Here is a 56,828-nt window from a genome sequence, read left to right as displayed (position 1 = left end):
GACCGAGACATTGACGCCGCCGATCACGCCGGCCGGGTCGGCGTCGGCGAACCCGAAGCCGAACGGCTGGCCGGTGACCGCGTTGGTCCCACCGGCGAAGAGGTACTGGCCGAAGACGTAGCGGGCGATCAGCTCGGCGCACAAGAGCAGCAGCATGGAGCCGGTGAGGTAGGCCAGAACCTTGTAGAACTTCAGCGCGGAGCGGATCTGGGCCGCGGTTCCGCCGAAGCGGCGCTTCTTGCCGGCGGGACGTCCCGGTCCGGCGGGCTGCTGCGGGTCGATGGCCGGTTTGGGCTCAATCATGATTGCACTCTCGGGTCGGTGGTGGTGTGGGTGGACGGGGTGTCGGTGTCCGGGTGCGGCGGGTCGTGTCGTTCGGCCTGCTCGCGTTCCTGCTCGTCGAGGGCGTCCTCGAGGTCCCGGCGGTAGTCGTCCTTGACCAGCCGCCACCAGATGAACAGGGCGAACCCGGCGAACACCACCCATTCGGCGGCGTAGAAGAGGTTCAGCCAGTTGATGCTCTGTTGCGGCGGCTGGGGACCGATGTCCAGGGCCTTCGCCGGCGCGGCAACGGCGACGTCGGCCCCGCCGGCGCGCTCGGCGCTGGCGGCGACGAAGCCGGGGTAGCTGCTGACATTCCAGACGTTGATCAGCTCGGCCGTGGAAACGGCGGTCGCCCGGCCGGGACCCGGGTCGGTGTTGGGGACGGGTGCCTCGGACGGTATCAGCCGCCCGGTCAGGTCGATGGTGCCCGAGGGCGGCGCGGCCGCGTCGGCGGGATCGGCAACCCAGCCACGGGCAACGGCCAGCCAGGTTTCGGGGCTCGCGCCGGCACCGGTCAGCACGGGGGCCCCCTGGACGGCGAAGCCGGTGACAATCCAGTACCCCTTGGCGCCGTCCTTGACCCGTCCGGGGACCAGGACCTGCTTCTGCGGGTCGTAGTGGCCGGTGGCGGTGACCACCTGGTCGGCCGCGGTACCGGGGAAGAACTCGCCGGGTTTGAGGACGGCGGTCAGCGGTCTCGGGTCCTCGGTGGCGGTGGAAACCGGCGCCTCGGACCGCGTGGAGCGGCCGAACTGCCACTGGCTCAGCAGCACGAAGACCCCCGAGATCACCAGCGCAAAGACCAGGCCGGCGATCCAACGGGGTTTGAGGGCGGTTTTCAACACCCCTTAACCGTACTTCGTCCGCCTGTAGAAGACCGAAACGGGCCTGGGAGTCCCGGGTGCCCCAAGAGGGGGCAGCGGGGTCCCTGCGTGGCGACGAAGTCGACACGAAAGGGCCTGCCCCACCCTTAGTGGTCGAAGAACACCAGGGAGGAGTTGATCAGTTCGGCGATGACTTCCGGGTCATAGGCCCGGCGCAGGGACTCCCGGAAGGATTCCTTGGACAGCGAGCGGGCCAGCGTGGCGAGGACCTCAAGGTGGTCGGAGAACGAACTCGCCGGCGTCGCGATCAGCAGCACCACGGTGGCTGGACCGTCGGCGGCGCCGAAGTCCAGCGCCTTGCCGTACTTGGTGATGCCCACGGCGATCGAGGTGCGGGAAACAAACTCGCTGCGGGCGTGCGGCAACCCCACGCCGCCGGGCAGGCCCGTGGCCATCTGGTGTTCCCGGGCGTTGACATGGGAGAGGAAGCCCTCCAGGTCCGAGATCCGGCCCGCCTCGAACATCCGCTGCGCGAGCTGGGCGGAGGCGTCGTACTTGTCGGCGGCGTCCAGCTCCAGGATCACCATCTGCGGCGTGGTGAGGTCGGCATCGTACCGGTCCAGTGGTTCCGCCAAGAGCTGTCCCTTCGGTTTGGCTTCGTGCACGCCGGCCGGCTGTGGCCGTTCCCGCCCGGGTCAGCGCAGCGGGACGATGTCCTCCACACCCAGCCGTGCGGCGTCGGCGGATTCGTCGTCCGGCTGCTCCTGGCTGAGCCGTTCGGCGTCCACCCGGGCCAGGTAGTGCTTGATTTCGCTCTCGCGCTGCGCATCGCTCCAGCCGAGAACTTCACCCATGAGTTTAGCGACTACCGGCGCGGCTGACACACCGCGGTCCCAGGCCTCGATCGAGATCCGGGTCCGGCGCGTCAGGACGTCCTGCACGTGCCGGGCGCCCTCGAACTTGGCCGCGTAGACCGCCTCGGCGCCCAGGTAGTCGTCAGCCCCGGGCAGCGGCTCGGCAAGCTCCGGGTTCTCGGCGATGAGGGCCAGGACTTCCGGGGCCATCGAGCCGTACCTGTTGAGCAGGTGTTCGACCCGGGCCACGTGCACCCCGGTCTCCTCGGCCATCCGGCTGCGCTTGTTCCACGCTGCCTTGAAGCCGCTGGCGCCCAGCAGCGGGATGGACTCCGTGCAGGACGGCGGGACGCGTTCGTCCATGGTGCGGGTGGCCTCGTCCACGGCGTCCTTGGCCATAACGCGATAGGTGGTCCACTTGCCGCCCGCGACGACGACAAGGCCGGGTACCGGGTGCGCCACGATGTGTTCCCGGGAGAGCTTGGCGGTGGAGTCGCTCTCCCCCGCCAGCAGGGGCCGCAGGCCGGCGTAGACGCCCTCGACGTCCTCACGGGTCAGCGGGCGCTTCAGCACCTTGTTGACGTGCTCGAGGATGTAGTCGATGTCCTTGCTGGAGGCCGCGGGATGCGCCTTGTCCAGGTTCCAGTCGGTATCGGTGGTGCCGATGATCCAGTGCCGGCCCCAGGGAATGACGAACAGCACCGATTTCTCGGTCCGCAGGATCAGCCCGACGGTGGACTGGAACCGGTCGCGGGGCACCACCAGGTGGATGCCCTTGGACGCGCGGACCTTCAGCTGGCCGCGGTCGGTGACCATGGCCTGGGTCTCGTCGGTCCACACCCCGGTGGCGTTGATGACCTGCTTGGCGCGGATGTTGAAACTTGAGCCGTCCTCGTGGTCGACCACCTTGGCGCCGACCACCCGCTCGCCCTCCCGGAGGAAGTCCACCACGGCCATCTGGTTCACGGCATGCGCGCCGTAGTAGGCGGCGGTCCGGATGAGGTTCGCGACGTACTTGGCGTCGTCGACCTGGCCGTCGTAGTAGCGGATGGAGCCGACGAAGGCGTCGTTTTTCAGGCTGGGGGCGGCCCGCAGCGTTCCCCGCCGGCTCAGGTGCTTGTGGAAGGGGACGCCGCGGCTGTGCCCGCCGGTGATGGACATGGCGTCGTACAGGGCGATGCCGGAGCCGACGTAGGGGCGTTCGACGAAGCGTTTGGTCAGCGGGTAGAGGAACGGGACCGGACGGGCCAGGTGCGGGGCCAGGACCGAGAGGATCAGGCCGCGCTCGTGCAGCGCCTCCTTGACCAGGGCGAAGTCGAGCATCTCCAGGTAGCGCAGGCCGCCGTGGATGAGTTTCGAGGACCGGCTGGAGGTTCCAGCGGCCCAGTCGTTGGCCTCCACGATGGCGACGCTCAGCCCCCGGGTGACCGCGTCCAGCGCGGCGCCGGCGCCGACGATGCCACCGCCGACGATGAGGATGTCGAGTTCCTTGCCGGGCTCCGCGGTTGCCCGCAACGCGGCCAGGGAAGCTTCGCGCTCGTCGGGTCCAAGCGCGCCTCCGGCCTTGGGAGCACCACCGGGAAAACTGTTCATCTCACGCCTCCATCCGGATCAAACCTCGTAGTGCACCACACTACGTCCAAGTTCGGCGGATGGGCAGGGGCAGGACGGCGGACCGGTTACCCCCTACGCCGGCTCAGTTCCCGGCGTAGGGCGAGACGACGACGTCGACGCGCTGGAATTCCTTCAGGTCCGAGTAGCCGGTGGTCGCCATCGAGCGGCGCAGGGCGCCGACCAGGTTGGCGGTGCCGTCGGTGTGGTGGCCAGGTCCGAAGAGAACCTCCTCGAGCGGGCCGACGGTGCCGACGTTGACCCGATCGCCGCGCGGCAGCTCCAGGTGGTGGGCCTCCTGGCCCCAGTGCCAGCCGCGGCCGGGGGCTTCTTCGGCGCGGGCGAGGGCGCTGCCGAGCATGACGGCGTCGGCGCCCATGGCGATGGCCTTGACGATGTCGCCCGAGGTGCCCATGCCGCCGTCGGCGATCACGTGGACGTAGCGTCCGCCGGATTCGTCCATGTAGTCGCGGCGGGCGGCCGCGACGTCGGAGATGGCGGAGGCCATCGGCGAGTGGATGCCCAGGGCGCGCCGCGTGGTGGTGGTGGCACCGCCGCCGAAGCCGACCAGGACACCCGCGGCGCCGGTGCGCATCAGGTGCAGGGCCGGGGTGTAGCCGGCGGCCCCGCCGACGATCACGGGGACGTCGAGCTCGTAGATGAACTGCTTCAGGTTCAGCGGTTCATGGTCCTTGGAGACGTGCTCGGCGGAGACCGTGGTGCCGCGGATAACAAAGATGTCGACGCCGGCTGCCAGCACGGTCTTGTAGTGCTCCTGGGTCCGCTGCGGGGTCAGGGACCCGGCGACGGTGACGCCGGCGGCGCGGATCTCGGCCAGCCGGGAGGTGATGAGTTCGGGCTGGATCGGGGCCTGGTACAGCTCCTGCATGCGGCGGGTGACGGCGGTGGAGCTGTCCTCCGCCTCGAGGGCCGCCAGCTGGTCCAGCACCGGCTGCGGATCCTCGTACCGGGTCCACAGGCCTTCGAGGTCCAGGACGCCGAGGCCGCCGAGACGGCCGAGGGCGATGGCGGTTTCCGGCGACATTGCCGAATCCATGGGTGCGGCGATCACCGGCATGTCGAACTTGTAGGCATCGATCTGCCAGGAAACGGAGACGTCCTTGGGGTCACGCGTACGGCGGTTGGGGACGATCGCAATGTCATCCAGGGAGTAGGCACGACGCCCACGCTTGCCTCGGCCAATCTCAATCTCGTAAGTCACTGCTCTAGGTTATCCCAGGCCTGGCCCGGGATGCCTGCGGCCGGCCGCCATGGGCAGCGCTGCCCATGGCGGTCCCGCGGGCCTGTCCCCTACGCTGGGGTCACACCAGCCCCAATTCATCCCTTCCTGGAGGACCATCCATGGCCCCTGGCCTTTACGGCGCCGACGTCGAAAAGTTGCGGTCCTTGTCAAAGTCCATGGGGCTCTCCGGGTCGCGGCTCTCCGACACCGAACGCCGGATCAACTCCCTGGTGGCGGGAGCCGCCTGGCAGGGCGCCGATGCCGGCCGGTTCCGCAGCGAGTGGAGCGGCACCCTGAAGCCGCTCCTCAGCAGGGCCTCGCAGTCGCTGGCGGAGGCCTCGGAGCTCCTCCTCAGCCAGGCCAACGAGCAGGAGGCGGCCAGCGCGCAGGGTGGAACCGCGGGAACCCCCGGCACCGGAGGCACCTCCCGCCCCGGCACTCCCGCCGGCAGCCCCTCCGGCAGTGCCAGTGGCACCGGGCAGGAAACCGGCCTCGAGACGATCATCGCCGGGGCCGGCGGGGCACCGTGGCTCGCCGGGAACGCCGCCGTCACCTCGGCCGGGCTCTACGCGGACAAACTGTTGGACACCATGGCCAAGGGCGGACTGGTCACGAAGCTGACCAACTGGCCCATGCTCGGCGCCCAGTACGGCCAGGCCGCCGAAGCCGGCTACGTCCGCGGCACCCAACTCCTCAACGGCACCTCCATGCTGGGGCGGCTGTCCGGCGGGTTGGGCATCGTCACCGGCGGCCTGCAACTGGCGCAGGGAATAGCGACGGACAACACCGGGATGAAGATCGACGGCGGCATCTCCACCATCCTCGCCGCGGGCAGCTTCGTTCCGGTGGCGGGACCCTTCTTTGCCGTCGCCGGGGTCGCCTGGGGCGGGGCCGGCCTGCTCGCCAGCAAGTTGGGCTACGGCTCAGCCTCCGAAATGATCGGCGACGGCGTCACGCATGTCGCCGACGCCGTGGCCGACGGCGCCAAAAAGGTGTGGGGCTGGCTCACCTGAGCCGCCCATCCCCCCCTCCTCCCTAGACTGGGACCAGAGACCGAGACCCGCACCACCACCCAATCCCCAGACCCGTCGCCCGAAAGGCAGTCATGACCGCGCAAGACGACGCACCCCTGCTTATCACCGAGCACGAACTGATCGCCCTGGTCGCCTTGGCGGGCACCGACGCGGCCCTGATGTGCCAGCGCTTGTTCCGGCTGGACCACGCCGCCGGCGCGCCGCTGGAACAGGCAGGGGTCAGCACGCTCCTTGAACGGGGGCTGATGACCATCGAGGCCGACGCCCTGGTGCCGGTCGGGCAGGCCGCCAGCGTGGCGGCCGCACTGGCCGGTGCCGATGCGTGGCTGGAAATCGCGCTGGTCACCCCCCAGGCCGACCACGTGTACTTCCTCTTCGGCTCCGCCGACGGCGCCCTGATTCTCAGCCTGAGCAAGTACGGGGTGCACGAACTGCGCCCGCTCACCGATGCCGAGGGAATGATTGTCACGGCCGTCGAGATGGTGAATTTCTACCTGGGCGCGTCCCCGGACGGGCGGCCTGCCGCGGCCACCCTCCGGCGCCATCTCCCGGACGGCGCCTCCCACGCCGTGCACGTGAAGGCGGACCCTGACGGGTCCCTCGAACTCCGCGCCGGCGACGACGGCAGCGAGGCGGTCCCCCTCCGTCCCGAGGACCTGGACTCCAGCCTCCGCAGGGGCCTGGGCCTGCAGCCGGCATGACCGATCCGTCAACGTTCGCCCGGGACCGGCCCGTGCATCCCCTGGACCACTGGGCCTCCCCGGAACTGGCCCGGGTCAGCCCGCCGAACGCCCCGTCCCGCCTGCGCCAGTTAGCCGACGCGCAGGCAGCCCGCGCCGCGGCCTGGAGCGCTGCCATCGCCGCCGGACCCGTGCTGCTGCTGGCGGGGGCCTTCATCTCGGCCCTGTCCGGAAACCCCGCCTGGGTCCTGGCTCTCGGCGCGGCCGGAGTGCTGTTGGCGGTGCCGGGCATCGTGGCCTGGAAACGGGTCCGCGCAACGCTGCCGGACGCCGGCGCCAGCCTGGTCACCCGCGGCCCGGGGTCGGCGCGCGGCGGCGTCATGATGGTCGCGGTGCTGGCCGTAGTCCTCGGAGCCATCCTGGGGTTCGTCTCCCCCGGCATCGCTGCCCGGGGCGGCTCAACGGTGGCCGCGGTGGCCGGCGCCTACGTCCTGCTGGTCGCGCTCCTGGCGGCTTGCATTCTGGTCCCCGCCGTGGTCCTGGGCCGCGGGCGGCAATCCTTCCGCCGCAGGATCGGCACGGACCCGAGCCTCCGTGCCGCGGTGGAAGCAGACCTGGCTACCTGGCGTGACCCCCGCGGTGCCGCCGGGTATGGACCGCTCTGACGATGGCCGGGCACTAATCATGGCCGAGCGCTGGATTTTTGACGGACACATCGCCGGGATTGGCGCCGCGTCCGGTTTCCGGGCTGTGATCGGCATCTGGCATTCCTCCCCCTTGGGCGCCTTCGCCGATGTGATGGTCCAGGAGGCCATCGGACGGCGGCTGCTGCTGGCCCCCTCCGCGGCGGTGGCGGAGTTTGTCGCCGCCACCTACCAGTTCGACGAGGTACGGATTGTGGGCGTGGACGCCGGGTTCGACGGCGGCCGGCTCACCGTCGCCGCCGGTACCCTGGCAATCGAGGCAGGCATCGGCACCCGCACGGTGACCGGCGTCGGGCTCCGTGCGGTCCCGCGCCGGCTTGCCGTCCACCCCGCCTGGCTGACCGCGATCAATCCCCTCGCCGCCCTTTTCAGCCCGGGTGCCCGGACCGCCGGCACCGCCGGGAACGGCAGAAGGGAGTTCTACGGCGTCACCGACCTGCACCGGATCACCGACGCCCGGGTCCGCTGGAACGGCGAAGACCAGGGCGCGCTGGTGCCGATCCGGCCGGCCGTAACCTTCGGCTTCAGCAGCGTCCCGGCCCGGCCCGCCGTGGCGACGGTCCGCACCACGATCCTTTCCGGAGACTGAGCCGTGCGGTGGGGCAGCCTGCGGTCCTCCCCTCCTGGAGGTCAGCGGGCGTCGGCGTCACTCAACTGCGATTCAAACATCCGGAAGTAGCGGCCGCGCAGGGCGACCAGGTCCTTGTGGGTGCCCTGCTCCACCACGCGGCCGTCCTCGAGCATGTACACCACGTCGGCCTTCTCGATCGTGGCGAGCCGGTGGCTGATGGCGATGATGGTGCTGCTCCGGTCCGCGAACAGCCGGGTGAAGATCCGGTGCTCGGCGAGCGCGTCGATCGCCGACGTCGGTTCGTCCATCACCATGAAGGCGGCGTCCCGGTAGAAGTTCCGGGCCATGGCCAGCCGCTGCCACTGCCCGCCGGAGAGGCCGCTGCCCTTGCGCCCGCGGGGATCCTCCATCCAATTGCTGACGTGGTTGTCCAGTCCGTTGGGGAGTTTGAGGATGAAGTCCAGCGCCTCGGCGTCTGCCGCTGCCCGGCGGATCCGTGCGTCGTCCCGCGGGGCGTCGACGTCGCCGAAGCGGATGTTCTCCGCGGCGGTGGCGAACTCGTACTTCAGGAACTCCTGGCTGAGCACCGCCAGGTGGCGGTGCCAGGAGGTGACGTCGACGGCGGCCAGGTCGACGCCGTCCAGCAGCACCTGGCCCGAGTCCGGGCGGTAGAGCCCGGCGAGGATCCGGATCAGGGTGGACTTGCCGGCGCCGTTCTCCCCCACGATCGCGACGTGCTGGCCCTGCCGGATGGTCAGCGAGATGCCCTTGATGACTTCGAGGTCGCTGCCGGTATAGGTGAAGCGGATATCCCGCAGTTCCACGGTGCGGGGTGCCTGCAGCAGCGGCGGCGCGTGCTCGGAGTGCACCGGCAGCGCCATGAAGAGCTCGTAGTCCTTGAGGTTGGCGAGGTCCTCGTCGATGGAACTCAGCGAGGAGACCAGGTTGTTCGCCGTGGACAGGGCACGGCTGACGATCTGCTGGACGTAAAGGAATTGACCGACCGGCTGGGCCCTGGCGATGATCTGCCCGACGACCCAGATCAGCGCGACCACCTCGGCGCCGTACTGCAGGGCGTCGGCGGCGAGCTGGCGCGGGATGTAGCGTTTCTGGAAGTCCAGCCGCCGTTTCTCGTCGGCGTCGCGGAGCCGGGACCGGAGTCCCATCAGGTAGCCGACGATCCCATAGAGCCGCATCTCGGCGATGTGCTGGGGCCGCAGCAGGTTGGTTTCGATCATCCGCCGCTGCCGGCGCGAATCCACCTGGGTGTTCCAGTGGGCGATCTGCTCCCGCGAGAGCTTGAACTGCAGGTAAACGCTGGGCACGATCGCCACCAGAACGATCACGGCGATCCACCAGTTGACCAGCCACAGTGCGCCGATCGCCAGCACCACGGAGACCAGCTGCGTGAAAATCGCGGCAATCCGGTCTAGGACCCGGGCGTAGGAGTCGGAGAAGCGCTTGGCCCGGTCGTAGAGGTCAACGGTTTCCTTGTCGTCATAGCGCCAAAATTCCAGGGCCAGGAACCGTTCGTACATCAGGTCGCCCACGATCGCGCCGACCCGGAAGCTCATCAGCTGCTGGATGTAGCGGTCCACGCTGCTGAACGCGCCCCAGAACAGGCCAAGGGCGGCGGTGACGACGACGTAGACGATCGCCTGCTGCCCGGCGGCGGCGTTGCCCGCGTAGGCCGCGGCCAGCGCGGTCGTCGTCAGCGCGGCGAAGTAGGTGGTGACCAGCGGCAACAGCGCCGAGATCAACGAGCCGGCCACCTTCATGACGACGGCGGCGGGCGAGGCGCGGAAACTGACCCGCAACACCTGCGCCACGGCCCGGGCGTAGGGCCGCAACGCGAGCTTCCGGGCCGGTTCGCGCGCGGGCAACAGTTCGGACATAGCTTCAGCCTAGGTCACGCGCCCAATGCCGCGGACACGCGAAAGGGGCCGTTCTGAGTGATCAGAACGGCCCCTTTCGGGTGCCGGTCAGGCAACCTGTTCGGGTCAGCGTGCGCCGTAGTTGGGCGCTTCGACCGTCATCTGGATGTCGTGCGGGTGGGATTCTTTCAGCCCGGCCGGGGTGATCCGGACGAACTTGCCGCGGGCCTTCAGTTCGGGGACCGTGGGGGCGCCGGTGTAGAACATGGTCTGGCGGAGGCCGCCGACCAGCTGGTAGGCCACGGAGGCGAGCGGGCCACGGTAGGCCACCCGGCCCTCGATGCCTTCGGGGATGAGCTTGTCGTCGCCGGAGACGTCGGCCTGGAAGTACCGATCCTTGGAGTAGGAGGTGTTCTTGCCGCGGGTCTGCATCGCACCGAGGGAGCCCATGCCGCGGTAGAGCTTGAACTGCTTGCCGTTGACGAAGATCAGGTCGCCCGGGGACTCGTCACAGCCGGCCAGCAGGGAGCCGAGCATGACGGTGTCCGCGCCGGCGACCAGGGCCTTGCCGATGTCGCCGGAGTACTGCAGGCCGCCGTCGGCGATCAGCGGCACGCCGGCGGGAATCGCGGCCTTGGCGGATTCGTAGATGGCGGTGATCTGCGGGACACCGACGCCGGCCACGACGCGGGTGGTGCAGATGGAACCGGGACCCACGCCGACCTTGATGCCGTCGGCACCGGCGTCGATCAGGGCCTGAGCACCCTCACGGGTGGCGGCCTGGCCGCCGATGATGTCCACGTGCGCGGCGACCGGGTCCGACTTGAGGCGGCGGATCATGTCCAGCACGCCCTGAGAGTGGCCGTTGGCGGTGTCCACGAACAGGGCGTCGACGCCGGCGTCGATCAGGGCCATGGCGCGTTCCCAGCCGTCACCGAAGAAGCCGATGGCGGCGCCGACGCGGAGGCGGCCCTCGTCGTCCTTGGTGGCCAGCGGGTACTGCTCGGCCTTGGTGAAGTCCTTGGTGGTGATCAGGCCCTTGAGCCGACCCTGGTCGTCGACCAGCGGGAGCTTCTCGATCTTGTTGGTGGCCAGCTTGTGGGAGGCTTCCTCGCGGCTGATGCCCACGTGGCCGGTGACCAGAGGCATCTTGGTCATGACGTCGCTGACCAGCCGGATCGCAAAGTCTGCCTCGGGAACGAAGCGGGTGTCGCGGTTGGTGACGATGCCGAGCAGCCGCATGCCCTCGTCCACGACGGGGAGGCCGGAGACGCGGTAGCGCGAGCAGATCTCGTCGAGCTCGGCCAGGGTGGCTTCGGGGCCGATGGTCAGCGGGTTGGTGATCATGCCGGATTCACTGCGCTTGACCCGGTCCACCTGGTCCGCCTGGTCGGCGATCGAGAGGTTGCGGTGGACGACGCCGAGGCCGCCTTGGCGGGCCATGGCGATGGCCATGCGGGACTCGGTGACCGTGTCCATCGCGGCCGAGAGCAGCGGGGTCTTCACGGAGATGCGCTTGGAAATCCGGGAGGAGGTGTCGGCGTCGGAGGGGATGACGTTGGTGTGCCCCGGCAGGAGCAGAACGTCGTCGTAGGTCAGGCCGACGAAGCCAAAGGGGTCGTGTTCGGGCTGGGTCATGAGTGCGCCTCTTACCTTGGGTTTCTGGGGTTCACGGGTAGGGGTTGCAGCAGATGACCAGCCCGTCATTACGGGCGTGGCCTGTGCAGAAGTGTTGAATAAATACTAGAACCTTGGCGCCGATCCCCATATTCCGGGCGGCGGGTGTGAGCCGCTTCATCCGGGGAGCCAGCCAGGGCACGGCGGCGCGAGTGCGGCGCCCGGACGGCACGCGGGCGCCGCTTAGCTCCAGCCCGTTGCAGCGAGCAGCCGCTCCTCGAACATCGGGATCATGGTCTGCACGTAGGTCTTGGTCAGGTGGTTGTCGTCCTTGTAGACGTAGACGTTGCCCACCACGGCGGGGCAGGTGCCGTTGGCGCAGATGAAGTCGCTCATGTCCATCAGGTGCAGCCGGGGCACCTTGCCGCGGTAGTCATCCAGCGGCGAGGCGGCGGCCAGGGACTCCTGGAGCGGGACGTTGCACGCGGCGGCGTCGGCGCCCTTCTTCTGGACGCATTCGGGCATGTTCTGGGTGAAGCGGGGGTTGTCCCGGATACCGACGACGTCAATTCCGGCGTCGGTGAAGGGTTTGATGCCCTCGAGGTACTGCGGTACCTCGGTCTCGTAGGGCGCGTCCTTGTGAGTCAGGGAGGCGACGGTGAAGACCGCGTCCGGCTTATGCTCCAGGACGTATTCGGCGCTGGCCTTGTTGAAGGCGTTGCAGTCGGCGTCGCGCTGGTCCGACTGGCCGCCGAACCGGCAGTTGCCCTTGAGCAGGGTGACGACCTCCCAGCCGTGGTTCTTGGCGACCGGGCCGAGGGCGGCCATGTACTGCTGGGCGTGCGAGTCGCCGAGCACCACGATCCGCTTGGTCACGTGCTCGGGGCGGCTGTTCTGCAGGCAGCCCTGCAGCAGCGGGTTGCTGGGCACGTTGGCGTCCGTGCAGAGGCCGTCGATGTCCGCCCATTCGTTTTTCATCGCCTGCGGCGCGGGGATGATCTTGGCCTCCGGCGTGGGTTTGCCGGCGTTTTCCGGCGCCAGGACGGCGGCCCCCGGGGTGAGGTCCCGCGGCTGGGCGGCGGCGGCAGCCTCGTCCGCGCTGATGCGTCCCTGCCAGAGGGTGATCGGGGCGGCCAGCAGGGCACCGCAGGCGGCGATCACGACGGCGGAGCGCCAGGCCCGGCTCTGCGGCCAGTGCCATTCGCGTAGCGGCTTCTCCACGTAACGGGTGGTCAGCACCGCCAGCGCGATGGAGACGGCGACGATCGCCAGGCCCTGCCAGAGGTCCGGCGCGGTGATCCCCCACCCGGCCAGGGCCAGCACCAGCAGCGGCCAGTGCCAGAGGTACAGCGCATAGGAGTTGTCGCCGAGGGCCACCAGCGGCCGCCAGTTCAGGAGCCGGTCCACGCCGAACCGGCTTCCGCTCTGCCCGGCGACGATGATGGCGGCGGCGGCCAGCGTGGGCCAGAGGGCGATGAAGCCGGGGAAGGACCGGTCGACGGTCAGGAGCAGTCCGCAGGAGAGCATGGCCACGAGGCCGGCCCAGCCCAGCACCACGCGCAGCGCCTTGCCAGGCTTCAGGTGCGGCAGGGCCAGGGCGAGCAGCGAGCCCAGGGCGAACTCCCAGAGGCGGGCCCGGGTATCGAAGTACGCGTAGGCCTGGTTGCTGGCGGTCTGGTCTATGGAATAGACAAGTGACGCGGCGAAGACCGCACCGAAGGCCACCGCGAGCAGCAGCGGGTAGCTGACGCCCTTTGTCCCCAGTGGAGTCCAGCGGTTCAGTGCCCGGCGGAGCAGCGCCGTTCCCGCGAAGATCAGCGGCCACAGCACGAAGACCTGACCCTGGATGGAGAGGGACCAGAAGTGCTGCAGCGGGCTTGCACCCGAGTGGTCCTGGGCGTAGTAGTCGACGGCGGTGTCCGCGAGCAGCCAGTTCTGCCGGTACAAGAGGGAGGCCCAGGCCTGGCTCAGGACGTCGGGCCAGCGGCTGGCGGGCAGGATCGCCCAGGTCCCGGCGAGCACGGCCAGCACCACCACGACGACGGCGGGCAGCAGCCGCTTCAGCAGGTGGAGCCAGTGGTGCACGAGGCGCAGCGGCTTCCCGGCCTCGACCTTGCGGGCGAAGCTCAGGGTCATGAGGAAGGCCGAGATGAGCAGGAAGATGTCCACGCCTCCCGAGACCCGGCCCAGCCAGACGTGGTAGGTCACAACCATGAGGACGGCCAGGGCGCGCAGCCCCTGGACCTCCGGGCGGTAGCCCGTCTTACGGCTCGCCGGAGACCCGGCCGGCGCATGCGGCCGGGTGGGATTGGTTCGCAGCTCTGACACGCGGGACCCCTCGGGGTGATTCATCGACATTGTGGGCAGGATTCCGAACCATCAATGTTACCGAACCGTAATTTCGTTCGCCAATCGCCAGAGTGCTTACTATTTGCGACTGCGCCTGAGGATGCACTCCTTGAGGCCGCGCGGCTGAGTACCCCGCCGCATTCCCCCGGCTACTCTGAACGGGTCGAAGGAGGCCGCCGGTGATCGTCACGGTGCGAATATGCGTTCCGGCGGAGCTGACCTCCGCCGTCGTCGAGTGTTGCTCGGATGCGGAAGGTGTGGCGGAGGTGGCGCTCCATCCGGGGACCTCGCTGGTGCCCGAGGGTGACGTGCTGCAGGTGATGATCGCCCGGGAAGCCGTCGACCCGCTGCTGGAGAGGCTTCAGTCACTGGGTGTGCAGCGCGCGGGCTCCATCTCCGTCACCACCCCCGAGCTCCTGCTCTCCGACCGGGCCGACCGCGCAGTCGCTGAGGCGCCGGGCGAGGGCGCGGACGCGATGATCTGGGACGAGGTCTCCCGGCAGACCGGGGACGATGCCAAGCTGACCTGGAGCTTCCTGGCCTTCCTGGTTCTCGCCACCCAGCTGGCGGCGATCGGCATCGTCACCGACTCCACCATCGCCATCGTCGGAGCGATGGCCGTCGGTCCGGAATTCGGGCCGCTCGCGGCGCTGGCGGTGGCGCTGGTGCGGCGGCAGTGGCGGCTCGGGCGCAGTGCGGCCCTGGCCCTCGGCGTCGGATTCCCGGTTGCGATGCTCGCGGCGGCCTTCACCGCGTGGTTGTCCGTTCCGCTGGGGCTCTTTCCCACGTCCGCGCTGGACACCGGGTCCGCCGTCGAGTTCATCTACCACCCGGGACCGTACTCGTTGATCGTGGCACTTCTGGCCGGGGTGGCAGGCATGCTGTCGGTGATCAGCCGCCGTTCCACCGCCCTGGTGGGTGTGTTCATCTCGGTGACCACCGTGCCGGCGGCGGGGTTCGTCGCGGTGGCGCTGGTGCTGGGCGAGTACCAGAAGGCGGCGGGCTCGGCCGTGCAGCTGTTCATCAACCTCGCCGGACTGGTGGTGGCCGCGGTGGCCGTGCTCCTTTTCTACCGGGTGGTGACCCGGCGGCACCCCCGCGGTGCCCGACCCCGCCAGGGGCGCAGCAGCGCTACTCCCAGCCGGTAGCGGAGAGCAGCCGGTCCTTGACCATCGGGGCCATGCTCGCCGAATAGGTGCGGCTGAGGTGGTTGTCATCCAGGTAGACGAAGGTGTTGCCCACGACGCCGGGGCAGTCGATTTCACGGCAGATGAGGTCGGTCATATCCAGTGTGACGACGTTCGGGGCTCTGTCCGCCAGGGTGTCGAGCGGGTTATCTGCGGCGAAGAGTCCACTCTTGGCCGGCAGGCACGCCGTGTCGTCCTTCCCCTTCGTCACGACACAATCGGCCATGTTGAATTCGAACCGCGGGTTGTCCCGCAGCAGGATCACCTGGATTCCGAGACCGGTCCACGTATCGAGGCTGGACTCCAGACCGGGGATCAGCGTTTCACCGTTTGACGAGGGCGACGCCGCGGTGCCCACCACCACGATCGCGTCCGGCGGGTTGCGCTTGACCTCCGCGGTGACGGCGGCGTTGAACTTGTCGCAATCGGCATTGGCGTTCTGCGCAGTTGTGCCGGGCTTGCAGCCGCCCATCAGCATGGCGTAGAGCCGCCATCCCTTCTCATCACTCACCGGTTTCAGGGCGGGGAGCCACTGTTCTGCGTGCGAGTCGCCGAGGACGAGAACCCTCTTCGCCGAATTCCCGTTCTGGGTGTTTTCGTTGCACACTCCGCGGAGGGTGGCATTCTGGGGCTCGAGTGTACCGCTGCACGGCTGCGGCAAACTGGCCCAGTCCTTGCCCAAGTTCTCCGGCGCGGGAAGGAGGGCCGCGTCGGCGTCGGCCTGCTCTGTGAAGTCCGGCAGCAGCGCACGGGCGCCGGGATTATTCCGCGCGGCCTTGGCCAGGATGCCCTGATTCTCGAAGTACAACGCCAACTGGAGCCCGGCCAGCGGGACGGCGGCGACCGTGAGGGCGGCCACGATCGCGAGCGACGCCCGGCGCCGCCTCACCTCCGGCCACTTCCACTGCCGCCACGGGCGCTCCACGAACCGGGTGGTCAGGTAGGCCAGCGCTATGGTGGTTACGATGATCGCCGAACCCGTGACTGGACCGGCGTGGCCGCGCTGCTGCACCGCGAGCGCAACGACCAAGAGCGGCCAATGCCAGAGATACATCGCGTAGGACATGTCCCCGAGGCGGACCAGCGGCCGGGAACTGAGAATCCGGTCCGCCCCGAACCGGCTACCGGTCTGACCGGCGACGATCACGCAGGCGGCGGCCAGGGTGGGCCACAGCGCGATACTGCCGGGGAAGGACGCCTGGACGTCCAGCAGGAAGCCGCAACTCAACATCGCGGCGATGCCAAGCCACCCGAGACGCACCCGCCACGGCGCGGGGATCCGGAGCAGAGGAAGGACCAGCGCCACGAGCGATCCGAGCGCGAATTCCCAGAGGCGGGCGCCGGTGTCGAAGTAAGCCTCGGTTTGGCTGGCCGCGGTGAAGACGATGGAGTACACGAGGGAGACGGCAAAAATGAGCCCGAAAACGTAGGCCAACAGCGCCCGATACTTCAGGCGGAAGCGCTTGGCGAGGAGCGCGGCACCCACAAAGATCAGGGGCCACAGGATAAACACCTGCCCCTGGATGGACAGCGACCAGAAATGCTGGAAGGGGCTGGCCGAGGAGTGGTCCGAGGCGTAGTAGTCGGTGGCCTGGGCCTGCAGCAGCCAGTTTTCGGAATACACCAGGGACGCCCAACCCTGGCCGACGATGTCCAGCCACCGGGTCCGAGGAAGGAACAAGATGGTCGCCGCCAGCGTGGCGACCACCACGACGACAGCCGCCGGGATGAGGCGGCGGAAGAGATGCAGCCAGTGTCTGACCAGGGCGGTCGGACGCCCGTCCTCGAAACGTCCCACGAACTGAAGGGTCATGAGGAAAGCCGACACCAGCAGGAAGACGTCCACACCGCCAGAGACCCGGCCAAACCAGATGTGGTAGGTCATCACCATCAGAACAGCCAGCGACCGCAGCCCCTGGATCTCGGGCCGGTAGCCGGGTTTCCGGTTGGGACGGGCCGGAACACCCGTGGGGGCCGCTTCCTGGAGCCCCGCCTGCTGCGTCATCAAAATTCCTCACCACGGACGGCCCGCCTCGGGCCGCCGAAACCTAAGTGTTCCACTCTACGGAAGGTGCGCCGGGGGTGCCAGCCGCCGGGGTGCACCCAGCGAGTTAAGCAGAGCGGACTGTGAGGAGCTTGTGAACCGGCCATGATCTCCCGTGAGAGCCCGGGGAAAGCAGAAAGAACGCCCCGGCGCGATGCCGGGGCGTTCTCTCTCTGCTGCAGATGGTGCACGTGGTGCAGCTGGAACTACACGGTGGCCTAGTGCTGGTGGCCGGCGTGCTCGTCTTCGTCGGCCGGCTTCTCCGCCACCAGGGTCTCGGTGGTGAGAACCAGCGCGGCGATGGAAGCGGCGTTCCGAAGGGCGGCGCGGGTGACCTTGACGGGGTCGATCACGCCGGCGGCGATCAGGTCCTCGTACTCACCGGTCTTCGCGTTGAAGCCCTGGTTGACGGCCGAGTCCGCCACCCGAGCGGCAACGACGTAGCCGTCGAAGCCGGCGTTCTGGGCGATCCAGCGCAGCGGCTGGGTCAGCGCCCGGCGGACGATGCCCACGGCTGCTGCCGCGTCGCCGTCGAGTGCCTTGACCGTCGGGTCCTCGTCGAGGGCCTTGAGGGCGTGGACCAGGGCCGAACCGCCGCCGGAGACGATGCCCTCTTCCAGCGCGGCGCGCGTGGAGGACACGGCATCTTCGATGCGGTGCTTCTTTTCCTTCAGCTCGACCTCGGTGGCTGCGCCGACCTTGATCACGCCGATGCCGCCGGCCAGCTTGGCCAGGCGTTCCTGCAGCTTTTCCTTGTCCCAGTCCGAGTCGGTGCGGGTCAGCTCGGCGCGCAGCTGTGCGACACGGGCCGCGACGTCCTCGGCAGAACCGGCACCGTCGACGATCGTGGTGTTGTCCTTGGTGACGGTGATACGCCGCGCGGTACCGAGGACCTCCAAGCCCACGGTGTCCAGGCTGAGGCCCAGTTCCGGGGAGACGACCTGCGCGCCGGTCAGGGTCGCGATGTCCTGCAGCATGGCCTTGCGGCGGTCACCGAAGCCGGGAGCCTTGACGGCGACGACGTTCAGGGTGCCGCGGATGCGGTTGACGATCAGCGTGGACAGGGCCTCGCCGTCGACGTCCTCGGCAATGATGAAGAGCGGCTTGGAGGCCTGCAGGGCCTTCTCCAGCAGCGGCAGGAAGTCCTGCAGCGAAGAGATCTTGCCCTGGTTGATCAGGATGAGGGCGTCCTCGAGGACGGCTTCCTGGCGTTCCGCGTCGGTGATGAAGTACGGGGACAGGTAGCCCTTGTCGAACTGCATGCCCTCGGTCAGGACCAGCTCGGTCTGCGTGGTGGAGGACTCCTCGATGGTGATCACACCATCCTTGCCGACTTTGCCGAACGCCTCCGCCAGCAGTTCGCCGACCTCGTCGCTCTGCGCGGAGATGGCGGCAACGTTGGCCACCTGGGTGCCCTCAACCGGACGGGCGTTCTCCAGCAGGCGGGCGGCGATGGCCTCGACTGAGACCTCGATGCCGCGCTTGATCTGGCCCGGGGCCGCGCCGGCGGCAACGTTGCGCAGGCCTTCCTTGACCAGGGCCTGCGCCAGCACCGTTGCGGTGGTGGTGCCGTCACCGGCGACGTCGTTGGTCTTGGTGGCGACCTCCTTGGCCAGCTGCGCGCCCAGGTTCTCGTACGGGTCGTCCAGCTCAACCTCGCGGGCGATGGTCACGCCGTCGTTGGTGATCGTGGGGGCGCCCCACTTCTTGTCCAGCACGACGTTGCGGCCGCGGGGGCCGAGCGTCACCTTGACGGTGTTGGCGAGCTTATCGATACCGGCCTCGAGGGACCGGCGGGCAGCGTCATTAAACGCGAGCTGCTTTGCCATGGTGTTGTCCTTTCACGAAAGAACCCCGCGCAGCCGTTCCGTTCATTACTGACGGTCCGGCGGCGCGGGGATCCAAGAGAGTTACTTTACGACGATCGCCAGAACGTCGCGGGCGGACAGTACGAGGTACTCGACACCGCCGGTCTTGACTTCGGTTCCGCCGTACTTGGAGTAGATGACGACATCGCCAACGGCAACGTCGACGGGAACGCGGTTGCCGTTGTCATCGAAGCGGCCGGGGCCTACCGCGACAACTTCGCCTTCCTGCGGCTTCTCCTGTGCGGAGTCCGGGATAACCAGGCCGGAGGCCGTGGTCTGCTCGGCTTCGAGCGGGCGGACAACAATACGATCCTCAAGAGGCTTAATAGAGACCGACACTCGGACCTCTCCTTTTCGTCAGCAAATTCATGGACTTCAAAGCGGTGGTGCCATGCGTACAGACCGTCGTCGCGGTGCCGGCAGCAGCCTGGCAGCTGATGCTTTGGTGTTAGCACCCGCCTAGGGGGAGTGCTAATGACGACTCTATGTAAGGAGTTAGCACTCGGTCAAGGTGAGTGCCAGAAGTTCATCTGTGGCGAACGGCCGCCTGATGTCCGGATGGGCAAGCAGCCCGGCTACTCCCCCGCCAAGTCGTCGTAGTCCCACTCCAGCCCGTCGTCGTCCTCGTCCACCCGGGGCGCGTCGTTGCGCGTCCGGTAGAGCAGGAAGCCGCCGGCCAGGGCCGCGAGGAGGCCGGCGATCAGGAAGATGATGCTGCCGATCCGGACCCCGGCGTAGGTGTCGCGGATGGCCCGGGCCTCGTCGGTGGCGTCCGCGACGTCCTTGCCGTCCACCGAGTAAACCGTGGCATTGAAGGTGTCGAGGAGGAAGATGATCACCAGCAACGCGGCGCAGACGACGGCGACCACGACGCCGGCGATCAGCGCCGGGCGGGCGTAGCGGGCCAATCCCCGACGGCCCGGGGCCTCCCCCGCCGCCGTTCCATCGGTTTCCGTGTTCCTGTCCTTCATGCCGTCAAGCCTAGTGGGCGCCGCGGGGTTCCCGGGCCTGAACTACGATCGATGGCATGGCTGAGACACCGCAGGACCAGATCGCACCACTGCTCAATCCGGCGGGGTGGGAACTGCTGTCCTCGCTGGGCCCGTACCGGGAGGAGGAGGCGTTCCAGCTCAACGCGGCGCTCCGCAAGGCAGGCCACCCGGCGGATCTGGTCTCCGCGGCCTTGACGCAGTCCCGGCTGCGGACCAAGGCGGAGGCCAAGTTCGGCGAATTCGCCCGGCAGATGATCTTCACCCGTGCCGGCCTGGAGCAGGCCACCCGGCTCACGGTCGCCGCCCGGCACGCCCAGCGTTTCGCGGAGGCGGGGGTCACCCACGTCGCGGACCTGGGCTGCGGGCTCGGCGCCGATGCGATGGCCCTGGCGTCCCTGGACCTGACCGTGACCGCGGTGGAACTGGATGAGACCACCGCTGCCTGCGCCACGATGAACCTGATCCCGTTCCGGAACGCCACCGTGGTGCACGCCGACGCGGAATCCGTGCCGCTGGACGGGATCGACGGGGTCTGGTTGGACCCGGCCCGCCGGACCACGTCCACCTCGGGCACCACCAGGCTCTGGGACCCGGAAGACTTTTCCCCGCCGCTGTCCTTTGTCGAGTCGCTGGCCGCCTCCGGCCGCGCCGTCGGCGTGAAGATGGGCCCCGGGATCCCCCACACCGCAATTCCCGCGGACTGCGAGGCACAGTGGGTTTCGGTGGGCGGCGACGTCACCGAGGTCGCCCTGTGGTTCAACTCCGTCCGCCGCCCGGGCATCCGCCGCGCCGCGCTGGTGCTCGGCCCGCGGGGCGCGGCGGAGCTCACCAGCGTCGAGGATTTCGACGGCGGCCCGGCGGCCCCCGTCGGCCCGGTATCCGGGTACCTCTACGAACCCGACGGGGCCGTGATCCGCGCCGGACTGGTGGCCGACGTCGCGCTCCGGCTCGGCGGACACCTGGTGGACGAGCACATCGCCTACATCTGCGCCCCCGAACTGCAGGACACCCCGTTCGCCCGCGCCTATGAGGTCCTCGAGGTGATGCCGCTCAACGTCAAGGCCCTCAAAGCCTGGGTCAGGGAGAACGGTATCGGCGTGCTCGAGATCAAGAAGCGCGGCGTGGCCGTGACCCCGGAGGAACTGCGCGGGCAGCTGCTGCCCGGCGGCAGGGCCGCGAAGAAGGCCAAGAACAAGGCCACCCTGGTCCTCACCCGGATCGGCGAGGACCGGGTTGCCGTCGCGGTACGTCCAGCCGCCCCATAGGGCTCTGTAGCGCCGGGCGGCGACCTTACTGGGCGCGCATGAACTCCTCGGCGGCCCGGACCTGCTCCTCGCTGGGACGGATGCCGGTGTAGAGGACGAACTGTTCCAGCGCCTGGATGGTGGCCACCTCGGCGCCCGTGATGACCTTCTTCCCGGCGGTCCGGGCGGCCTTGATCAGCGGCGTCTCGGCGGGCAGGGCGACGACGTCGAATACCACCTCGGCTTCCTCCACCGCCCACTGCGGGTAGGCCAGGGCGTCCGCCTCGGCGCCGCCCGCCATGCCTATGGGCGTGACATTGATCAGCAGCGCGGCGGGGTCCACACCATCGCCTTGGGCCGGAACGTCGGCGCGCCAGGCGAAACCGTAGAGGTCGGCGAGCGCCCGGCCGGCGTCCTCGTTGCGGGCAATGATGGTGACGTCCCGGAACCCGGCGTCGCGCAACGCGGCCGCCGTCGCCTTCGCCATGCCGCCGGCACCGCGGAGCCAGACGGAGTAGTCCACCGGCACGGCGTTGCGCTGCAGGAGCTGTTCGATGGCGGTGTAGTCGGTGTTGTAGGCGGTGAGGGTGCCACCGTCGTTGACGATCGTGTTGACCGAGTCGATGGCCTTCGCGGACGGGTCCATGACGTCCACGAGGTCGATCACGTCCTCCTTGTACGGCATCGACACGGCGCAGCCGCGGATCCCCAGCCCGCGGACCCCGGCGATCGCCTGGCCCAGGTCCGTGGGGGCGAAGGCCTTGTAGATCCAGTTCAGGCCGAGCTGCTCGTACAGGTGGTTGTGGAAGCGCGTCCCGTTGTTGCTTGGGCGGGCCGAGAGCGAGATACACAGCGTCATGTCTTTGTTCAGGATAGGCACCGCTCCATTAAACGCCACCGCGCGGGACGGTACCCGGCCCGGGACAGCGGCCCTCTCCTCCTCTCAGGTGCAGCTCTCAGGCTCAGCGCCTATGTGCAGCCCGCCCCCCGGCCCTGCGCACCCACCGCCACCGGCAGCTTGCCGGGAGCGGGTGCCTTGCCGGCCAGCACCGCCGCGAGGGCTTCGAAGGCCTCCTGGCTCCGGCCGTAAAGGGCGATTTTGGCCGGAGCAGCGGACTTCTCCAGCGGCCAGGGCGCGTCGAGGGCCACCGCGACGTCGGCGGTCACGGGGCCCTCGCCGTAGCCGATGAGCGCCACCACCGGGCCGGACCCGACACCGATGCCGGCCTGCCGGGCCGTGGCGGCGAAGCGGGACCGGTCCTGCTCCGTGCCGCCGGTCACCCGGACACTCGCGGGCACGATCGGACCCTTGCACGGCCCGGACAGCACCGTGATGGCTTCCTGGGAGACCTTCTCGGAGAGGGCCGAGCCGCTGCCGGGCGCCGAGGCACGGGCCGGCTGGCTGCGTCCGCGCCAGAGCTGCATGGTCACGACGCGGCGCGCCGCTTCGTCCAGGCGTGCGGCCGGCAGGCTGCCGTTGCGGACGGCGGAGACAATCGCGGCGTGCGCGGTGTCCACCGAGGCGGGCATCAGGATCAAGTCCGCCCCCGCCGCGAGCGCCAGGGGCGCGGACGAATCGTTGGGGAACTGCTCCGTAATGGCGCCCATGTTCATGGCGTCGGTGACCGCCACGCCCTTGAACCCCATGCGGCGCAATTCGGCATAGGAGGCGGCCGAGACGGAGGCGGGGACTCCGGGCTGGAGGGCGGGCACCGAGATGTGGCCGGTCATGACCATGGGCAGGCCCGCGTCAATCGCGGCTTGGAAGGGCTTGAGGTCACGGGCCCGGAGCTGGTCCAGGCTGGCGCCCTGGACCGGGAGTCCCTGGTGCGAGTTGACGCTGACGGACCCATGGCCGGGAAAGTGCTTGGCCGCGGGCAGCACGCCGGCATCCAGCATGCCCTTGGAGAACGCGGTCCCGACGGCGGCCGCAGTGTCCGGGCTGCCGGAGAACGAGCGGGCACCGATCGTGGGATCCGCCGGCCCCATGGTCACGTCCGCCGCCGGGGCGAAGTCGACGTTGAAGCCCACCCCTGCCAGTTCGGCCGAGAGGGCCCGTCCGGCGTCGGTAGCCAGCGGGTCACTGCCGGCGGCGCCGTAGCTCATGGGGGCCGGCCATTCGGTCAGCGGGGCGCGCAGGCGGGCCACCAGCCCACCTTCCTGGTCGACGCCGATCAGGCCGGGCCAGCCACGGCCGTCGGCACGGGCCGCCCGCTGCAGCCGGTCGGTGGCGGCACGCATGGCCGTGGTGTCCACCTGGCCGGTCGCCGTCGCGGGAACGTTGTCGCCCATCACGATCGACCCGGCCAGGTGCAGCCGTTCCACCGTCTTGGCGTGCGCCTCGACGTCGAGCCCGGCGAAGGAGGCCAGCAGGACCTGGCCCGCCTTCTGCTCCAGGGACATTCCCGCCACCGCCCGGGCGGCGGCGTCGGCGTCGGCCTGCTCGGGTCCCCAGCCGAGGGGCTGCGCGGAGGGGGCGGCGGGGTGCCCGGCTTGCCCCGGTGAACCGTCGCCGGGAGCGGCCGGAGACGAACATCCGGCGGCCGGGAGCACGAGCCCCGCCAGCAGCGCCGCGGTCACGGGCAACAGGTTCCGGTTGTGAAGACTCTCACGCATCAGCTGTAACTTGACCACCAGCTCGATGCTACCCCTGCACTAGACTTGGGACATTGTTGCCATACCCCCGCTCGCCGCCCCGGCTGCGGTGACGGCGCACATAACCACCGGCGAGCGCCGCCACTACAGCGAAGGGACCGCATGAAGATCGAGTTCGCTTCATCCAGGCAGTCAACACTCGGCGTCGAATGGGAGCTGGCCCTCGTCGACGCCGAGACCGGCGAGCTCGCCTCGGTCGCCAAGGAGGTGCTGCGCGGCGTCGCCGCCCGGCACCCGGAACTCAACGAGGACGACGAGCACCCGCACATCAAGCAGGAGCTGCTGCTCAACACGGTGGAGCTGGTCACGGGGATCTGCACCACGGTGGCCGAGGCCAAGGCGGACCTGGCGGGATCCCTCTCCGCGCTCCGTGAGGTCACGGACCCGATGGGAGTGGAGGTCTTCTGCGCCGGCTCCCATCCGTTCAGCCCGCCGCAGCTGCAGCCGGTGACGGACAAGGAACGCTACGCCAAGCTGATCGACCGTACCCAGTGGTGGGGCCGGCAGATGGTGATCTATGGCGTCCATGTCCACATCGGCCTGGACAGCCGCGACAAGGTCCTGCCCGTGCTCGACGGCCTGGTCAACTACTTCCCGCACTTCCAGGCCCTCTCCGCGTCCAGCCCGTTCTGGGGCGGCGAGGACACCGGCTACGCCTCGCAGCGGGCCCTGATGTTCCAGCAATTGCCCACCGCGGGCCTGCCGTTCCAGTTCGGCAGCTGGGAGGACTACGAGTCCTACGTCCAGGACATGTTCACCACCGGGGTGATCGACGCCCTCTCCGAGATCCGCTGGGATATCCGGCCCGTGCCCAACCTCGGCACCATCGAGATGCGCATCTGCGACGGCCTGGCGACCCTGGAGGAGGTCGGCGCGATCGCGGCCCTGACCCAGTGCCTGGTCCACGAGTTCTCCACCATCCTGGACAACGGCGGGACTATCCCCACCATGCCGCCCTGGCACGTGCAGGAGAACAAGTGGCGCGCCGCCCGCTACGGCCTGGACGCGATCATCATCCTCGACGCCGAGGGGAACGAACAGCTCGTCACGGACCACCTTCGGGAAACCCTGGACCGGCTCGCCCCGATCGCCGAGCAGCTGGGCTGCGCCGCCGAACTGGGCGACGTCACGAAAATCATTGACCGCGGGGCCGGCTACCAGCGGCAGCGCCGCGTCGCCGCAGAACACGGCGGCGACCTGCGCGCCGTCGTACTGGACCTGGTCGAGCAGATGCGGCAGGGCCCGGCGGCCTGACGCCTCCCGCCCCACGGCGTGGTCCGGCCGGGATGCCGGCCGGGCCGTTCGCGTCGAACCCTCAGCCCGGTCAGACCGAGACGGACGTGACCGGCATCGACGAATCCGGCGCGAAACCGATCCCGCTGGGCGCCGTCCCGGCCATCACCAGCTGCGCCCCGAGGGCGGCCACCATGGCACCGTTGTCCGTGCAGAGGCTCAGCGGCGGCACGGTCAGCCGGATTCCAGCCGAGGTGCAGCGCTGCTCGGTGAGCTGCCGGAGCCGGGAATTGGCCGCCACTCCCCCGCCCAGCAGCAGCTCCGTGATGCCGTGCTCGCGGCAGGCGAGCACCGCCTTGGCCGTGATGACATCCACCACCGCCTCCTGGAATGCCGCGGCGATATCGGCCACCGGCACCTCCTCGCCTTTGGCCTCGAACTGTTCGACGCAGCGCGCGACGGCGGTTTTCAGGCCACTGAACGACCAGTCATAGCGGTGCGGGCCGGGCTCCTCCGCGGTCCCCATGTACTTAGGCTGGGTGAGCCCGCGGGGGAAGCGGATGGCCTTGGGGTTTCCCGTGCGCGCCAGCTTGTCGATGGCCGGGCCTCCGGGGTAGCCCAGGCCCAGCAGCCGGGCCACCTTGTCGTAGGCCTCACCGGCGGCATCGTCGATCGTCGATCCGAGCAGTTCCACGTCGTCGGTGATGCTGCGGATGCGCAGGATTTCGGTGTGCCCGCCGGAGACCAGGAGGGCGCCAAGGTTGTCGGGCAGGGCTGCCGGCCGGCCGGGATCGCCGGCGCCGTCCGTGTCCAGCAGCCCGACGCCCACGTGCGCTACCAGGTGATTGATCGCGTAGAGCGGCTTCCCGGTGGCCACGGCCAGCGCCTTGGCCGCGCAGACCCCCACCATCAGGGCCCCGGCCAGGCCGGGTCCGGAGGTCACGGCAATCGCGTCGATGTCGTCCAGGGCCACGTCCGCGGCGGCCAGCGCCTCGGTCAGCGTGGGAACGAAGGCGTCGAGGTGGGCGCGGGAGGCGATCTCGGGGATGACGCCGCCGAAACGGACGTGTTCCTCCATCGAGGAGGACACGGTGTTGGCCAGCAGGCGGGTGCCGCGGACGATGCCGACGCCGGTCTCGTCGCAGGAGGATTCGATGCCGAGCACCAGCGGCTGGTGGCTGTGCGGAGCGTTGTTCATGCCTGGCCTGTCTCCTCAGGGTTATCGTCCGGCGTTTGACCCGGGGATGCCGGGCCGGTCAGCGTCAGGCGCATGATCAGGGCGTCGACGCCGTCGCGGTAGTAGCGCGGCCGGATGTGGATCTGTTCGAAGCCGAAGCGACGGTAGAGCTGCTGGGCGCGGGGGTTGTCGGCCCGGACCTCGAGCAGCACGTCAGCGGCCCGGCGCCGGCGGCTCTCGGCGATCAGCCGGGTCAGCAGGGCCGAGCCGATGCCGCGGCCCTCCTGCTCGGGGACGACGGCGATGGTCTGGACGTCCGCGATGGGCTCGATGCACATCAGCCCGGCGTAGCCCACGATCCCGCCGTCGGCCTCGGCCACGAGGTAGTGGCGGGTGTCGGTCTGCGAGAGCTCGTCGCTGAACATCTGCATCGGCCACGCGTCCACGGGGAACAGCCGGACCTCCAGGGCGTGGACGGCCGGGATGTCGGCGGCCGTCATGGGCCGCAGGGTCACAGCCCCGCTAGCCGGTCCGGACCCGGCGGCGGGTGCCCCGGCGGTCACAGCGCGCGCTTCCGCGGCCCGGGCACCTGGGCGTCGGATTCGCGCAGGTAGAGGGGCGTGGTGTCGGGCAGTTCTTCCCCGGCGGCCAGGCGTGCGAGGGCGAACTGGCCCAGGGACACCGCCTCGGGCTGGCGTTCGGCGAAACCGGCGACGGCGTGCACCTGGTCGGCGTACAGCCCGGCACCGGCACCGTAGACCGGCAGCTCCGGCAGTTCGGAGGCGAAGCCGACGTGGGGTCCGTCCGCTAGCTTGGGAAGCTGCCCGGCAGCCAGGGTGTACCGGGCCCAGTACACCTCTCGACGCCGCGCGTCGGTGGCCACCAGGAACTCGGCGGCGCTGTCGATGGACTCGGCCACCTCTAGGGCGATCGCGTCCAGGCTCATCATGCCGTACAGCGGCTTGCCCCAGACATTCGCGAGGGTCCGGGCGGTGACAATCCCCGAGCGCAGGCCGGTGAAGGGACCGGGGCCGACGCCGGTGACCACCGCGTCGAGGTCGGCGCCGGTCAGGCCGGCGCCGGTCAGGAGTTTCGCGATGCCGGGGGCGAGGACCTCGGCGTGGCTGCGGGTGTCCTCGGTGGCGAAGCAGCCCACCACGGATTCCAGGGAATCGTCGGAGACGAGGGCCGCGCTGGCAACCGCCGAGGTGTCGATGGCGAGAATCAGCATTTAGTCCTCTTCCTGGGTGCGCGTTGCGTCCGGGCCGGCAGGCAGGGCCGCGGGCGGTTCGGCCCAGCGCGGGCCGAAGCCGCGGAAGACCACGGTGCGGGGCTCGTCGTCGTCCTCGTCCTCGAAGTCGAGCACGCCCTCGAAGGCGGTGTCCGCTTCGGGGACGGACTGGTGGCCTCCGCCGGGGCGGCTTCCCAGCCTGCGGTGCAGGTCGATTTCCAGGCGGCTCTCGCTCAGGTGCTCCACCCGGTCCCGGCCCCACTCCACCACGGTCACCGCGGAGTCCATGGTGTTTTCGAGGTCGATGTCGTCGATCTCGGCGGCGGACTCCAGCCGGTAGGCGTCCACGTGGACCAGGTCCGGACCGCTGGGGCGGGGTCCATCCGGCAGGTTGGGGTGGATCCGGACCAGCACGAACGTCGGGGAGATGATGCCGGCGCGCACGCCGAGCCCCTCACCCAGGCCCTGGGTAAACGTGGTCTTGCCGGCGCCGAGTTCCCCGGTAAGCACCAGCAGGTCCCCGGCCCGCAGTTCGGCGCCGAGGGCGGCGGCCAGCTCCTGTGTCTGGGCGGCGGTAGCGACCTCGACGCTGCGCTCCCACACCGGCGCGCTCACAGCGACTCCCCGCCGTCGGCGTCGGGGGCCTCGTTGATGTAGCGGCGCGGCACCCGGGTGCTGATCCGTGTGACGATCTCATAGTTGTTGGTCCCGGCGGCGCGGGCCCAGTCCTCGGCGGTGGGCCCGCCGTCGGCGCCGTCGCCAAAGAGGACGGCCTCCTCGCCCAGCAGCGACGTCCCGCCCGCCGAGACCTCCAGCGGACCCAGGTCGATCACCATCTGGTCCATTGCTATCCGGCCCACCACCGGGTACGTCCGCTCCGCCACCCGGACGGGTCCGCCGGTGGCAATGCGCGGGACGCCGTCGGCGTAGCCAAGCGGGATGAGGCCCAGGGTGCTGGGGCCGGCAGTGCGGTAGTTCAAACCATAGGAGACGCCCTGGCCGGCGGGGACGTCCTTGCAGTGGGCCACCACCGTGCGCAGGGTCATGGCCGGGCGGAGTCCCACGTCCTCGGCGCCCTGGTCCTCGAACGGCGAGAGGCCGTAGATGCCCAGTCCCACCCGAACCAGGTCGAAATGCGTGTCCGGCCGGGACAGGGTGGCCGGGGTGTTCGCGAGGTGGCGGACCTCGGGGTCGACGCCGGCGTCCTGGGCCATGGCCAGGATGTCGCGGAAGACGGCGAGCTGCGCATCGGTTTCCGGCCGCTCGGGCTCGTCCGCGACGGCCAGGTGGGAGAAGATCCCGACCACGCGCAGCAGGCCCTGGTCCTGGTACTCGAGGGCCTCACCGAGCAGCGAGTCCCAGGCCGCGAGGGTCACGCCGTTGCGGCCCAGGCCGGTGTCCACCTTGAGATGGACCCGGGCGGGGCGTTCCTGTTCGCGGGCGGCCGCGACGATCCGGCCCAGCTCCCAGCCGGAGCAGCCGATGTCGATGCCGGCGGCGACGGCGGCGGCGAAGTTGCTGTCCGGGGTGTGCAGCCAGGCCAGCAGCGGCGCGTCGATGCCGGCGGCGCGGAGGGCGAGGGCCTCGGAGATGTGGGCGACGCCCAGCCAGCTGGCACCGGCGCTGAGCGCGGCGCGGGCCACCGGGATGGCGCCGTGGCCGTAGGCGTCCGCCTTCACCACGGCCATCACCTTCGCCGGGGACGCGACGGCGGCGAGCCGCCGGACATTGTGCCGGACCGCGGCGAGGTCGATGACCGCAGACCGTTCCTCCGCGCGGGCCGGCGCGGCGTCCGCGGACGGCTGGGACTCACCTGATGCTGCTGGGGATATCACCTAACGATTCTACGGGTGGCCCCGGACGCGGCTGAATTCCGGGCACCGGGGTCCGTGCTCCCGCCCCCGCGTCTTCGCCGTCCTAGCCGTCCTACGCGTCAGAGAGGTGCGCGATGGTAGCCGCGGCCCGACGCTGCGCCGCCGGCGGGACATCACGCACGATCTCCTCGAGGAAACGGTAGCGGCGCAGCCACTGGCTGCCCTGACGTTCCTTCCGGGCGTTGGCCCGCTGCCACCAGTCGGCGAGGTCGCCCCAGCCCGGTGCGGCGAGGGAACCTCCCACGTGCTGCACGGCCAGGGCGGCGCAGAGATTGGCAAAGCGCAGCCGGTCCCCCAGCGGCCAGCCGGCCAGGCAGCCCACGATGAACGCCGCGGCAAAACAGTCGCCGGCACCGGTGGGATCAAAGGCGGTGACGGGAAGCGACGGCACCCATTCCTCCTCGCCGCTCTCCGAGTCCACCGCCATGGCACCCTGCGCGCCGAGGGTCACCACGGCCACCGGCACCCGGTCCGCGAGCGCGTAGAGCGCCGCCCATGGGTTGTCCTTGCCGGTGAAGGCCATCGCCTCCTGCTGGTTGGGCAGGAAGGCGTGGAAGTAGCGCAGGTTCTCCAGCCGCGCCCGCGCCCAGGTTTCCGTGGGGTCCCAGCCGACGTCGCCGAAGAGCCGGACGCCGGCCCGGTGCGCGGCCACGGCCCACGGTTCCATCTCCTCGGCGAGGTCGGCGACGGCGGCGAGCGCGAGCGGCGGTGACCCGATCAGTTCGGTGGCGGAGACGGGCGCCGGGTGGCCGTGGGTGATCATGGACCGGTCCTTTTCCACGCTGAGGGACACGGTGACGGGCGAGTGCCAGCCGGGAATCCGGCGGGACAGCGAGAGGTCCACATGCTCCTGCCCGGCCAGGATCTTCCAGTTCTCCTCGCCGTACCCGTCGTCGCCAAAGACCGCCGCGAGGCCCGTCCGCAATCCCAGCCGGGCCGCGGCGATGGCCTGGTTCGCCACCCCGCCCGGGCAGCTGCCCATGCCCTCGCTCCAGATCTCGGTTCCCGGCCGCGGCGCGTGCGGCAGTCCGGTGAAAATGATGTCCTGGAACACGGTGCCCGTCAGCAGCACGTCGAATCCCAAGGCCGCCGGGGAGCGGACGGCGGCAAGCGGATCGAAACGCGGCGCTGGAATCGCGTCCATACTCCGCAGGGTACGCCCGCCGGCCCGGTCCCGGTAGCGGCTTTGGTCCGCCCCTCCCCCGCCGCCGGCGGACTGGCCTACACTGCTGGCATGCGGCTCATGGTTGCCGGCGGCGGCGGGTTCCGGGTGCCGCTCATTTACCGGGCGCTCTGCACCGGCCCGTACGCCGGGCTGGTGGACGAGTGCGTGCTGTACGACGTCGATGCGCACCGGCTGGAGGCCATCGGGGCGGTGCTGGCGTCGTTCCGGGCCGGGCTTCCGGACGGTACGCCCGCCCCGGCGGTTCGGATATCCATGTCCCTGGAGTTGGCCCTCACCGGGGTGGATATGGTCTTCGCCGCCATCCGCCCGGGCGGAACCGCGGGACGGGTGGCGGACGAACGGGTGGCTCAGGGCCTGGGGCTGCTGGGACAGGAAACCACCGGCGCGGGTGGGATCTCGTACGCGCTGCGGAGCATCCCCCCGATGCTCGAGCTCGCCGCGGCCATGCGGCGATTGTGTCCCGGGGCCTGGCTGGTGAACTTCACCAACCCGGCCGGGATGGTCACGGAGGCCCTGATCCCGGTGCTGGGGCCTAAGGTGGTCGGGATCTGTGATTCCGCCGGCGGCCTGGCCCATCGGGCGGCGCGGGCCGCCGGGGTAGCACTGCCGGACGGCGTTCTGGCGGGGGTGGGCTATTACGGGCTGAACCATCTCGGCTGGCTGTACCGGCTTGAGGCCGACGGCCGGGACCTCCTGCCGGAGCTGCTCGCCGATCCGCGGAAACTGGCCGGGTTCGAGGAGGGCCGCCTTTTTTCCCCGGAACTTCTGGCCGGGCTGGGATGCCTGCCGAACGAGTACCTCTTCTACTACTACGCCGCAGGGCAGGCCGCCGCCGCGATGCGGTCCGCGGCGGAGACCCGCGGCGAGTCCATCCACCGGCAGCAGGCCGGGCTGTACCCGCGGCTGGCCGCGGCGGGGGCGGAGGCCTACGCGCTGTGGGACGCCGCGCGCCGGTCCCGCGAGGAGGGCTACCTCGCCGAGGCCAGGCCAGGCGGCGAAGAACGGAACGAGGAGGACCTCGCCGGGGGCGGGTACGAACGGGTGGCGCTGGCCCTGATGCGGGCGCTCTCCGGCGGCCCGGAGACGGAGTTGATCCTCAACGTCCCCAACACCCTGCCGCGCACAGGGCCCGGCGGAGGCGGGGGTCCTGCGATACCGGGCCTGCCGTCGGACGCCGTCGTCGAGGTGCCGTGCCGGGTCGGCGCCGACGGCGTGGTGCCCATCGCCCAGGACCGGCCGGCCCCGGCGCAACTGGACCTGATGCGCCGGGTGAAAGAGGTCGAGCGGCTGGTGGTCCGGGCCACGACGCCGAGGCCTGGCTCAAGGTCGGGCGTCCCGGGGAGCGACGGCACAGGGGGCCCCGGCGGCGGTTCCAGCCCTGTCTTCGGATTGGCACGAAGGGAAGCCGCGCTGGCCGCCTTCGCCCGCCACCCGCTGGTCGACTCCGAGGAACTGGCCGCGAGGTTGCTGGCCGGCTACGAGGCGGCCTTCCCCCGGCTCGCCGCGCTGTGGCAGGACGGTCCGGGCCGGTAAGGGACACGCCCGGCGGAGGATAAAGCCTGCGTGGGAGCGGACGTGCCTACAACATCCGGTGCATGACGTGCAGGCCCACGAACCCCTGCTCCGGGTGCTGGAAGGCTTCGGGAATGGTGGCCAGGATGGTGAAGCCCATGCCCTGCCAGGCGGCGACCGCCCTGACGTTGGTCTCCACCACGGCGTTGAACTGCATGGCCCTGAAGCCCTCCCGGCGGGCCGCGTCGAGGGAGTAGGCGCAGAGCGCGCGGGCCAGGCCGCGGCCACCAAACCCGGCCCGCACCATGTAGCCCGCATTCGCCACGTGGCGCCCGCCGCCACCTTGGTTGGCGTGCAGCTCCCCCGTGCCCAGCACGACGCCGTCGTGCTCCCCTGTGCCCACGGCGACGAAGGTCCGGCCCGGCGCCGTCTTGACCCACTTGGCCCGCGCAGCGTCCTCGGTGGTGTCCCGGTCCCAGGTGAAGGTCTCACCGGCACGGATCACCGGCTCCAGGATTTCCCAGATGCCGGGCCAGTCGCGGTCCGTGGCGTCCCTGATGATCCAGTCGGCGGTTTCCTGCGGGGCCTTGTCAACGGTGCTCACAGCGGCCACCGTACCAGCGGGGCTCGGACGGGTCACGGCGGGGCACCCGCGGGCGTCGGGCCGCCACGTCCCGGGCGGCAACCCGAGCCTCCGCAGGAGTAGTGTTTTACCGAATCCACGTCCCCGGAACGCCGGGAACCGCACCCTGAGAGGAAGGACGCCACAATGCCGCTGGTCCGTCGGGTCGCATTCCTCTCGCTGCACACCTCCCCCATGGAACAGCCCGGGTCCGGCGACGCCGGCGGCATGAACGTCTACATCCGGGCCCTGGCCGCAGCCCTCGCGGAATCCGGCGTCGAGGTGGAGATTTTCACCCGCTCCACCGCGGCGGACCAGCCCGCCGTCGAGCACCCATCCCCCGGCGTGTGCGTGCACAACGTCTTCGCCGGGCCGGCGCGGAAAGTTCCCAAGGAGGAACTACCCGCGCTGCTGCACACGATGGTCGCGGAGATCGACCGGATCAAAGCCGACCAGCCGCGCGGCCGGTACGACCTGATCCACTCGCACTACTGGGTCTCGGGGGTCGCGGGGCTGGAGCTGTCGGAGCTTTGGGGCGTGCCGCTGGTCCACACCATGCACACCATGGCCAAGGTCAAGAATCTGCTGCTGGAGTCCGGTGAAAGGCCCGAGCCGCGGCGCCGCGAAGAGGGCGAACACCGGATCGTCGACGGCGCCACCCGCCTGATCGCGAACACCGCGGCGGAGGCTGCGGAACTGGTCTCGCACTACGACGCGGACCCGGACCGGATTGACGTCGCCCCGCCCGGAGTTGACCTCGATGTCTTCACCCCGGCGTTCCGGGCCAAGGCCCGCAGCGACCACGGCGTGCCGCCGGGCCGTTTCCACCTGCTCTTCGCCGGCCGGATCCAGCGCCTGAAAGGCCCGCAAATCCTGATCAAGGCCGCAGCCCTGCTGCGTGCCCGGCGCCCCGACATTGACCTGCAGGTCACCATCCTCGGCGCGGTGAGCGGGGCGAAGGACTTCGACCTCAAGGCCCTGATCACCGCCGCAGGGATGGACGACGTCGTCACCCACCACCCGCCGGTCAGCGCGCCGAAACTGGCCGGCTGGTACCGCTCCGCCGACGTCGTCGTCATGCCCTCCTACAGCGAATCCTTCGGCCTGGTGGCACTGGAGGCCCAGGCCTGCGGCACCCCCGTGGTCGCCACCCGGGTGGGCGGACTCTCCCGCGCCATCTTCGACGGCAGGACCGGGCTGCTGGTGGAGGGGCACAAGGCCTCGGACTGGGCGGACGCCCTCGAATCCCTGCACGACGACCCGCTGACCCGCGAAGACATGGGCCGCGCGGCGTCCGTGCACGCCCAGGGATTCGGCTGGCACCACACGGCCGCGCTGACGCTGGAGAGCTACCAGGGCGCGCTGGTCCAGTATTTTGGAACACGAAGCACCACGGCGGTGCCCGCTCCCTGACCGGGAGCCCCGCCGGACGCTTGGCCGGGACCGCCGGCACAGCGAATCCACGCCACGAGCCGAAGGACGCCGATGTCAGCCCCCACTTCCCCCGCCGCGCCCGTTCCCAGCGACCTCGAGATCGCCCGGCGCGCCACCATGCGGCCCATCGACGAGGTCGCGGCCGCCGCCGGGATCAACCCCGAGGCGCTGGAACACTACGGCCGGTACAAGGCCAAGATCGATCCGGCCCGGCTCACCGGCGCCGCTACTCCGGCCCGCGGCAAGGTGGTGCTCGTTTCGGCCATGTCACCCACCCCTGCCGGGGAGGGCAAGTCCACCACCACCGTCGGCCTGGCCGATTCCCTGGCCCGCGCCGGCCACCGGGTCATGATCGCGCTGCGCGAGCCCTCGCTGGGCCCCATCCTGGGGATGAAGGGCGGCGCCACCGGCGGAGGCTACTCCCAGGTGCTGCCGATGGACGAGATCAACCTGCACTTCACCGGCGACTTCCACGCCATCACCTCCGCCAACAACGCCCTGATGGCCCTGGTGGACAACCACATCTACCAGGGCAACGCGCTGAACATCGATCCGCGCCGGATGACGTTCAAGCGGGTGCTGGACATGAACGACCGGGCCCTCCGGGAGGTGGTGATCGGCCTCGGCGGCCCGACCCAGGGCGTGCCGCGGCAGGACGGGTTCGACATCACGGTCGCCTCGGAGATCATGGCCGTATTCTGCCTCGCCACGGACCTGGACGACCTGCGGTCCCGGCTGGGCCGGATCACCTTCGGCTACACCTACGACCGGGAACCCGTCACCGTTGCCGACCTCGGCGTCGAGGGCGCCCTGACCATGCTGCTCAAGGACGCGATCAAGCCCAACCTGGTGCAGACCATCGCCGGCACACCCGCGCTGGTTCACGGCGGCCCGTTCGCCAACATCGCCCACGGCTGCAACTCCCTGATCGCCACCCAGACGGCCCGCTCCCTGGCGGACATCGTGGTGACCGAGGCCGGTTTCGGCGCTGACCTGGGCGCGGAAAAGTACATGGACATCAAGTCGCGGGTGGGCGGGGTGGCACCGTCCGCCGTCGTCGTGGTGGCCACCGTCCGCGCGCTCAAGATGCATGGCGGGGTGGCCAAGGACCGGCTGCAGAAGCCCGACGTCGACGCCCTCGCCGCCGGGGTCGCAAACCTGCAGCGGCACGTCCGCAACATCGGCAAGTTCGGCATCACCCCGGTGGTCGCGATCAACAAGTTCGGCACCGACAGCCAGGAGGAGCTCGACTGGCTGCTGGCCTGGTGCAAGGCGGAGGGTGTAGAGGCCGCGGTCGCCGACGTCTGGGGCCGCGGCGGCGGGGGCGACGGCGGCGACGAGCTGGCCGCGAAGGTGGCCGCCGCGATCGAGGCCCCGCACGCGTTCTCACCGCTGTACCCGCTGGAGCTGTCGGTGGAGGACAAGATCCGCACCATCGTCCAGGAAATCTACGGCGCCAACGGCGTGGAATTCTCCGTACCGGCGCTGAAGCGGCTGGCCGACATCGAGAAGAACGGCTGGTCCTCGATGCCCGTGTGCATGGCCAAGACGCAGTACTCGTTCAGCGACGACGCCGCCAAGCTGGGCGCACCGAAGGGCTTCACCGTGCACGTCCGGGACCTGATCCCCAAGACTGGAGCGGGCTTCATCGTGGCCCTCACCGGCGCTGTGATGACCATGCCCGGGCTGCCCAAGGTCCCGGCGGCGATGCGGATGGACGTCGACGCCGACGGCAACCCGGTCGGCCTCTTCTAACCCCCCCTCACATCCGGCACTTATCGACGAAACCCTCCCCCACATCCGGCCCTCCCGAACCCGGACCCTCCCTCACATCCGGCACCGACCGACGAAACGCTCCCGCACGTCCGGCACCGACCGACGAAACGCTCCCGCACGTCCGGCACCGACCGACGAAACGCTCCCTCACGTCCGGCACCGACCGACGAAACGCTCCCGCACGTCCGGCACCGACCGACGAAACGCTCCCTCACGTCCGGCACCGATCGTCGAAACGCTCCCTCACGTCCGTCGCGGCTTCTTAGACGGCTGTGGATAACTTCTCCAAAGCTTGTCCAAGTCGTCCACAATGCCAGCATGAGCGCACGAAAAGAGTTGCCGGAGTCGTTGGAGGCTAGACCGTTCACCCTTACTTCTGCGATGTCGTTGGGAGTGACGAGAGCCAGGTTGCGGCAGCCGGATGTCCGGCACGTCAGTCGGGGGCTCTACCGGCCCGCAAGTTGGAGCTTCGAGCTGGAGTCGGCCGCCCGCGCGTTGTCCGAGGCCTCCCCCGGGGCGTGGATCTCACACGTCACGGCCGCTCGGCTTCGCGGCCAACTCTTGCCCCCGTGGCTCTCGGATTCCGAGGAGTTACACCTGAGCAAGCCCCGCGCGCTCCCGGAAGTCCGTCGGAAAGGAATTGTTGGACACACGGTCGTTGCCTTCGACGAGGAGGTCGAGACCGTTGATGACATCCGGATCAGCACGCGCTCCCGGACGTGGCTCGATCTGGCCAAACGCTTGAACCTGCCTGAGCTGGTCTGCATGGGGGACGAGCTCGTTCGGATCCCGCGGTTCACCCTGGAGGGACGGAGCGAACCGTTCGCGACCATCGACGGACTGCGTTTGATGCTTTGCCGTCACCCCAATCTGCAGGGGATCGTCCGCGCCCGGGAAACCCTGGATCTGATGCGCGTGGGAGCCGACTCAGGGCCTGAGACCCTTCTCCGCCTTGCAATGTGCGACGCCGGGCTTCCTGAACCGGAGCTTCAAATAGAACTGCGCCCGGGCAGTTCCGCAACCCCGACGGCCGACCTCGGGTACCGGCGTCAGCGCCTCGCGATCCAGTACGACGGCGGTCATCACCTAGAACCCGCCCAAATCTTCAGCGATCGACGCCGAGATAAGGCCTTCGAAGCGGCTGGCTGGGCAGTGATCCTTTTGACTAAACAAGACCTCGCCGACGGTTTCGTTGCCGCGACGTCCAGAATCAAACGTGTCCTACGCAGCGCCTACGTTAGCCCGTCAACCGCCGCCGGCTTTTGATGTCAATTTAGGGAGCGTTCGAAAGCAACCCGCCGGTCGTGAGGGAGCGTGCGGAAAGGAACGTCCCTCCGGCAGGAAACCACGATGCTCCCGCACCGGAAGTGCGGGAGCATCGTGGTGAAACGGGCCGTATCTGAGGGAGCGTCCGGAGGCGGGGAAGGGTTTTAGCGGTCCAGGTCCCCGCGGATGAAGGCCTCGACCTTTTCACGGCCGAGGTCGTCGTTGAACTGCTCCGGCGGGGACTTCATGAAGTAGCTGGAGGCGGAGAGCAGCGGGCCGCCGACGCCGCGGTCAAGGCCGATCTTGGCGGCGCGGACGGCGTCGATGATCACGCCGGCGGAGTTGGGCGAGTCCCAGACCTCCAGCTTGTACTCCAGCGACACGGGGGCGTCGCCGAAGTTGCGGCCCTCGAGGCGGACGAAGGCCCACTTGCGGTCGTCCAGCCACTGCACGTAGTCGGACGGGCCGATGTGCACGTCGCGCGCTGCGAGGTCGGCCTCGACGTTGGAGGTCACGGCCTGGGTCTTGGAGATCTTCTTGGACTCGAGCCGATCGCGTTCCAGCATGTTCTTGAAGTCCATGTTGCCGCCGACGTTCAGCTGGTAGGTGCGGTCCAGGGTTACCCCGCGGTCCTCGAACAGCTTGGCCATCACGCGGTGTGTGATGGTGGCACCGATCTGGCTCTTGATGTCGTCGCCCACGATCGGGACGCCGGCCTCAGTGAACTTGTCCGCCCACTTCTTGGTTCCGGCGATGAAGACCGGCAGGGCGTTGACGAAGGCGACGCCGGCGTCGATGGCGCACTGGGCGTAAAACTCGGCAGCTTCCTGCGAGCCGACGGGCAGGTAGCAGACCATGACGTCCACCTGTGCGTCCTTGAGGGCCTGGACGACGTCGACCGGCTCCTCCGGGGACTGCTCGATGGTCTCGAGGTAGTACTTGCCGAGGCCGTCGAGGGTGGGGCCGCGCTGGACGGTGACACCGGTCGGCGGGACATCGGCGATCTTGATCGTGTTGTTTTCGCTGGCGAGGATGGCGGCGGAGAGGTCCTGGCCCACCTTCTTGCCGTCGACGTCGAACGCCGCCACGAACTGCACGTCGTTGACGTGGTACTTGCCGAACTGGACGTGCATCAGACCCGGGATCGTGGCCTCGGGATCGGCGTCCCGGTAGTACTCGACACCCTGGACCAGCGAGGTGGCGCAGTTACCCACGCCCACGATTGCAACACGAATCGGATTTGCAGACACGAAACTCCCTTAGAGAACCAACAGGTGCCCGGCGAGGCCGTACCGCGAGGGGACGGCCAAGAGGCGGGCACGACGCCGTGCGGCGTCCTTGCATTCTAGTCAACGGTGCCGCGGGCGGGGTTTGTTCCCGTCCGCGGCACCGTTTCGATAACGGACCGGTTACTTCTGGGCCCAGAGGTTGATGTCGGACTCGACGGCGAACTCGTCGATGGCGTCCAGTTCCTCGGCGCTGAAGTCGAGCTTGTTGATCGCGGCGAGGCTGTCCTCGAGCTGCCGGACGCTGGAGGCTCCGACGAGCGCGGAGGTGACCGGGGCGCCCTTGCGCTGGTCGCGCAGGACCCAGGCGACGGCCATCTGGGCCAGGGTCTGGCCGCGGCCCTCGGCGATCCGGTTGAGTCCGCGGACGCGGTCCAGGTTCTCCTCGCTGATCATGTCCGTGTCCAGCGACTTGTGCTGGGCGGCGCGGGAGTCCTCGGGGACCCCGTTGAGGTAGCGGTCGGTGAGCATGCCCTGGGCCAGGGGTGAGAACGCGATGGACCCGGCCCCCACCTGCTCCAGCGCCTCGTGCAGGCTCGGGCTGCCGTTCTCGGTCCAGCGGTTCAGCATCGAGTAGCTGGGCTGGTGGATCAGCAGGGGCGTGCCGAGGTCCTTCAGGATCCGGGCCGCTTCCAGGGTCTGTTCCGGGGTGTAGGAGGAGATGCCGGCGTAGAGGGCCTTCCCGGAGCGGACCGCCTGGTCCAGGGCGCCCATGGTTTCCTCCAGCGGGGTTTCCGGGTCCGGGCGGTGGCTGTAGAAGATGTCCACGTAGTCCAGGCCCATCCGCCCCAGCGACTGGTCCAGGCTGGCCAGCAGGTACTTGCGGGAGCCCCAGTTGCCGTAGGGGCCGGGCCACATGTCGTAGCCGGCTTTGCTGGAGATGATCAGCTCGTCGCGGTAGGGGGCAAAGTCGTCCCGGAAGTGCCGGCCGAAGTTGGTTTCGGCGCTGCCGTAGGGCGGGCCGTAGTTGTTGGCCAGGTCGAAGTGCGTGACGCCCAGGTCGAAGGCGCGGCGCAGGGTGTCCCGCTGTACCTCGAAGGGCTTGTCGTCGCCGAAGTTGTGCCACAGGCCCAGTGAGATGGCCGGCAGTTTCAGGCCGCTGCGCCCGACCCGGCGATAGGGCATCGTGTCGTAGCGGTTTTCCGCTGCGGTGTAGGTCATGGGTTTCCTTCCGTTCTGGCGTTATTTCCCGGACGAGACGATGCCCGCGCTGTGGCCGGGCAGGCTCAGCGTCCCGCCGTCGAGGGCGACGGCGTCGTCCGTGGCGAGCCCCAGGGAAGACCCGGTAACGGACACGGTCCGGGCCTCGGCGGAGAAGTTCAGGGCGACCTCGGAGCCGCCGCGGCGCAGCAGCAGCCAGCCTTCGTCCTCGTTGAAGTCGACTGCGGTGTCCGCGAACCCGCCGTCGGTGAGGTCCGGCGTCGAGCGTCGCAGGGCGATGAGTTCCCGGTAGAGGTCCAGCAGCCGGGCGTGGTCTCCCTTGGAGGCCTCGGCCCAGTTCAGCTTGGAGCGGGTGAACGTCTCCGGGTCCTGGGGGTCGGGGACGACGTCGGGGTCCCAACCCATGCGTTCAAATTCCTTAATCCGGCCCTCGGCGGTGGCCTTGCCCAGGTCCGGTTCCGGGTGGGAGGTGAAGAACTGCCAGGGCGTGCTGGCTCCGTATTCCTCACCCATGAACAGCATCGGCGTGAACGGGGCGGTGAGGGTGGCGACGGCGGCGAGGGCCAACTGCCCGTAGCCCAGGGTCTGGGAAAGCCGGTCGCCGGTGGCCCGGTTGCCGATCTGGTCATGGTTCTGATTGCAGACCACCAAGGCGGCGGGGTGGACCAGGCCGGTGTTGATCGGCCGGCCATGGTGCCGTTCCCGGAAGCTGGAGTAGCTCCCGTCGTGGAAGAAGCCCTTCTCCAGCACCTTCGCCAGTGCGCCGAGGGAGCCGAAGTCCTCGTAGTAGCCGGTGGTTTCGCCGCTGACGTTGACGTGCACGGCGTGGTGGAAGTCGTCGCTCCACTGCCCGGCCAGCCCGTAGCCGTTCGCGTCCCGGGGGTAGAGCAGGCGCGGGTTGTTCAGGTCGGATTCGGCGATCAGGGTGGCGGGCCGGCCGGTTTCGGCGGCGACGGCGTCGGCGAGCGCGCCGAAGTCCTCCAGCAGGTGGACGGCGCGTTCGTCCTTGAAGGCGTGCACGGCGTCTAGCCGGAGGCCGTCGACGTGGTAGTCGCGCAGCCACATGGCGGCGTTGTCCAGGATGTAAGAGCGGACGACGTCGGAGCCGGGCCCGTCGAGGTTGACCGAGTCACCCCAGGTGTTGCCCTCGCCGGACTTCAGGTACGGGCCGAAGCGGGGCAGGTAGTTGCCGCTGGGGCCGAGGTGGTTGTAGACCACGTCCTGGATGACGCCCAGCCCGGCGGCGTGGGCGGCGTCGACGAAGCGCTGGTAGGAGGCCGGCCCGCCGTAGCCCTCGTGCACGGTGTACCAGAGGACGCCGTCGTAGCCCCAGTTGTGGGTGCCGTTGAAGCCGTTGACCGGCAGCAGTTCGACGAAGTCGACGCCGAGGTCGGCGAGGTAGTCGAGTTTTCCGGCGGCGGCGTCGAGGGTTCCCTCGGGGGTGAAGGTGCCCAGGTGCAGCTCATAGATGACGCTGCCTTGCAGTTCCCGGCCGGACCAGCCGCCGTCGGCCCACTGGTGTGCGCGGGGGTCGAAGGTCCGGGAGAGGGAGTGGACGCCCTCGGGCTGCCGGCGGGAGCGCGGGTCCGGCAGCGGGCTGTCGTCGCCGTCGAGGAGGTAGCCGTAGTCGACGTCGCCGCCGGCCGGCGCGTCCGCCGCCGTCCACCAGCCCTCGGGGCCTGAGGTTGCGCGGGTCATGGTGTAGCGCTGGCCGCCTGCGAGCAGGACGACGTCCTTGGCCTCCGGCGCCCAGATGTCGAAGCGCGCGGATCCGTCTGTGGGCAGTGTCATTGCCGTTCCCCCTGGGTTGGCGTGGGTCTGTGAAGGGCTCATGCGGTCGGGGCGAGGAGGGCCACCGGGAAGTGGCGGAGGAGATCCCCCACCGCCACGGAGCCGGGTTCGAAGGACCGGCCGGTGAGCTGGTCGGTCATCGGCACGGCGAGCTCAAGGGTCGTGTCCTGCCAGCCGCCGCGCTGCTCCAGGCCGTGGGGCAGGCGGGTGGCGACGGTGACGGCGCCCGGGGCGTCCTGCCCGCGGTCGAAGGCGACGACGTGGCCGGCGGCGTGACCGGTGGCCTGCAGCGGCGTGTAGCCGGTGAAGAGGTCCTGCCGATCGCGGCGCAGGCGCAGCGCCCGGGAGGTGACCAGGAGTTTGGCGTCGTCGTCGCGGTAGGAGTCCGGCAGGTCGCCGCCGTCCAGCCGCGCCAGGGCGGCCCGGCGGGCGCCGAAGTCGAATGGACGCCGGTTGTCCGGGTCGGTCAGGGACCGGTCCCAGAACTCGGTGCCCTGGTAGACGTCCGGGACGCCGGGAATGGTGAGCTGGACGAGCTTGGCGCCGAGCGCGTTGACGGCGCCCCGCGGGTCCAGCCATTCGACCAGTGAATCCAGCTCGGCACGAACGGCCGGGTTGTCGAAGGCGGCGTCTACGGCGGCGGTCAGCTTGGTCTCGAACTCCTCGTTCGGGTCCAGCCAGTCGGTGGAGTTCCCCGCTTCCCGGGCGGCCTTCTGCGCGTAGGACTGCAACCGTTCCCGGTCCGCCGGCCAGACCCCGGCGATGGCCTGCCAAAGCAGGTTCGCCAGCGGGCCATCGGGCAGCGGGGCGAGCTGCTGCAGCCGTCCCAGAGCCGCGCTCCATTCGGCGGGGCACTCGGCGAGCACTGTGATCCGGGCGCGGGTGTCCTCGCTGCGTTTGGTGTCGTGGGTGCTGAGCGTCGTCATGGACAGGGGCAGGCGCTCCTGCCGGCGGGTCATCCGGGTGTGGAAGTCGTCCACGGAAACCGCGAATTCGGTGGGGTCCGCACCGACCTCGGTGAGGGTGCCCAGCCGGGTATAGCGGAAGAAGGCCGTGTCCTCGACGCCCTTCGCCATCACCATGCCGGAGGTCTGCTGGAAGCGGCGGCCCAGTTCCTCACCGGCGTCGGGGCCGGCCTTCAGGAGCAGCGGCAGCAGGCTGCGGACGGCGTCCTTGAGCTCCGGGCGGCGCTCGACGGCGAGATCGCACGCTTCCTTCAGCACGTCCTCCCCCTCGGGCAGGTAGCTACGGTAGACCGGAAAGGCGGAAATGATCTCGGAGAGGGCGTCCGCCGCGGCGGCCACGGTCAGGCCCGCGTCCGCCGGGACCAGCCGGGCGAGGCGGAGCATCTCAGAGTGCAGGATGCCGTCGGTGATGCGGCGCTTGGTGCCGCGGATCATGTCTTCGTAATCGGGGACCCGTCCGTCGCGCAGCGACGCGTCCAGGGCATCCAGGCCCGCCTGGCCGGCCGGGTCCACGAAGAGCCGGTCCACGTCCGCGAGCGCGTCGTACCCCGTGGTGCCCTCGGCTTCGAACCCGGCAGGCAGTTCCTCGCCCGGTTCCAGGATCTTCTCGATCAGCAGGTACGCCCCGCCGGTGGCCTCGCGGAGCCGGTGCAGGTAGCCGCCCGGGTCTGCCAGGCCGTCCGGGTGGTCGATGCGGAGCCCGTCCACCAGGTCCTCTCGGAACCAGCGGACAATCTCCTCGTGCGCCTCGTCGAAGACTTTCGGGTCCTCGACCTTGATCCCGGCGAGGGTGTTGACCGCGAAGAAGCGGCGGTAGTTCAGCTCGTTGTCGGCGCGGCGCCAGCCCACCAGTTCGTAGTGCTGACGGTCGTGGACCTCGCGGGGATCATCCCCGGCGGAGTAGGTCCCGGCTGCCAGGGGGAACCGGTGGTCGTAGTACCGGAGTTCGCCGTCGCGGACCTCCAGGACGTCGACGTCGGAGTCCTCACCGAGGACGGGGATGCGGATGCGTCCGCCGCCGAAGTCCCAGTCGACGTCGAACGCCGGGGCGTAGGGCGACTGGCGGCCTTCCTTGAGCAGGGACCACCACCACGGGTTCTGGACCGGGGTGGCGACGCCGACGTGGTTGGGCACGATGTCAACCAGCACGCCCATGCCTGCCTCGCGGGCGGCTCGGGAGACCGCGGTGAGGCCCTCGGGGCCGCCGCGGTCGGGATCCACGGCGGACGGGTCGGTGACGTCGTAGCCGTGGTCCGATCCTTTCTCCGCGGTCAGGATGGGTGAGAGGTAGATCCAGTCGACACCGAGCGACTTCAGGTACGGGACCTGGGCGGCGGCGTCCTGCAGGGTAAAGCCGGACCGGATTTGCAGCCGGTACGTGGAGATCGGTGTTTTCATGCCTGGGTGGCCTTCGCTTCGCTCTCGTCAGCGGCCTTGGTCTGGGCCTGAACCATCTCTTCCTGGGCTTCTTCATCGGCGGCGCGGGCGGCCAGCGATGCGGCGGCCGAGTAGTCGACCTCCACCTCGGGGCCTGTGTAGGCGCGCAGCACCACCATGGACTTGGCGGCGAGGGTCAGGGTGGTCCCGGCCTTCAGCGGCTCGTAGTCGTCGGCCTGGGCTGCGGTGTCGATGAGGACCTCCCAGTTCGGGGAGTACTCGTCCGGCGGAAGGACGAAGTCGACGCCGTCGTCGTGGGCGTTGAAGGCCAAGAGGAAGCTGTCGTCGGTGATCCGCCGGCCTCGGGAGTCCTGTTCTTGGATGCCGTGGCCGTTGAGGAACACACCGATGGTCCGGCCGAAGCCGCTCCCCCAGTCCTCCGGGAGCATGCCCGTTCCGTCGGTCTTGAGCCAGACGATATCCGGCAGCTTCTCACCCTCGCCGCGTACCACCGGGCGGCCGTCGAAGAAACGGCTGCGGCGGAAGGTGGGGTGGTCGTGGCGGAGTTTGTTCACGAAAGCGGTGAATTCCACCAGCGGCTGGTCCATCGCCTCCCAGTGGACCCAGCTGAGCTCGGAGTCCTGGCAGTAGGTGTTGTTGTTGCCCTGCTGGGTGCGGCCGAGTTCGTCGCCGTGCAGCAGCATGGGGACGCCCTGAGAGAGCAGCAGGGTGGCGATGAAGTTGCGCTGCTGGCGGGCGCGCAGTGCCAGTACGGTCTCGTCGTCGGTGTCCCCCTCGATGCCGCAGTTCCAGGAGCGGTTGTGGGATTCGCCGTCGTTGTTGCCCTCGCCGTTGGCCTCGTTGTGCTTCTCGTTGTAGGACACGAGGTCCCGCATGGTGAAGCCGTCGTGTGCGGTGACGAAGTTGATGGAGGCCACGGGCCGGCGGGCGGAGCTCTCGTAGAGGTCCGCGGAGCCGGTCAGCCGGGACGCGAATTCGCCCAGGGTGGAGGGTTCGCCGCGCCAGAAGTCGCGCACGGTATCCCGGTACTTGCCGTTCCATTCGGTCCACTGCGGAGGGAAGTTGCCCACCTGGTAGCCGCCGGGGCCGACGTCCCAGGGCTCGGCGATGAGCTTGACCTGGGAGACGATCGGGTCCTGCTGAATGAGTTCGAAGAAGGTGGACAGCTTGTCGACGTCGTAGAACTCGCGGGCCAGGGTGGAGGCGAGGTCGAAGCGGAAGCCGTCAACGTGCATCTCGGTGACCCAGTAGCGCAGCGAGTCCATCAGCAGCTGCAGCGAGTGCGGGTGCCGGACGTTCAGGGAGTTACCGGTGCCGGTGTAGTCCATGTAGTGCTTGAGGTCGCCGTCCACCAGGCGGTAGTAGGCCTGGTTGTCGATGCCCTTGAAGGAGAGCGTGGGTCCCAGGTGGTTGCCCTCGGCGGTGTGGTTGTAGACCACGTCGAGGATGACCTCGATGCCGGCGCGGTGCAGGTCCCGGACCATGGCCTTGAACTCCTGGACCTGCAGGCCGCCGTCCCCGGCGGAGCTGTAGGTGTTCTGCGGGGCGAAGAAGCCGATGGTGTTGTAGCCCCAGTAGTTATTCAGGCCCTTCTCCACCAAGGTGCCGTCGTTGACGAACTGGTGCACGGGCATAAGCTCGATGGCGGTCACGCCGAGCTTCTTGAGGTGTTCGACGACGGCGGGGTGCGCCACGCCGGCATAGGTGCCGCGCTGCTCCTCGGGGATGTCCGGGTGCAGCTCGGTCAGGCCCTTCACGTGCGCCTCGTAGATGACCGATTCATGGTAGGGCACGCGCAGCTGGCGGTCGCCGTCCCATTCGAAGAAGGGGTTGATGACCACGCCGTGCATGGTGTGCGGCGCGGAGTCCGCGTCATTGGTGGAATCCGGGTCGCCGAACTCGTAGGAGAAGAGGGCCGGGTCCCAGTCGATCTGGCCCTTGATGGCCTTCGCGTACGGGTCCAGGAGGAGTTTGTTCGGGTTGAACCGGTTGCCGTTGGCCGGGTCGTAGGGGCCGTGCACGCGGAAACCGTAGCGCTGGCCCGGCTGGACCATGGGCAGGTAGCAGTGCCAGACGTAGCCGTCCACCTCGGTGAGTTCGATCCGCGTTTCGGTGAGGTCGTCGGCCAGGAGGCAAAGCTCCACCCGCTCAGCCTGTTCGCTGAACAGTGCAAAATTGGTGCCGGTGCCGTCGAACGTGGCTCCCAGCGGGTATGCCGTACCGGGCCAAACTTCCATGTGTACTCCTCGTGCGATGCGGACTATCTCTAGACAGACTACTTGTAAGCAGGGTTACTAAATTACCAAGACGCGGCGGGGTCGGTTGTGTTACAGCGCGGCCATGACCTCCGGGAGCGTGCGGGCGATATCGGTGGCCGTGATGGGGCCGCCGCGGCTGGCGAGTGTCCCGGCCCGGCCATGCAGGCTGGCGGCCATGGCGCCGAGGGCGGCCCAGCGGTCCGCGGCCGCGATTCCGGCGGCGGCGAAGTGCTCCGGATCGTCTGCCAGTTGCGCCATCAAGGCGCCCAAGATGCCGCCCAGCACGTCGCCGCTGCCCGCCGTGGCCATCCAGGGGGTGGCCTCGGCCTGGCTGAACACCGCGCCGGACGGGGACGCCACCAGGGTGGTCGCCCCCTTGAGCAGCACCGTTGCGCCGGTCAGGGACACCGCGTGCCGGGCACTGGCCAGCGTCGCGGCCTCGACGGCGGTGCGTTCCCCGGCGGCGCCGTAGCGGCTCAGGAGGGTGGCCAGTTCTCCGGCGTGGGGTGTCAGCACGGTCTGCCCGGTCAGTTCGCGGGGCAGGACGGGGAGGGCGCCGGCGTCGGCCACCACGGGCAGCCCAGCGGCGGCAGCGGCCCGGACGCGGTCGAGCTGCTCCCCGGCGCCGTCGTCGAGTCCGGAGCCGAGGAGCCAGGCCTGGACACGCACGTCGGTGCCCTGGCCGCAGACCACCTCCGGGCAAGCCTGCCGGACCAGGTCGGCGACCGCCGGCGGCCCGACGTAGCGGACCATGCCGACACCGGCGGCGAGGGCGCCGCGGCAGGCGAGGACGGCGGCGCCGGGGTACCGCTCCGATCCGGCGACCACGCCAAGGACGCCGCGGGAGTACTTCTGTGCTCGGCGGGCCGGGTACGGCAGGAGCGCCGCCAGGTCCGGGGCCTGCAGCCGGCGCACGGACGGGAGGCCAAGGCCGTTCTCGACGCCGATGGGCACCGTCACGATGCGGCCGGCATGCTCAGCACCGGGGTCGGCCAGCAGGCCGGCCTTGGCGGCGCCGAACGTCACGGTCACGTCGGCGGGCAGGACCACGCCGTGCGCCTCACCCGTGTCCGCGTCGATGCCGCTCGGGATATCGCAGGCGACCACGAGGACTCCGGTGCCGGGCGCCAGTCTCCGGTTCCGCTGGTCCCGGATCTCACCGGCGAGTAGTTCGAGAAGCCGAGCCGTCGGACCCTCCAGGCCGCCGCGGGCGCCGGTGCCGAGGATGGCGTCGATGACGATGTCGGAACCCGCGGCCCGGCGCGCCAGCCCGGCGGCGGCCCCACCAGAGTCCGGCAGGGCGATGGACCGGCCGCCGGCGGCGTGGAAGGCGGCCAGGCCCTCCGGGTGGGCGTCGCCGGCGGTGAGTATCGCCGTCGTCATCATGCCGCGGCGGGCCAACAGAGCCGCGGCGAAGAGGCCGTCCCCTCCGTTGTTGCCCTTGCCCGCGAGGACGGTGACGCTGCCTCCGTAGAGACGGCGCCCGCGGCCCCGCAATTCCCGCACCACGGCGTTGGCCAGCCCGTAGGCGGCCCGCTGCATGAGAACAGCGCCCATACCGGGGTCAGCAGCTGCTTCCAGGAACCGCCTTTCGACGTCCCGGATGTGCGTTCCGGTATGGGCGCTGATCATGGCTTAGCCTTCGGCGATCACCGTGGCGGTGGCGATCCCGCCGTCGTGGCTGATGGAGAGGTGCCAGCGCTTGACGCCCTTGGACTGGGCCACGGCCAGCACGGTGCCCTTGACCTGCACCGTGGGGCCGTTCTGGTCCAGGCCGATCCAGCAGTCCTGCCAGTTCATACCGGCCGGGGCGCCGAGGACCTTGGCGACGGCTTCCTTGGCGGCAAACCGGGCCGCCAGGGAGCGGGTATTGAGCTCACGCTCGGCCGGGACGAACAACCTGTCCCGCAGCCCGGGGGTGCGCTCCAGTTGCCGTCCGAACCGCTCGATGTCTACGACGTCTACGCCAATGCCTACGATCATGCGGCTATTCTACGGTCACGCTCTTGGCGAGGTTCCGCGGCTGGTCCACGTCGTAGCCCTTGGCACTGGCGAGGGCCAGGGCGAAGATCTGTAGCGGCACGGTGGTCAGCAGCGGCGCCAGCAGCGTGGGGGTTTCCGGGATGTAGATGACGTGCTCGGCGAACGCCTTGACCGCGTCGTCGCCTTCTTCGGCAATGACGATCGTCTTGGCACCGCGGGCGCGGACTTCCTGGATGTTGGAGACAACCTTGGCGTGCAGGGAGTCGCGGCCACGCGGGGACGGGACCACCACGAACACCGGCTGGCCCTCCTCGATCAGGGCGATCGGGCCGTGCTTGAGCTCGCCGGCGGCAAAGCCCTCGGCATGGATGTAGGCAAGCTCCTTGAGCTTGAGCGCACCCTCCATGGCCACCGGGAAGCCGACGTGCCGGCCCAGGAACAGCACGGACTTGGCGTCGACCATGGACTCGCCGAGCTCCTTGATCCGGGCGGCGTCGTCGAGGATGGACTGGACCTTCTCCGGGATCTTGCCCAGGTCGGAGAGGATGTCCTTGATCTCACCCTGGAACTTGTTACCGCGCAGCTGGGCGAGGTAGAGGCCCAGCAGGTAGGCGGCGGTGATCTGGGCCAGGAAGGCCTTGGTGGAGGCGACGGCGATTTCCGGGCCGGCGTGCGTGTACAGCACGGCGTCGGATTCGCGCGGGATCGTGGAGCCGTTGGTGTTGCAAATGGCCACCGTCTTGGCGCCCTGCTCCTTGGCGTAGCGGACCGCCATGAGCGTGTCCATGGTCTCGCCGGACTGGGAGATCGAGACGATCAGGGTCTGGGCGTCCACGATCGGGTCACGGTAGCGGAACTCGTGCGAGAGCTCGACCTCCGTGGGGATCCGGCACCAGCGCTCGATCGCGTATTTCGCGACCTGGCCGGCGTAAGCGGAGGTACCGCACGCGAGCACGATGATCTTGTCGACGCTCTTGAGCAGCTCGGGGTCAATGCGCAGCTCGTCCAAGGTGAGCTTGCCGTCGACGTCGGAGCGGCCCAGCAGGGTCTGCAGCACGGCGTCGGGCTGGTCGTGGATTTCCTTTTCCATGAAGGACGGGAAGCCGCCCTTCTCCGCGGAGGCCGGGTCCCAGTTGACGTGGTATTCCTTGCCCTCGGCCGGGGCGCCGAAGAAGTCGGTGATCTCTACGGAGTCGGCGGTGATGGTGACGATCTGGTCCTGGCCGAGTTCCACCGCGCGGCGGGTGTAGTCGATGAAGCCGGAGACGTCGGAGCCCAGGAAGTTCTCGCCTTCGCCGAGGCCCACCACCAGCGGGGAGTTGCGGCGGGCGGCCACGACGACGTCGGGCTGGTCGGCGTGCACGGCGAGCAGCGTGAAGGCGCCTTCGAGCCGCTGGCAGGCGAGCTGCATGGCCTTGGTCAGGCCGCCGTTGGCGTTGTCGCCGCCGAGCTGGTTGCGGTAGATGTCGCCGAGCAGGGCGGCCGCGACCTCGGTGTCGGTCTCGGACTGGAAGGTCACGCCCTTTTCCAGCAGTTCCTGCTTGAGTTCGGCGAAGTTCTCAATGATGCCGTTGTGGATCAGCGCCAGCTTGCCGCCGTCGGACAGGTGCGGGTGGGCGTTCTGGTCGGTCGGTCCACCGTGGGTGGCCCATCGGGTGTGGCCGATACCGGTGGTCGCATCCGGCAACGGGTTGGCCTCCAGCTCGGCGATGAGGTTGCTGAGCTTGCCGGACTTTTTGCGCGAGGAGATCGCGCCATCGGCGACCACGGCGATACCCGCGGAGTCGTATCCGCGGTACTCCAGCCGGCGCAGACCTTCGAGGACGACGTCCAGGGCCTGGTGCTCGGCACTTACCTGGCCACTCGGGCGGCCTACATATCCAACGATTCCACACATGGGCACCAGCTTATCTGGTTTTAAGGCTGCACTAAGGATCGCTACGCCCGGACCGCCAGCCGTCACGGCGCGTGCATTTCGCTCTGGGCGCCCGCGAGGGCAGAATCTCTAGGGTGACTTCGCAACGCAATGATGCGAACGGCGAGGGCGTCTCCCCGTTCGTGGAGCTGGACCGGCAGACCTGGTCCCGGCTCGCTGCCCAAATGGAGCAGCCCCTCAACGAAGAGGACGTCCTCCGGCTCCGCGGCCTCGGCGACCCACTGGACATGCGGGAGGTCCGTGAGGTGTACCTCCCGCTCTCCCGGCTGCTCCACCTCTACGTTGAGGCGGCCAACCAACTGCACGCCGCCACCACCACGTTCCTGGGCGAGACGACCCGCCGGACCCCCTTCGTGATCGGCGTCGCCGGTTCGGTGGCCGTGGGCAAGTCCACCATCGCCCGTGTACTGCGGGAAATGCTGCGCCGCTGGCCCGGCACCCCCAATGTGGAACTCATCACGACGGACGGTTTCCTCTACCCCCTTGCGGAGCTCAAGCGGCGGCAACTGCTGGACCGCAAGGGATTCCCGGAGTCCTATGACCGCCGCGCCCTCCTGCGCTTCGTCAGCGAGGTCAAGGGCGGAGCGGAGGAAGTCCGGGCCCCGTGGTACTCCCACGTCACCTACGACATCGTCCCCGGCAAGGAAGTGGTGGTCCGCCGGCCGGACGTGCTGATCGTGGAGGGCCTGAACGTCCTCGCCCCCGCCCGCCCGCGCTATGACGGCCGCCAAGGCCTGGCGCTGAGCGACTTCTTCGACTTCTCGATCTACGTGGACGCCAAGACCTCCTATATCGAGGAGTGGTACGTGGACCGATTCCGCAAGCTGCGCACCACCGCGTTCGCCCAGCCGGAGTCCTACTTCCACCGGTACGCCACGCTCTCCGACGCCGAGGCCGAGGAGACGGCCCGCGGGATCTGGAAGCGGATCAACGAGCCGAACCTGGTGGAAAACGTCCTCCCGACACGGGGCCGGGCACAGCTGGTACTCACGAAGGATGCTGACCACTCGATCCGCCGCATGTTGCTCCGCAAGGTCTAGCACGGGTGGGCTATAACCGAGGCGACGACGGGGGTGAGGAGCTTTTTAGCCGCCGGCGCTTCGGCGGTTTTCTGGCCGCGGCAGCCGTCCCGGTGACCGCCGCCGCACTGACAGCCTGCGAGCCCTCCGTCGGACCCGCGCCGTCGGCGTCCGGCACGGGCGTGCCACCAACGCCCGCGGCAACACCGGCCGGCACTTCCCCGGAATCGACGCCGACGGCGATTCCCTCGGCGAGCCCGGAGCCCGCCAACCCGTCGGCGACCGCCCCTGCACCGTCGTCGCCGGCGGCTTCCGCGCCCGGGCCGCAGCACTCCCTGACAGATCCCGCCAGCCCCTGGGTGGTGGTCAACAAACACCGGCCACTCTCCCCGGCAGCCTTCATCCCGCCGGACCTGGTTCAGCCCGCGGTCCGCTTGGCGGTGTCCGGCGAGGCCGCCCTCCTGAACGGCACGACGGCGGCGGCAGCGGAGCGAATGTTCGCCGCCGCCGCGACGGCCGGCGTGGTGATGACCCTCGCCAGCGGCTACCGGTCCTATGTCACCCAGACCTCGACCTATAACGGCTACGTCGCGACGCGGGGACAGGCGGAGGCGGACACCGCATCGGCCCGGCCGGGCTTCTCCGAGCACCAGACGGGGTGGTCGTTTGACATTGGCGACGGCGGGGGCGCCTGCAGCTTCCAGCCGTGCTTCGCCGAGCAGCCCGCGGCTGTCTGGGCGAAGGCGAACGCCCACCGCTTCGGCTTCATCGTCCGGTATCCATGGATGTACCACGAGACCACCGGCTACTACTACGAGTCCTGGCATCTGCGCTACATCGGAGTGGAGGCCGCCGGCGACATGGCCGCCCGGGGTATCCCCACGCTGGAGGAGTACTTCGGCCTGGAAGCCGCACCGGCCTACCTCTGATCGAGGCAGGCGCGCGGGCCATCGCGGACGGGCCGCCGATCAGTCGCCGGCCAGCGCCAATGCGAGTTCGGTCCGGACTACCTCGGCCAGTTCCCCGGCCACCCGTTCTGCGGTTTCGTGGTCCCCTGCTTCGACCATGACGCGAACCACCGGCTCGGTACCCGACGGGCGCAGCAGCACCCGGCCGGTGTCCCCGAGCGTGGCCTCGGCCGCTTCCACGGCGGCGGCGACGGCCGTGTCGCCGTTGACCCGGCTGCGGTCTACGTCGCGGACGTTGATGAGCACCTGGGGAAGCTTCGTCATGACCGTGGCGAGCTCCTTCAAGGGGCGCCCGGTCAGGGCCACCTGCGCGGCAAGCTGGAGGCCGGTGAGGACACCGTCGCCCGTGGTGGCGTGATCGGCAAAAATAACGTGGCCGGACTGTTCGCCACCCAGGCTGAAGCCGCCGTCGCGCATGGCCTCGAGGACGTATCGGTCCCCCACACCCGTTTCCTTTAGCTCGATGCCGGCGCCCCGGAGGGCCAGCTTGAGGCCAAGGTTGCTCATCACGGTGGCCACCAGGACGTCGTCCTTAAGTTTCCCGGCGTCCTTGAGCGCCAAGGCGAGGATCGCCATGATCTGGTCGCCGTCGACCTCGGTGCCCTCATGGTCAACGGCCAGGCAGCGGTCCGCGTCGCCGTCGTGCGCGATGCCGAGGTCTGCCCCGTGCGCCACCACGGCAGCCTTAAGCGGGGAAAGGTGGGTGGATCCGACACCGTCGTTGATATTGATGCCGTCCGGCTCAGCGCCGATGGTGATGACTTCGGCGCCGGCGGTCTTGAACACCTCCGGTGAACAGCCGCTTGCCGCGCCATGCGCGCAGTCCACGACAACCTTGAGTCCCTCGAGGCGGTGCGGAAGCGTGCCGAGCAGGTGGACAATGTAGCGGTCCTCGGCGTCGGAGAAGCGCTGGATGCGGCCGACGTCGGCGCCCACCGGGCGGAGCGGCTCCTCGCCGAGCCTGGCCTCGATCGCGTCCTCGACCTCGTCGGGGAGCTTCTGGCCGCCGCGGGCGAAGAACTTGATGCCGTTATCCGGTGCCGGATTGTGGGACGCGGAGATCATCACGCCGAAGTCCGCATTGAGGTCCGCCACCAAGTAGGCGGCCGCCGGGGTGGGGAGGACACCGGCGTCGTAGACGTCGATGCCGGAGCTGGAGAGCCCGGCCTCCACGGCAGCGGCGATGAATTCGCCGCTGGCCCGCGGGTCGCGGGCGACGACGGCGCGGGGCCGCCCCTGGCCCGTGTTGCGGTCGTGCCCGAGCACGACGGCGGCGGCCTGCGCCAGCTGCATCGCCAGCTCCGCGGTCAACAGGCCATTCGCAAGGCCCCGGACACCATCTGTTCCAAATAATCTAGACATCGTGTCCGAGTTTAGTCGATGGCCCCGGATGCGACGTCGGGTCCCTCGACCCCGTTAACGACGGAAGCCCGCCCCGCACATGCGGGACGGGCTTCCAAAGCAGGCGCTGTTTAGCGCTTGGGGATCCGAGCGCTGGACAGCGCCGCGGGCCCCGGTGTGTGGTCGCGCCAGCGGCCACACACCGGGAAGGCGCTGTTTAGCGCTTGGAGTACTGCTGAGCCTTACGGGCCTTCTTAAGACCGGCCTTCTTACGCTCGATGACGCGGGCGTCACGGGTGAGGTAGCCGGCCTTCTTCAGGGTGGCGCGGTTGTTCTCTACGTCGATCTCGTTCAGCGAACGGGCGATGCCGAGACGCAGTGCACCGGCCTGGCCGGAGGGGCCACCGCCGTGGATGCGGGCGATGACGTCGTAGGCGCCTTCCAGATCGAGGATCTTGAAGGGCTCGTTGACGTCCTGCTGGTGCAGCTTGTTCGGGAAGTAGTTCGCCAGCTCGCGGCCGTTGATGGTCCACTTGCCGGAGCCGGGGACGACGCGCACGCGTGCGACGGCTTCCTTGCGGCGGCCAACAGCTGCGCCGGCAACGGTCAGGGCCGGGCGTTCCTTCTTGGGAGCGGCTGCGTCAGCAGCGCCGCTCTCAGAGGTGTAGCTGGTCAGGTTTTCCTCAGCCTCGACGGCTTCGGTGGTCTCTTCGTTCTGAGCCACGGTTCTCCTTGTATTACTAAAGTTGTTTGGTGGCCAGGACTACTGGGCGACCTGGGTGATTTCGAAAGTCTTGGGCTGCTGGGCGGCGTGGGGGTGCTCTGCACCGCGGTAAACCTTCAGCTTGCCCAGCTGCTGTGCAGCGAGGGAGTTCTTCGGGAGCATGCCCTTGATGGCCTTCTCCACGGCGCGGACCGGGTTGGTCTCAAGCAGCTCCGCGTAGTTGACGGAGGTCAGGCCGCCCGGGTAGCCGGAGTGGCGGTAAGCGCGCTTCTGCTCCAGCTTGGCGCCGGTGAGGGCAACCTTTTCAGCGTTGATGATGATGACGAAGTCGCCCATGTCCATGTGGGACGCAAAGGTGGCCTTGTGCTTGCCGCGCAGCAGGATTGCGGTCTGGCTGGCAAGACGACCAAGGACAACGTCGGTGGCGTCAATGACGTGCCACTGGCGGTTGATATCGCCGGGCTTCGGGGTGTACGTACGCACGGTGTTTGCCTCGTTCTTGTTCTGGCGTTCTTGTTTTAGGCGTCACGCGGGGTGCACCTACTATCTATGCGCTACCGGAACAGAGGTGAGGGCTCTATGTAACCAGTCATCCTGTGGTCTCGAATGTGCACGCGGAGTAGTTATCCTGCAACCGGATTCTCTGCGGGCACGCACCATCGAGATAGGACACGCACAACGACTACCTAGATTAGCGGAAGCCGTGGGTGTGGGTCAAAATGAACTGTGCGCCGCCCGCGGGCCCGTACTGACGCAGTATCGGGCGGCACCATTGCCGCGCTTGATCCCAGGAGGCCCTGTGACCGCTCCCACCACGACCGGTGCGGAACACCTTCCTGCGGCCGGCGCGGCACTCTTTATCCTGGCGATCGCCCTTGCCGGTGTCGTGCTCGACTTCGCAGCCCGGGCCGCCTCCAGACGCGCACTCCCCCAGTACGCCGTTTCGTCACCACGCCGGGCGTGGCCGACGGCGGCTGCGGCCGGACTGCTCTGCGGCGCCCTGGCCTGGCACTTCGGTCCCGCGTCGGAATTACCCGCCTATCTATTTCTGGCAATTACCGCGGTGGAATTGACGCGAATTGATCTTTCTTTCCATATCCTTCCCAACCGCCTCGTAGGCCCGCTCCTGGGTGTTGGCCTGGTGCTCCTGACAGCTTCCGCGATGAGCTCCGGGGAGTGGCCGGCACTGCTCCGGGGCATCATCGGCCTCGTCATTCTCTTCGTTTGCTACTTCATCTTGGCTCTCATCAGTCCCAATGGCATCGGAATGGGAGACGTCAAGCTATCAGCACCCCTCGGCCTGTACTTGGGATACCTAGGCTGGCCCCACCTGTTCTACGGGGGCGCCCTGGGCTTTGTCGCCGGCGGTGTCGCTGCCGCGTTGTTGGTGCTTAAGAACCGCGGAAACAAGCCAAAGGAAGTTGCCTTCGGGCCGTCCATGCTGGCCGCCGCGCTGGCCGTCATCCTGCTCTCCGCCTAAGACCACCCACGGTGTTCCGCCACTCCCGGATAAGTAAGCCGACTTAGCAAAACAAGTAGTTTGCCGTCGGGGCCGTCCCGGACTGAGTACAGCACCCCGGATACCTGCGTAAATGCGCTCTTTTACGTGCGGAAGTCGAGTAGTTGAAATCATTGCCGGGCCGATAATTGCCGTGCCATGGTGGTCGCATCGACGCTCCACCGAATAGCAAATGGGGGATTTGCCGGAGTTTCGATAAACATTCAAAACTCTGGAAAAGGATTAATACAATGACTGGTCTCATGGTCTCAATGCTTTCTTTCATCGCCGGCGTCAAGGGCAAGCTGGAATCCGAAAAGGGTGCCACGGCGACTGAATACTCGCTGCTGGTGGCTTTCATCGCCTTCGGCATCATCCTCGCCGTTACGGCCTTCGGTACAGCCCTCTCCGGCTGGTTCAACGGGCTCGCCGCCACTGTCAACGGATGGGCCCGGTAGGTTTCCGGCCACTTCTCTCAAACAGGTCTCAGCACCAACCTCTGTGCCGCGTCCGCGCCACGTGGGCGCGGCACAGTCCATCCCATCGCTGCATCTATTCCCTGGGGGGATCCTATGAAGCGCAGCAACCAGCCCCCGCGCCCGCCTAGGCGGGCCGGCCGTGAACGCGGGGCGGCCGCCGTCGAGTTCGCCCTCGTTGCACCGATCCTTTTGGCCCTGGTGGGCGGGATCGTCGAGTTTTCTTACACCTACAACCTGCAGATCTCCGTTACCCAGGCGGCCCGCGAGGCCGCACGGACCATGGCGATCTACAACGATCAGGCCCGCGCCCGGACCGCCGCCGTCGCGGGCGCACCGGGGCTCAGCCCGGCCGGCTTCAGCTACACCTTCACGGGCGCCTGCCCCACTGGCGGAACGGGTAACGCCCAGGTGGCGCTCAGCTACACCGCGAACTCCCTCACCGGGATATTCGGCGGCTCCGTGACGGTCCGCGGGACGGGGGCCATGCGATGCCACGGCTAGCGCGGCCAAAGCAGGCCCGGGACGGCAAGGAACGCGGCGCGGCCGGCGTCATGGTGGCGCTGCTGATGTTTGTCCTGATCGGTGCAGGGTCCCTGGCCGTGGACACCGGACAGATCTATGCGGAACGCGCACAGCTGCAGAACGCCGCGGACGCGGGAGCCCTTGCCGCAGCGCAACGGTGCCACTCCGCCGGCACCTGCACCGTGTCACAGGCGCTCACGTGGGCCCGGGAACTTGCAGGACCAAACTCAAACGACGGCGCGTCCGCCGTCGATTCGGTTGACCTGTCCGTCCCCGGACAGGTCAGGGTGGTCACCTCTACCCTGGGCTCCAACGGCGCGGGCTTCCTCACCAAATTATTCGCCAGCGCCCTGAATGCTCCTCCCGCAACCGTCCGTGCCGGCGCTACCGCGTCTTGGGCGCCGCCCCTCGGGGGTTCCGCTTTCCCGTTGGCCATCTCGGACAACTGCTACAACCTATCCACCGCCGCGGCCACGGCCCAGGTCCAGAAGATCTCCTACAAGCCGGGCGGTA

At 69.1% G+C, this 56,828-nt stretch carries 49 protein-coding genes (2 of these 49 cut by a window edge); 17 read left to right on the top strand and 32 right to left on the bottom strand.

Annotated elements, in window-relative coordinates; translation table 11 throughout:
* From ACFUCU_RS08300 to ACFUCU_RS08280, 5 genes are all read right to left on the bottom strand, one after another.
* Positions 1–303: the 5' portion of a DUF3817 domain-containing protein gene (locus ACFUCU_RS08300; RefSeq protein ID WP_377971938.1), read on the bottom strand. Its footprint begins 210 nt before the window's first position; the window shows 303 of its 513 coding nt (coding positions 1–303); its start codon is at positions 301–303; the stop codon falls past the left edge of the window.
* Entirely contained in the window at positions 300–1,169 is an 870-nt protein-coding gene (locus ACFUCU_RS08295; protein WP_377971936.1) for an SURF1 family protein, read from the bottom strand. The genes ACFUCU_RS08300 and ACFUCU_RS08295 overlap by 4 nt, the downstream gene beginning before the upstream one ends.
* A gap of 125 nt (positions 1,170–1,294) precedes the next feature.
* Entirely contained in the window at positions 1,295–1,783 is a 489-nt protein-coding gene (locus ACFUCU_RS08290) for a PTS sugar transporter subunit IIA (protein ID WP_290255850.1), read from the bottom strand.
* Between the two features lie 60 nt (positions 1,784–1,843).
* Complete coding sequence (locus ACFUCU_RS08285; protein ID WP_290255851.1) at positions 1,844–3,595, bottom strand: glycerol-3-phosphate dehydrogenase/oxidase; 1,752 nt, start codon at positions 3,593–3,595, stop codon at positions 1,844–1,846.
* Positions 3,596–3,698: 103 nt separating this feature from the next.
* Positions 3,699–4,835, bottom strand: a complete 1,137-nt coding sequence (locus ACFUCU_RS08280) for a GuaB3 family IMP dehydrogenase-related protein (protein WP_290255852.1) — start codon at positions 4,833–4,835, stop codon at positions 3,699–3,701.
* A gap of 140 nt (positions 4,836–4,975) precedes the next feature.
* Between ACFUCU_RS08280 and ACFUCU_RS08275 the strand changes: the two genes are divergently transcribed.
* From ACFUCU_RS08275 to ACFUCU_RS08260, 4 genes are all read left to right on the top strand, one after another.
* On the top strand, positions 4,976–5,869 hold the full coding sequence (locus tag ACFUCU_RS08275) for a hypothetical protein (RefSeq protein WP_377971934.1): 894 nt from the start codon (positions 4,976–4,978) through the stop codon (positions 5,867–5,869).
* Between the two features lie 92 nt (positions 5,870–5,961).
* Positions 5,962–6,591: a hypothetical protein gene (locus tag ACFUCU_RS08270; RefSeq protein ID WP_377971932.1), complete on the top strand. Its 630-nt coding sequence runs from the start codon at positions 5,962–5,964 to the stop codon at positions 6,589–6,591.
* Positions 6,588–7,235: a hypothetical protein gene (locus ACFUCU_RS08265; protein ID WP_377971930.1), complete on the top strand. Its 648-nt coding sequence runs from the start codon at positions 6,588–6,590 to the stop codon at positions 7,233–7,235. Before ACFUCU_RS08270 ends, ACFUCU_RS08265 begins: the two co-directional genes overlap by 4 nt.
* Positions 7,222–7,863: a hypothetical protein gene (locus ACFUCU_RS08260; RefSeq protein ID WP_377971929.1), complete on the top strand. Its 642-nt coding sequence runs from the start codon at positions 7,222–7,224 to the stop codon at positions 7,861–7,863. The genes ACFUCU_RS08265 and ACFUCU_RS08260 overlap by 14 nt, the downstream gene beginning before the upstream one ends.
* Before the next feature lie 41 nt (positions 7,864–7,904).
* On the opposite strand, the gene ACFUCU_RS08255 is transcribed toward ACFUCU_RS08260, so the two are convergent.
* The 3 genes from ACFUCU_RS08255 to ACFUCU_RS08245 form a co-directional block, all read right to left on the bottom strand.
* Positions 7,905–9,740 (bottom strand): ABC transporter ATP-binding protein, encoded by a 1,836-nt coding sequence (locus tag ACFUCU_RS08255; RefSeq protein WP_377971927.1) that lies wholly within the window; start codon positions 9,738–9,740, stop codon positions 7,905–7,907.
* Between the two features lie 105 nt (positions 9,741–9,845).
* Entirely contained in the window at positions 9,846–11,357 is a 1,512-nt protein-coding gene (gene guaB, locus ACFUCU_RS08250) for an IMP dehydrogenase (protein WP_377971925.1), read from the bottom strand.
* A gap of 222 nt (positions 11,358–11,579) precedes the next feature.
* Positions 11,580–13,664, bottom strand: coding sequence for an acyltransferase family protein (locus ACFUCU_RS08245; RefSeq protein ID WP_377971923.1), 2,085 nt, complete (start codon positions 13,662–13,664; stop codon positions 11,580–11,582).
* 200 nt (positions 13,665–13,864) lie between these two features.
* On the opposite strand from ACFUCU_RS08245, the gene ACFUCU_RS08240 reads away from it, so the two are divergent.
* Entirely contained in the window at positions 13,865–14,833 is a 969-nt protein-coding gene (locus ACFUCU_RS08240) for a DUF389 domain-containing protein (RefSeq protein ID WP_377971922.1), read from the top strand.
* On the opposite strand, the gene ACFUCU_RS08235 is transcribed toward ACFUCU_RS08240, so the two are convergent.
* The 4 genes from ACFUCU_RS08235 to ACFUCU_RS08220 all read right to left on the bottom strand — a co-directional run bounded on the left by ACFUCU_RS08235 (position 14,817) and on the right by ACFUCU_RS08220 (position 19,755).
* On the bottom strand, positions 14,817–16,877 hold the full coding sequence (locus tag ACFUCU_RS08235; protein WP_377971920.1) for an acyltransferase family protein: 2,061 nt from the start codon (positions 16,875–16,877) through the stop codon (positions 14,817–14,819). The genes ACFUCU_RS08240 and ACFUCU_RS08235 overlap by 17 nt on opposite strands.
* A 257-nt stretch (positions 16,878–17,134) precedes the next feature.
* On the bottom strand, positions 17,135–18,745 hold the full coding sequence (groL, locus tag ACFUCU_RS08230) for a chaperonin GroEL (protein ID WP_377971918.1): 1,611 nt from the start codon (positions 18,743–18,745) through the stop codon (positions 17,135–17,137).
* Between the two features lie 81 nt (positions 18,746–18,826).
* Positions 18,827–19,123, bottom strand: coding sequence for a co-chaperone GroES (gene groES, locus ACFUCU_RS08225; RefSeq protein WP_056737866.1), 297 nt, complete (start codon positions 19,121–19,123; stop codon positions 18,827–18,829).
* A 236-nt stretch (positions 19,124–19,359) separates the two neighbouring features.
* The gene (locus tag ACFUCU_RS08220; RefSeq protein ID WP_377971916.1) at positions 19,360–19,755 is read right to left on the bottom strand and encodes a hypothetical protein; all 396 of its coding nucleotides are present in this window, start codon (positions 19,753–19,755) and stop codon (positions 19,360–19,362) included.
* Positions 19,756–19,811: 56 nt separating this feature from the next.
* Between ACFUCU_RS08220 and ACFUCU_RS08215 the strand changes: the two genes are divergently transcribed.
* Positions 19,812–21,041, top strand: a complete 1,230-nt coding sequence (locus tag ACFUCU_RS08215) for a methyltransferase domain-containing protein (protein WP_377971915.1) — start codon at positions 19,812–19,814, stop codon at positions 21,039–21,041.
* A 25-nt stretch (positions 21,042–21,066) separates the two neighbouring features.
* Here ACFUCU_RS08215 and ACFUCU_RS08210 read toward each other — a convergent pair whose 3' ends face one another.
* Together ACFUCU_RS08210 and ACFUCU_RS08205 are read right to left on the bottom strand one after the other, a co-directional pair.
* Positions 21,067–21,900, bottom strand: coding sequence for a shikimate 5-dehydrogenase (locus ACFUCU_RS08210; RefSeq protein WP_290255864.1), 834 nt, complete (start codon positions 21,898–21,900; stop codon positions 21,067–21,069).
* Positions 21,901–21,989: 89 nt separating this feature from the next.
* Complete coding sequence (locus ACFUCU_RS08205; RefSeq protein WP_377971913.1) at positions 21,990–23,636, bottom strand: glycoside hydrolase family 3 protein; 1,647 nt, start codon at positions 23,634–23,636, stop codon at positions 21,990–21,992.
* A 141-nt stretch (positions 23,637–23,777) separates the two neighbouring features.
* On the opposite strand from ACFUCU_RS08205, the gene ACFUCU_RS08200 reads away from it, so the two are divergent.
* Positions 23,778–24,929 (top strand): glutamate--cysteine ligase, encoded by a 1,152-nt coding sequence (locus ACFUCU_RS08200; RefSeq protein WP_377971911.1) that lies wholly within the window; start codon positions 23,778–23,780, stop codon positions 24,927–24,929.
* Positions 24,930–24,999: 70 nt separating this feature from the next.
* Here the strand turns inward: ACFUCU_RS08200 and tsaD are convergent, their stop codons facing one another.
* The 6 genes from tsaD to ACFUCU_RS08170 all read right to left on the bottom strand — a co-directional run bounded on the left by tsaD (position 25,000) and on the right by ACFUCU_RS08170 (position 30,334).
* Positions 25,000–26,106 carry a tRNA (adenosine(37)-N6)-threonylcarbamoyltransferase complex transferase subunit TsaD gene (gene tsaD / locus ACFUCU_RS08195; protein ID WP_377971910.1) on the bottom strand — a complete coding sequence of 369 codons (1,107 nt, stop codon included), beginning with the start codon at positions 26,104–26,106 and terminating at the stop codon, positions 25,000–25,002.
* The gene (gene rimI, locus ACFUCU_RS08190) at positions 26,103–26,585 is read right to left on the bottom strand and encodes a ribosomal protein S18-alanine N-acetyltransferase (protein ID WP_377972165.1); all 483 of its coding nucleotides are present in this window, start codon (positions 26,583–26,585) and stop codon (positions 26,103–26,105) included. Before rimI ends, tsaD begins: the two co-directional genes overlap by 4 nt.
* Positions 26,586–26,644: 59 nt before the next feature.
* On the bottom strand, positions 26,645–27,316 hold the full coding sequence (gene tsaB / locus ACFUCU_RS08185; RefSeq protein ID WP_377971908.1) for a tRNA (adenosine(37)-N6)-threonylcarbamoyltransferase complex dimerization subunit type 1 TsaB: 672 nt from the start codon (positions 27,314–27,316) through the stop codon (positions 26,645–26,647).
* The gene (gene tsaE / locus ACFUCU_RS08180) at positions 27,317–27,931 is read right to left on the bottom strand and encodes a tRNA (adenosine(37)-N6)-threonylcarbamoyltransferase complex ATPase subunit type 1 TsaE (RefSeq protein ID WP_377971907.1); all 615 of its coding nucleotides are present in this window, start codon (positions 27,929–27,931) and stop codon (positions 27,317–27,319) included.
* Positions 27,928–29,148: an alanine racemase gene (alr, locus tag ACFUCU_RS08175; protein ID WP_377972163.1), complete on the bottom strand. Its 1,221-nt coding sequence runs from the start codon at positions 29,146–29,148 to the stop codon at positions 27,928–27,930. The genes tsaE and alr overlap by 4 nt, the downstream gene beginning before the upstream one ends.
* Before the next feature lie 94 nt (positions 29,149–29,242).
* A complete protein-coding gene (locus tag ACFUCU_RS08170; RefSeq protein ID WP_290255871.1) occupies positions 29,243–30,334 on the bottom strand; it encodes a carbohydrate kinase family protein in 1,092 nt (363 codons plus the stop codon).
* A 90-nt stretch (positions 30,335–30,424) separates the two neighbouring features.
* Here ACFUCU_RS08170 and ACFUCU_RS08165 point away from each other — a divergent pair, with 90 nt between their 5' ends.
* Positions 30,425–31,909, top strand: coding sequence for a 6-phospho-beta-glucosidase (locus tag ACFUCU_RS08165; RefSeq protein ID WP_377971905.1), 1,485 nt, complete (start codon positions 30,425–30,427; stop codon positions 31,907–31,909).
* A gap of 46 nt (positions 31,910–31,955) precedes the next feature.
* On the opposite strand, the gene ACFUCU_RS08160 is transcribed toward ACFUCU_RS08165, so the two are convergent.
* Positions 31,956–32,492 carry a GNAT family N-acetyltransferase gene (locus ACFUCU_RS08160; protein WP_377971904.1) on the bottom strand — a complete coding sequence of 179 codons (537 nt, stop codon included), beginning with the start codon at positions 32,490–32,492 and terminating at the stop codon, positions 31,956–31,958.
* Positions 32,493–32,657: 165 nt separating this feature from the next.
* Here ACFUCU_RS08160 and mshA point away from each other — a divergent pair, with 165 nt between their 5' ends.
* The 3 genes from mshA to ACFUCU_RS08145 all read left to right on the top strand — a co-directional run bounded on the left by mshA (position 32,658) and on the right by ACFUCU_RS08145 (position 36,986).
* Positions 32,658–33,923: a D-inositol-3-phosphate glycosyltransferase gene (gene mshA / locus ACFUCU_RS08155; protein WP_364133257.1), complete on the top strand. Its 1,266-nt coding sequence runs from the start codon at positions 32,658–32,660 to the stop codon at positions 33,921–33,923.
* Positions 33,924–33,995: 72 nt separating this feature from the next.
* Positions 33,996–35,699, top strand: coding sequence for a formate--tetrahydrofolate ligase (locus ACFUCU_RS08150; RefSeq protein ID WP_377971902.1), 1,704 nt, complete (start codon positions 33,996–33,998; stop codon positions 35,697–35,699).
* A gap of 339 nt (positions 35,700–36,038) precedes the next feature.
* A complete protein-coding gene (locus ACFUCU_RS08145; protein WP_377971900.1) occupies positions 36,039–36,986 on the top strand; it encodes a hypothetical protein in 948 nt (315 codons plus the stop codon).
* A 164-nt stretch (positions 36,987–37,150) separates the two neighbouring features.
* Here ACFUCU_RS08145 and ACFUCU_RS08140 read toward each other — a convergent pair whose 3' ends face one another.
* The 8 genes from ACFUCU_RS08140 to glmS all read right to left on the bottom strand — a co-directional run bounded on the left by ACFUCU_RS08140 (position 37,151) and on the right by glmS (position 49,725).
* Entirely contained in the window at positions 37,151–38,236 is a 1,086-nt protein-coding gene (locus ACFUCU_RS08140) for an inositol-3-phosphate synthase (protein ID WP_377971898.1), read from the bottom strand.
* 159 nt (positions 38,237–38,395) lie between these two features.
* A complete protein-coding gene (gene mgrA, locus ACFUCU_RS08135; RefSeq protein ID WP_377971897.1) occupies positions 38,396–39,433 on the bottom strand; it encodes an L-glyceraldehyde 3-phosphate reductase in 1,038 nt (345 codons plus the stop codon).
* Between the two features lie 21 nt (positions 39,434–39,454).
* Positions 39,455–41,224, bottom strand: a complete 1,770-nt coding sequence (gene treZ, locus ACFUCU_RS08130) for a malto-oligosyltrehalose trehalohydrolase (RefSeq protein WP_377971895.1) — start codon at positions 41,222–41,224, stop codon at positions 39,455–39,457.
* A gap of 38 nt (positions 41,225–41,262) precedes the next feature.
* Entirely contained in the window at positions 41,263–43,587 is a 2,325-nt protein-coding gene (gene treY / locus ACFUCU_RS08125) for a malto-oligosyltrehalose synthase (protein WP_377971893.1), read from the bottom strand.
* Complete coding sequence (gene glgX / locus ACFUCU_RS08120; protein ID WP_364133272.1) at positions 43,584–45,824, bottom strand: glycogen debranching protein GlgX; 2,241 nt, start codon at positions 45,822–45,824, stop codon at positions 43,584–43,586. Before glgX ends, treY begins: the two co-directional genes overlap by 4 nt.
* Before the next feature lie 90 nt (positions 45,825–45,914).
* Positions 45,915–47,477 carry an NAD(P)H-hydrate epimerase gene (locus ACFUCU_RS08115; protein ID WP_377971892.1) on the bottom strand — a complete coding sequence of 521 codons (1,563 nt, stop codon included), beginning with the start codon at positions 47,475–47,477 and terminating at the stop codon, positions 45,915–45,917.
* 3 nt (positions 47,478–47,480) lie between these two features.
* Positions 47,481–47,828, bottom strand: coding sequence for a holo-ACP synthase (locus ACFUCU_RS08110; protein WP_290255883.1), 348 nt, complete (start codon positions 47,826–47,828; stop codon positions 47,481–47,483).
* Positions 47,829–47,832: 4 nt separating this feature from the next.
* A complete protein-coding gene (glmS, locus tag ACFUCU_RS08105; RefSeq protein WP_377971890.1) occupies positions 47,833–49,725 on the bottom strand; it encodes a glutamine--fructose-6-phosphate transaminase (isomerizing) in 1,893 nt (630 codons plus the stop codon).
* A gap of 113 nt (positions 49,726–49,838) precedes the next feature.
* Here glmS and coaA point away from each other — a divergent pair, with 113 nt between their 5' ends.
* On the top strand, positions 49,839–50,804 hold the full coding sequence (gene coaA / locus ACFUCU_RS08100) for a type I pantothenate kinase (protein WP_364133280.1): 966 nt from the start codon (positions 49,839–49,841) through the stop codon (positions 50,802–50,804).
* 5 nt (positions 50,805–50,809) lie between these two features.
* Entirely contained in the window at positions 50,810–51,712 is a 903-nt protein-coding gene (locus tag ACFUCU_RS08095) for a D-alanyl-D-alanine carboxypeptidase family protein (protein ID WP_377971888.1), read from the top strand.
* A 39-nt stretch (positions 51,713–51,751) separates the two neighbouring features.
* On the opposite strand, the gene glmM is transcribed toward ACFUCU_RS08095, so the two are convergent.
* The 3 genes from glmM to rplM all read right to left on the bottom strand — a co-directional run bounded on the left by glmM (position 51,752) and on the right by rplM (position 54,299).
* Positions 51,752–53,113 carry a phosphoglucosamine mutase gene (gene glmM, locus ACFUCU_RS08090; protein WP_377971886.1) on the bottom strand — a complete coding sequence of 454 codons (1,362 nt, stop codon included), beginning with the start codon at positions 53,111–53,113 and terminating at the stop codon, positions 51,752–51,754.
* Between the two features lie 196 nt (positions 53,114–53,309).
* A complete protein-coding gene (gene rpsI / locus ACFUCU_RS08085) occupies positions 53,310–53,816 on the bottom strand; it encodes a 30S ribosomal protein S9 (protein ID WP_290255887.1) in 507 nt (168 codons plus the stop codon).
* Between the two features lie 39 nt (positions 53,817–53,855).
* Positions 53,856–54,299 carry a 50S ribosomal protein L13 gene (gene rplM / locus ACFUCU_RS08080; protein ID WP_043454696.1) on the bottom strand — a complete coding sequence of 148 codons (444 nt, stop codon included), beginning with the start codon at positions 54,297–54,299 and terminating at the stop codon, positions 53,856–53,858.
* A gap of 316 nt (positions 54,300–54,615) precedes the next feature.
* Here rplM and ACFUCU_RS08075 point away from each other — a divergent pair, with 316 nt between their 5' ends.
* From ACFUCU_RS08075 to ACFUCU_RS08060, 4 genes are all read left to right on the top strand, one after another.
* Positions 54,616–55,296, top strand: coding sequence for a prepilin peptidase (locus ACFUCU_RS08075; RefSeq protein ID WP_377971884.1), 681 nt, complete (start codon positions 54,616–54,618; stop codon positions 55,294–55,296).
* A 269-nt stretch (positions 55,297–55,565) separates the two neighbouring features.
* Positions 55,566–55,772, top strand: a complete 207-nt coding sequence (locus tag ACFUCU_RS08070) for a Flp family type IVb pilin (RefSeq protein WP_364133290.1) — start codon at positions 55,566–55,568, stop codon at positions 55,770–55,772.
* A gap of 114 nt (positions 55,773–55,886) precedes the next feature.
* Positions 55,887–56,294 carry a TadE/TadG family type IV pilus assembly protein gene (locus ACFUCU_RS08065; protein WP_364133292.1) on the top strand — a complete coding sequence of 136 codons (408 nt, stop codon included), beginning with the start codon at positions 55,887–55,889 and terminating at the stop codon, positions 56,292–56,294.
* A protein-coding gene (locus tag ACFUCU_RS08060; protein WP_377971882.1) for a pilus assembly protein TadG-related protein crosses the window boundary here: on the top strand, positions 56,282–56,828 show its 5' portion. 557 nt of this gene lie beyond the right edge of the window; the window shows 547 of its 1,104 coding nt (coding positions 1–547); it begins with the start codon at positions 56,282–56,284; the stop codon falls past the right edge of the window. The genes ACFUCU_RS08065 and ACFUCU_RS08060 overlap by 13 nt, the downstream gene beginning before the upstream one ends.

This window comes from Arthrobacter sp. NPDC057259 (assembly GCF_042668995.1).
Lineage (GTDB): Bacteria > Actinomycetota > Actinomycetes > Actinomycetales > Micrococcaceae > Arthrobacter.
This window is presented reverse-complemented; position numbering and strand designations above follow the sequence as displayed.

Excerpts from the sequence above, each read along its gene's own strand:
- ACFUCU_RS08285 (WP_290255851.1), bottom strand. The coding sequence starts at position 3,595 with ATGAACAGTTTTCCCGGTGGTGCTCCCAAGGCCGGAGGCGCGCTTGGA.
- ACFUCU_RS08275 (WP_377971934.1), top strand. The coding sequence starts at position 4,976 with ATGGCCCCTGGCCTTTACGGCGCCGACGTCGAAAAGTTGCGGTCCTTG.
- ACFUCU_RS08270 (WP_377971932.1), top strand. The coding sequence starts at position 5,962 with ATGACCGCGCAAGACGACGCACCCCTGCTTATCACCGAGCACGAACTG.
- ACFUCU_RS08265 (WP_377971930.1), top strand. The coding sequence starts at position 6,588 with ATGACCGATCCGTCAACGTTCGCCCGGGACCGGCCCGTGCATCCCCTG.
- ACFUCU_RS08260 (WP_377971929.1), top strand. The coding sequence starts at position 7,222 with ATGGACCGCTCTGACGATGGCCGGGCACTAATCATGGCCGAGCGCTGG.
- ACFUCU_RS08255 (WP_377971927.1), bottom strand. The coding sequence starts at position 9,740 with ATGTCCGAACTGTTGCCCGCGCGCGAACCGGCCCGGAAGCTCGCGTTG.
- guaB (WP_377971925.1), bottom strand. The coding sequence starts at position 11,357 with ATGACCCAGCCCGAACACGACCCCTTTGGCTTCGTCGGCCTGACCTAC.
- ACFUCU_RS08235 (WP_377971920.1), bottom strand. The coding sequence starts at position 16,877 with ATGACGCAGCAGGCGGGGCTCCAGGAAGCGGCCCCCACGGGTGTTCCG.
- groL (WP_377971918.1), bottom strand. The coding sequence starts at position 18,745 with ATGGCAAAGCAGCTCGCGTTTAATGACGCTGCCCGCCGGTCCCTCGAG.
- ACFUCU_RS08220 (WP_377971916.1), bottom strand. The coding sequence starts at position 19,755 with ATGAAGGACAGGAACACGGAAACCGATGGAACGGCGGCGGGGGAGGCC.
- ACFUCU_RS08215 (WP_377971915.1), top strand. The coding sequence starts at position 19,812 with ATGGCTGAGACACCGCAGGACCAGATCGCACCACTGCTCAATCCGGCG.
- ACFUCU_RS08205 (WP_377971913.1), bottom strand. The coding sequence starts at position 23,636 with ATGCGTGAGAGTCTTCACAACCGGAACCTGTTGCCCGTGACCGCGGCG.
- ACFUCU_RS08200 (WP_377971911.1), top strand. The coding sequence starts at position 23,778 with ATGAAGATCGAGTTCGCTTCATCCAGGCAGTCAACACTCGGCGTCGAA.
- tsaD (WP_377971910.1), bottom strand. The coding sequence starts at position 26,106 with ATGAACAACGCTCCGCACAGCCACCAGCCGCTGGTGCTCGGCATCGAA.
- rimI (WP_377972165.1), bottom strand. The coding sequence starts at position 26,585 with ATGACGGCCGCCGACATCCCGGCCGTCCACGCCCTGGAGGTCCGGCTG.
- tsaB (WP_377971908.1), bottom strand. The coding sequence starts at position 27,316 with ATGCTGATTCTCGCCATCGACACCTCGGCGGTTGCCAGCGCGGCCCTC.
- ACFUCU_RS08170 (WP_290255871.1), bottom strand. The coding sequence starts at position 30,334 with ATGGACGCGATTCCAGCGCCGCGTTTCGATCCGCTTGCCGCCGTCCGC.
- ACFUCU_RS08165 (WP_377971905.1), top strand. The coding sequence starts at position 30,425 with ATGCGGCTCATGGTTGCCGGCGGCGGCGGGTTCCGGGTGCCGCTCATT.
- mshA (WP_364133257.1), top strand. The coding sequence starts at position 32,658 with ATGCCGCTGGTCCGTCGGGTCGCATTCCTCTCGCTGCACACCTCCCCC.
- ACFUCU_RS08150 (WP_377971902.1), top strand. The coding sequence starts at position 33,996 with ATGTCAGCCCCCACTTCCCCCGCCGCGCCCGTTCCCAGCGACCTCGAG.
- ACFUCU_RS08145 (WP_377971900.1), top strand. The coding sequence starts at position 36,039 with ATGAGCGCACGAAAAGAGTTGCCGGAGTCGTTGGAGGCTAGACCGTTC.
- mgrA (WP_377971897.1), bottom strand. The coding sequence starts at position 39,433 with ATGACCTACACCGCAGCGGAAAACCGCTACGACACGATGCCCTATCGC.
- treZ (WP_377971895.1), bottom strand. The coding sequence starts at position 41,224 with ATGACACTGCCCACAGACGGATCCGCGCGCTTCGACATCTGGGCGCCG.
- treY (WP_377971893.1), bottom strand. The coding sequence starts at position 43,587 with ATGAAAACACCGATCTCCACGTACCGGCTGCAAATCCGGTCCGGCTTT.
- glgX (WP_364133272.1), bottom strand. The coding sequence starts at position 45,824 with ATGGAAGTTTGGCCCGGTACGGCATACCCGCTGGGAGCCACGTTCGAC.
- ACFUCU_RS08115 (WP_377971892.1), bottom strand. The coding sequence starts at position 47,477 with ATGATCAGCGCCCATACCGGAACGCACATCCGGGACGTCGAAAGGCGG.
- ACFUCU_RS08110 (WP_290255883.1), bottom strand. The coding sequence starts at position 47,828 with ATGATCGTAGGCATTGGCGTAGACGTCGTAGACATCGAGCGGTTCGGA.
- glmS (WP_377971890.1), bottom strand. The coding sequence starts at position 49,725 with ATGTGTGGAATCGTTGGATATGTAGGCCGCCCGAGTGGCCAGGTAAGT.
- glmM (WP_377971886.1), bottom strand. The coding sequence starts at position 53,113 with ATGTCTAGATTATTTGGAACAGATGGTGTCCGGGGCCTTGCGAATGGC.
- ACFUCU_RS08070 (WP_364133290.1), top strand. The coding sequence starts at position 55,566 with ATGACTGGTCTCATGGTCTCAATGCTTTCTTTCATCGCCGGCGTCAAG.
- ACFUCU_RS08065 (WP_364133292.1), top strand. The coding sequence starts at position 55,887 with ATGAAGCGCAGCAACCAGCCCCCGCGCCCGCCTAGGCGGGCCGGCCGT.